The organism is Photobacterium sp. 2_MG-2023, assembly GCF_030547675.1.
Classification (GTDB): domain Bacteria; phylum Pseudomonadota; class Gammaproteobacteria; order Enterobacterales; family Vibrionaceae; genus Photobacterium; species Photobacterium arenosum.
The window spans coordinates 57,672-115,342 of record NZ_JAUOQQ010000015.1 but is presented as its reverse complement, the minus strand read 5'-3'; the positions used below and the strand labels follow the sequence as shown (position 1 = coordinate 115,342).

The 57,671-nt window shown below is 49.0% G+C and carries 43 protein-coding genes and 1 tRNA gene (1 of these 44 only partly in view); 23 read left to right on the top strand and 21 right to left on the bottom strand.

Annotation, left to right across the window (positions count from 1 at the left end; genetic code table 11):
* The 3 genes in view from phnX to phnW are tightly spaced (at most 53 nt apart) and all read right to left on the bottom strand, a layout consistent with a single transcriptional unit that may run on beyond the window.
* On the bottom strand, window positions 1-392 hold the 5' portion of the coding sequence (phnX, locus tag Q4491_RS13640; protein WP_303458171.1) for a phosphonoacetaldehyde hydrolase. It extends 421 nt beyond the left edge of the window; 392 of the gene's 813 nt are visible here — the first part of the coding sequence; the start codon lies at window positions 390-392; its stop codon lies beyond the left edge, outside the window.
* A gap of 53 nt (window positions 393-445) precedes the next feature.
* On the bottom strand, window positions 446-1,828 hold the full coding sequence (locus Q4491_RS13635) for an aspartate aminotransferase family protein (RefSeq protein ID WP_303458169.1): 1,383 nt from the start codon (window positions 1,826-1,828) through the stop codon (window positions 446-448).
* Window positions 1,825-2,961 (bottom strand): 2-aminoethylphosphonate--pyruvate transaminase, encoded by a 1,137-nt coding sequence (gene phnW / locus Q4491_RS13630; RefSeq protein ID WP_303458167.1) that lies wholly within the window; start codon window positions 2,959-2,961, stop codon window positions 1,825-1,827. Before phnW ends, Q4491_RS13635 begins: the two co-directional genes overlap by 4 nt.
* A 266-nt stretch (window positions 2,962-3,227) precedes the next feature.
* On the opposite strand from phnW, the gene Q4491_RS13625 reads away from it, so the two are divergent.
* The 4 genes from Q4491_RS13625 (at window position 3,228) to phnR (ending at window position 7,989) form a co-directional block, all read left to right on the top strand.
* A complete protein-coding gene (locus tag Q4491_RS13625; RefSeq protein WP_192016666.1) occupies window positions 3,228-4,241 on the top strand; it encodes a putative 2-aminoethylphosphonate ABC transporter substrate-binding protein in 1,014 nt (337 codons plus the stop codon).
* A 159-nt stretch (window positions 4,242-4,400) separates the two neighbouring features.
* Window positions 4,401-5,477: a putative 2-aminoethylphosphonate ABC transporter ATP-binding protein gene (locus Q4491_RS13620; RefSeq protein ID WP_218385896.1), complete on the top strand. Its 1,077-nt coding sequence runs from the start codon at window positions 4,401-4,403 to the stop codon at window positions 5,475-5,477.
* A gap of 67 nt (window positions 5,478-5,544) precedes the next feature.
* Window positions 5,545-7,221, top strand: coding sequence for a putative 2-aminoethylphosphonate ABC transporter permease subunit (locus Q4491_RS13615; RefSeq protein WP_368393521.1), 1,677 nt, complete (start codon window positions 5,545-5,547; stop codon window positions 7,219-7,221).
* A gap of 69 nt (window positions 7,222-7,290) precedes the next feature.
* Window positions 7,291-7,989, top strand: coding sequence for a phosphonate utilization transcriptional regulator PhnR (gene phnR / locus Q4491_RS13610; RefSeq protein ID WP_303458163.1), 699 nt, complete (start codon window positions 7,291-7,293; stop codon window positions 7,987-7,989).
* A 113-nt stretch (window positions 7,990-8,102) separates the two neighbouring features.
* Here the strand turns inward: phnR and Q4491_RS13605 are convergent, their stop codons facing one another.
* From Q4491_RS13605 to Q4491_RS13590, 4 genes are all read right to left on the bottom strand, one after another.
* The gene (locus Q4491_RS13605; RefSeq protein WP_192016796.1) at window positions 8,103-8,867 is read right to left on the bottom strand and encodes an amino acid ABC transporter ATP-binding protein; all 765 of its coding nucleotides are present in this window, start codon (window positions 8,865-8,867) and stop codon (window positions 8,103-8,105) included.
* Window positions 8,868-8,893: 26 nt separating this feature from the next.
* Window positions 8,894-9,985 carry an amino acid ABC transporter permease gene (locus tag Q4491_RS13600; protein WP_237795197.1) on the bottom strand — a complete coding sequence of 364 codons (1,092 nt, stop codon included), beginning with the start codon at window positions 9,983-9,985 and terminating at the stop codon, window positions 8,894-8,896.
* A 14-nt stretch (window positions 9,986-9,999) separates the two neighbouring features.
* On the bottom strand, window positions 10,000-11,259 hold the full coding sequence (locus tag Q4491_RS13595) for an amino acid ABC transporter permease (RefSeq protein ID WP_303458161.1): 1,260 nt from the start codon (window positions 11,257-11,259) through the stop codon (window positions 10,000-10,002).
* Window positions 11,260-11,373: 114 nt separating this feature from the next.
* Window positions 11,374-12,423 (bottom strand): amino acid ABC transporter substrate-binding protein, encoded by a 1,050-nt coding sequence (locus tag Q4491_RS13590; RefSeq protein ID WP_237795134.1) that lies wholly within the window; start codon window positions 12,421-12,423, stop codon window positions 11,374-11,376.
* A gap of 596 nt (window positions 12,424-13,019) precedes the next feature.
* Between Q4491_RS13590 and Q4491_RS13585 the strand changes: the two genes are divergently transcribed.
* Window positions 13,020-14,327, top strand: coding sequence for an oligosaccharide flippase family protein (locus tag Q4491_RS13585; RefSeq protein ID WP_303458157.1), 1,308 nt, complete (start codon window positions 13,020-13,022; stop codon window positions 14,325-14,327).
* A 70-nt stretch (window positions 14,328-14,397) separates the two neighbouring features.
* On the opposite strand, the gene Q4491_RS13580 is transcribed toward Q4491_RS13585, so the two are convergent.
* The 8 genes from Q4491_RS13580 to folE form a co-directional block, all read right to left on the bottom strand.
* Window positions 14,398-17,154 (bottom strand): immune inhibitor A domain-containing protein, encoded by a 2,757-nt coding sequence (locus Q4491_RS13580; protein ID WP_192016673.1) that lies wholly within the window; start codon window positions 17,152-17,154, stop codon window positions 14,398-14,400.
* Between the two features lie 94 nt (window positions 17,155-17,248).
* Window positions 17,249-17,518 carry a hypothetical protein gene (locus Q4491_RS13575; protein ID WP_192016674.1) on the bottom strand — a complete coding sequence of 90 codons (270 nt, stop codon included), beginning with the start codon at window positions 17,516-17,518 and terminating at the stop codon, window positions 17,249-17,251.
* A 621-nt stretch (window positions 17,519-18,139) separates the two neighbouring features.
* A complete protein-coding gene (locus tag Q4491_RS13570) occupies window positions 18,140-18,577 on the bottom strand; it encodes a GNAT family N-acetyltransferase (protein ID WP_192016675.1) in 438 nt (145 codons plus the stop codon).
* Between the two features lie 149 nt (window positions 18,578-18,726).
* Window positions 18,727-20,088, bottom strand: a complete 1,362-nt coding sequence (locus Q4491_RS13565) for a hypothetical protein (RefSeq protein WP_192016676.1) — start codon at window positions 20,086-20,088, stop codon at window positions 18,727-18,729.
* Window positions 20,089-20,311: 223 nt separating this feature from the next.
* Window positions 20,312-21,712 (bottom strand): peptide MFS transporter, encoded by a 1,401-nt coding sequence (locus tag Q4491_RS13560; RefSeq protein WP_192016677.1) that lies wholly within the window; start codon window positions 21,710-21,712, stop codon window positions 20,312-20,314.
* Window positions 21,713-22,129: 417 nt separating this feature from the next.
* Window positions 22,130-23,539: an FAD-dependent oxidoreductase gene (locus Q4491_RS13555; protein ID WP_303458149.1), complete on the bottom strand. Its 1,410-nt coding sequence runs from the start codon at window positions 23,537-23,539 to the stop codon at window positions 22,130-22,132.
* A 298-nt stretch (window positions 23,540-23,837) separates the two neighbouring features.
* On the bottom strand, window positions 23,838-25,604 hold the full coding sequence (locus Q4491_RS13550) for a murein L,D-transpeptidase (RefSeq protein WP_303458147.1): 1,767 nt from the start codon (window positions 25,602-25,604) through the stop codon (window positions 23,838-23,840).
* Between the two features lie 323 nt (window positions 25,605-25,927).
* On the bottom strand, window positions 25,928-26,581 hold the full coding sequence (gene folE / locus Q4491_RS13545; RefSeq protein ID WP_218385916.1) for a GTP cyclohydrolase I FolE: 654 nt from the start codon (window positions 26,579-26,581) through the stop codon (window positions 25,928-25,930).
* Window positions 26,582-26,762: 181 nt separating this feature from the next.
* Here folE and moeA point away from each other — a divergent pair, with 181 nt between their 5' ends.
* On the top strand, window positions 26,763-27,998 hold the full coding sequence (gene moeA / locus Q4491_RS13540) for a molybdopterin molybdotransferase MoeA (protein WP_303458144.1): 1,236 nt from the start codon (window positions 26,763-26,765) through the stop codon (window positions 27,996-27,998).
* A gap of 24 nt (window positions 27,999-28,022) precedes the next feature.
* On the top strand, window positions 28,023-28,778 hold the full coding sequence (moeB, locus tag Q4491_RS13535; protein ID WP_303458142.1) for a molybdopterin-synthase adenylyltransferase MoeB: 756 nt from the start codon (window positions 28,023-28,025) through the stop codon (window positions 28,776-28,778).
* Between the two features lie 79 nt (window positions 28,779-28,857).
* Here moeB and Q4491_RS13530 read toward each other — a convergent pair whose 3' ends face one another.
* Together Q4491_RS13530 and Q4491_RS13525 are read right to left on the bottom strand one after the other, a co-directional pair.
* Window positions 28,858-30,474: an ABC transporter substrate-binding protein gene (locus Q4491_RS13530; RefSeq protein ID WP_303458140.1), complete on the bottom strand. Its 1,617-nt coding sequence runs from the start codon at window positions 30,472-30,474 to the stop codon at window positions 28,858-28,860.
* Window positions 30,475-30,685: 211 nt separating this feature from the next.
* Window positions 30,686-31,525 (bottom strand): S1 RNA-binding domain-containing protein, encoded by an 840-nt coding sequence (locus Q4491_RS13525; protein ID WP_192016684.1) that lies wholly within the window; start codon window positions 31,523-31,525, stop codon window positions 30,686-30,688.
* Window positions 31,526-31,827: 302 nt separating this feature from the next.
* Between Q4491_RS13525 and Q4491_RS13520 the strand changes: the two genes are divergently transcribed.
* Complete coding sequence (locus tag Q4491_RS13520) at window positions 31,828-33,171, top strand: hypothetical protein (protein WP_192016685.1); 1,344 nt, start codon at window positions 31,828-31,830, stop codon at window positions 33,169-33,171.
* Window positions 33,172-33,324: 153 nt separating this feature from the next.
* Entirely contained in the window at window positions 33,325-34,794 is a 1,470-nt protein-coding gene (locus Q4491_RS13515) for a YdiU family protein (protein ID WP_303458135.1), read from the top strand.
* 85 nt (window positions 34,795-34,879) lie between these two features.
* Here the strand turns inward: Q4491_RS13515 and Q4491_RS13510 are convergent, their stop codons facing one another.
* On the bottom strand, window positions 34,880-35,803 hold the full coding sequence (locus Q4491_RS13510; protein ID WP_303458133.1) for a putative PEP-binding protein: 924 nt from the start codon (window positions 35,801-35,803) through the stop codon (window positions 34,880-34,882).
* Window positions 35,804-36,073: 270 nt separating this feature from the next.
* Here Q4491_RS13510 and Q4491_RS13505 point away from each other — a divergent pair, with 270 nt between their 5' ends.
* The 5 genes from Q4491_RS13505 to Q4491_RS13485 all read left to right on the top strand — a co-directional run bounded on the left by Q4491_RS13505 (window position 36,074) and on the right by Q4491_RS13485 (window position 41,414).
* Window positions 36,074-37,126 carry a 3-deoxy-7-phosphoheptulonate synthase gene (locus Q4491_RS13505; protein ID WP_218385928.1) on the top strand — a complete coding sequence of 351 codons (1,053 nt, stop codon included), beginning with the start codon at window positions 36,074-36,076 and terminating at the stop codon, window positions 37,124-37,126.
* 84 nt (window positions 37,127-37,210) lie between these two features.
* Window positions 37,211-37,696, top strand: coding sequence for a YajQ family cyclic di-GMP-binding protein (locus Q4491_RS13500; protein ID WP_027252148.1), 486 nt, complete (start codon window positions 37,211-37,213; stop codon window positions 37,694-37,696).
* 272 nt (window positions 37,697-37,968) lie between these two features.
* Window positions 37,969-39,591: a glycoside hydrolase family 19 protein gene (locus tag Q4491_RS13495; RefSeq protein ID WP_303458132.1), complete on the top strand. Its 1,623-nt coding sequence runs from the start codon at window positions 37,969-37,971 to the stop codon at window positions 39,589-39,591.
* Between the two features lie 239 nt (window positions 39,592-39,830).
* Entirely contained in the window at window positions 39,831-40,448 is a 618-nt protein-coding gene (locus Q4491_RS13490) for a DNA-J related domain-containing protein (protein ID WP_218385932.1), read from the top strand.
* A gap of 123 nt (window positions 40,449-40,571) precedes the next feature.
* Window positions 40,572-41,414: a pirin family protein gene (locus tag Q4491_RS13485; RefSeq protein ID WP_218385934.1), complete on the top strand. Its 843-nt coding sequence runs from the start codon at window positions 40,572-40,574 to the stop codon at window positions 41,412-41,414.
* Window positions 41,415-41,477: 63 nt separating this feature from the next.
* Here Q4491_RS13485 and lpxL read toward each other — a convergent pair whose 3' ends face one another.
* Window positions 41,478-42,407, bottom strand: a complete 930-nt coding sequence (gene lpxL, locus Q4491_RS13480) for an LpxL/LpxP family Kdo(2)-lipid IV(A) lauroyl/palmitoleoyl acyltransferase (RefSeq protein WP_303458129.1) — start codon at window positions 42,405-42,407, stop codon at window positions 41,478-41,480.
* Window positions 42,408-42,969: 562 nt separating this feature from the next.
* On the opposite strand from lpxL, the gene Q4491_RS13475 reads away from it, so the two are divergent.
* The 5 genes from Q4491_RS13475 (at window position 42,970) to Q4491_RS13455 (ending at window position 49,377) form a co-directional block, all read left to right on the top strand.
* On the top strand, window positions 42,970-43,263 hold the full coding sequence (locus tag Q4491_RS13475) for a helix-turn-helix domain-containing protein (protein WP_027252143.1): 294 nt from the start codon (window positions 42,970-42,972) through the stop codon (window positions 43,261-43,263).
* A 398-nt stretch (window positions 43,264-43,661) separates the two neighbouring features.
* On the top strand, window positions 43,662-44,276 hold the full coding sequence (locus Q4491_RS13470; protein WP_218386015.1) for a DUF2760 domain-containing protein: 615 nt from the start codon (window positions 43,662-43,664) through the stop codon (window positions 44,274-44,276).
* A complete protein-coding gene (locus tag Q4491_RS13465; RefSeq protein ID WP_303458125.1) occupies window positions 44,276-46,111 on the top strand; it encodes an Hsp70 family protein in 1,836 nt (611 codons plus the stop codon). The genes Q4491_RS13470 and Q4491_RS13465 overlap by 1 nt, the downstream gene beginning before the upstream one ends.
* Before the next feature lie 123 nt (window positions 46,112-46,234).
* Window positions 46,235-49,057, top strand: a complete 2,823-nt coding sequence (locus Q4491_RS13460; RefSeq protein WP_303458123.1) for an Hsp70 family protein — start codon at window positions 46,235-46,237, stop codon at window positions 49,055-49,057.
* Window positions 49,058-49,173: 116 nt separating this feature from the next.
* Window positions 49,174-49,377, top strand: coding sequence for a helix-turn-helix domain-containing protein (locus tag Q4491_RS13455; RefSeq protein ID WP_027252139.1), 204 nt, complete (start codon window positions 49,174-49,176; stop codon window positions 49,375-49,377).
* A 60-nt stretch (window positions 49,378-49,437) separates the two neighbouring features.
* On the opposite strand, the gene Q4491_RS13450 is transcribed toward Q4491_RS13455, so the two are convergent.
* Window positions 49,438-49,743, bottom strand: a complete 306-nt coding sequence (locus Q4491_RS13450; protein WP_192016694.1) for a hypothetical protein — start codon at window positions 49,741-49,743, stop codon at window positions 49,438-49,440.
* 553 nt (window positions 49,744-50,296) lie between these two features.
* Here Q4491_RS13450 and Q4491_RS13445 point away from each other — a divergent pair.
* From Q4491_RS13445 to Q4491_RS13435, 3 genes are all read left to right on the top strand, one after another.
* Window positions 50,297-50,373 (top strand) — tRNA-Pro (locus Q4491_RS13445).
* Window positions 50,374-51,117: 744 nt separating this feature from the next.
* Complete coding sequence (locus Q4491_RS13440; protein ID WP_303458120.1) at window positions 51,118-52,599, top strand: sodium:alanine symporter family protein; 1,482 nt, start codon at window positions 51,118-51,120, stop codon at window positions 52,597-52,599.
* A gap of 570 nt (window positions 52,600-53,169) precedes the next feature.
* Entirely contained in the window at window positions 53,170-55,653 is a 2,484-nt protein-coding gene (locus Q4491_RS13435) for a glycosyl hydrolase family 18 protein (protein WP_303458195.1), read from the top strand.
* Between the two features lie 218 nt (window positions 55,654-55,871).
* Here Q4491_RS13435 and Q4491_RS13430 read toward each other — a convergent pair whose 3' ends face one another.
* Window positions 55,872-56,357 carry an MAPEG family protein gene (locus Q4491_RS13430; RefSeq protein ID WP_192016697.1) on the bottom strand — a complete coding sequence of 162 codons (486 nt, stop codon included), beginning with the start codon at window positions 56,355-56,357 and terminating at the stop codon, window positions 55,872-55,874.
* A 331-nt stretch (window positions 56,358-56,688) separates the two neighbouring features.
* On the opposite strand from Q4491_RS13430, the gene Q4491_RS13425 reads away from it, so the two are divergent.
* Window positions 56,689-57,381 carry an alpha/beta hydrolase gene (locus Q4491_RS13425; protein ID WP_218385948.1) on the top strand — a complete coding sequence of 231 codons (693 nt, stop codon included), beginning with the start codon at window positions 56,689-56,691 and terminating at the stop codon, window positions 57,379-57,381.
* Window positions 57,382-57,671 lie beyond the last annotated feature (290 nt).

Below are 57,671 nucleotides of genomic sequence, written 5' to 3'. Positions count from 1 at the left end.
ATTCTGGGGTAGCCCGAACATGAGCCCAGCTTGATACCCTGCTCACGGAGCCTGGCAACGACCTCTGTGGTACCCGGAATCAAGTCGGCATGCTCTGCAACTTTTGCCACCTGTAACGGCATAAACGTTTGGTAGATAGTGTCAATGTCTTCTCTGGTCATTGCTCGCCCAAACCGGCTTTCCCAGCGGGCGGCAACATCCGGTAATTCACCCACCGCCTTGATATGATCCCACTTCCCTAGCCCCATGGGTACGCGGGCTTCTGCCAGTGAAATATCAAAATTGTATTCTCGTTTGAATGCTTCAACAAAAATGGTGGTTGGCGCGAAGGATCCGAAGTCTACAACCGTTCCCGCCCAGTCAAAAATTACCGCTTCTACTTGTGTATTCATCTTCAGTTTCTCGTTCATTTCTTGGCCCGTCGCTTCAGGCTCTGACTCAATGGTTAATTAACACGCTTACACACAGATTCAATGGCGTCTTCCAGCCAGTCCAAGGCCAGCGCCAGCTCTTCTCTGGCAATAATCAAAGGCGGGCTGAGTTGTAATACATTCCCCTGAGAAACTTTAAAGCTCAACCCGCGCTCCAGACAGTGGTACATCACCTGCTCTGCCGCGTTATAGGCCCGCACTTTTGTTTCCCTGTCTTCAACCAGCTCAATGCCCCACAGCAGACCAATACCGCGAATATCGCCTATGATCGGCAAGCGTGCCTTCATGGCCTCCAGCCTCTCTGCCATGTAGACCGCATCGCGGCGAACCTTCTGCAGTAACTGCTGCTGTTCGATTACCCGGATGGTGGCTAACGCTGCCGCGCAGCCTATCGGGCTCTTCTCGTGGGTATAATGACCCAGCGAAATCTGGGTCGCCGAGTTGTACTTGTCTTTGGTCAGCATAGCTGCCATTGGCACAACACCGCCGCCCAGGCCTTTGCCGATGCAGAGGATATCCGGTTCAATGCCGAATGCCTGATGCGTGAACCAGTGGCCGCTCCGGCCCATACCGTTGGGGATGTCATCGATGATCAGCAGTACATTGTGGCGATCACAAATCTCCCGGACGCGCTGCCAATAGGCTCGGCTGGGCACCTGCACATCGGTATTACGTACTCCTTCTGCGATGAATGCCCCGATCCCGCCCTCTTTTTCAATCACGTATTCCAGATAATCGGCGTAATGCACATCAGAGCCATCGTCACGCGGGAAAGCGCCCCGATAGCGAACGGGCGGCGGGATACGTTCAACCCCGGCCATGAGCGGCCCCATGCCTTCGCGAAAGCAGGCTTCCCCCCCCACAGAGATCGCATCCAGCGATGCGCCATGAAACGCATCCCAGAGTGAAACCACTTTAGGATTGCCTGTGATATAGCGAGCCAGCTTCAGTGCCATGCCCACCACGGATGTGCCTCCCGGCGCGAACAGCACACGGTTCAGCTCACCGCCGGCAATGCGGGTCAGTTCGCGGGCGCAGTCGACGGCTGTCTGGTGCGTGAAGCGCCGGGGGGCGAAAGGCAGTTTGGCTAACTGGGTCTGGATAGCAGCCAATACTTCCGGGTGGCCGTAGCCCAGCTGATGGACATTATTGCCATGAAAATCCATATACCGTTTGCCGGCCACATCGGTCAGATAGATCCCCTCAGCACTTTCCAGGGCATCCAGACAAGGTGTCGACATGGCCTGATGTAAAAAATACTGACTGTCTTCCTCCAGCAGGGTTTGGGTTTGCCTGTCAGAGAGACTCTCTATCCACCGGACACGCGCAGACGATGTATTCGTATCTCCCTCACAAGCCAGCGCACGCTGGCTGAAGTCAGTCTGGCGGGACGTCATGCCTGCTCTCCGGCTGTTTCCGTTTCGCTGGCCCAGAACACAGACGCGTTAATGGCCTCCAGCAGGCGCTGAATGTCACCCGGATGAACATCACCTATGTTGCCAATACGGAAGCAGTCTGCATCAGAGACTTTGCCCGGGTATATCACGAATCCTTTGCTTTTCAGGCAGTCATAGAAGCGCTTAAAGTCATATAGCGATGATTGCGGAGAATGAAAAGACGTAATAATGGGTGAGTGCAGTGCTGTATCGAGCAGGCTTTCAAAACCCAGCCGTGACATACCTGCCACCAGGGTTTGCTGATTGGTGCGGTACCGCTGAAAGCGCGCTTCAATGCCCCCTTCCTGTTCCAGTTCCGTCAGCGCCTGAGCAAACGCCCGCACTGTATGAGTCGGAGATGTAAACCGCCATTTGCCATGGTTGTTTTCCATACACTGCCACTGATCATACAGGTCCAGCGACACTGAACGCGCACGTCCGTGGCATGCTTCCAGTAATGAACGGCGCGCAATCACAAAACCAAATCCTGGAACTCCCTGAATACACTTGTTCGCTGAGCTGATCAGAAAATCGATGCCCAGTTCCCCAATATCCATAGGGATGCCGCCGAAACTCGACATGGCATCCAGGATCATCACTTTGCCGGCCGTTTTTACTGTTTCGCACACCGCTGGCAACGGATTCAGCATGCCTGTGGTTGTTTCACAGTGCACCATAGCCACATGAGTGATGGCGGGATCGGCAGCCAGCAAACGTTCCAGTTCGTTAACGTCAGGCTGGGTCATTTCACCTAAAGACCAGTTCAGGTGCGGGATATTCAGGCAATTGGCAATCTGTGCAATACGGGCACCGTAAGCACCATTGTTGATCACCAGCAACTTACCCTCTGGGGGAATCACAGAGCCTAAAGTGGCTTCCACAGAGGCGGTACCGCTGCCCTGCATAAGCACGCTGGTGTAGCCGTCGTGCGCGGTGGCCAGAGCGACCAGCTGCTGGCGAATGTGCTGAACCACGCCCACATTGTAGTCATCATCCCAGGTGCACCAGTCTTTTAGCATAGCTTCTCGCACAGTCTGTGTTGTCGTCAGCGGGCCAGGAGTAAGCAGTAGATATTGATTGTCGGAGTTTGCCATTTGTTGATCCCTTTGGACTATACCAGATTACGAAATCACTATAGCGATGGTGAACCGATGCTGTAAATGCGCCAGAGCCAGTCTTCATAAAAGTTTAATAATGGCAATGTTCGCCGATTTTCAACACAAATTTGCGCTGAATCACGATCACACAGTCCTCATGAAACTGACATCTGGCAATCATCGAACTGTCATAAATGGCACCTAGCATCTTCCGTGTCGAACCAATCTGGTACATACCACATTTACTTTTTTAGGAAGGACATATGAAAAAGACATGGCTTGTTGCACCACTGACGGCAATGATGGCACTGAGCAGCACCCACGCTTTCGCTTCACAGGAACTGACGGTATACACAGCGTTCGAAACGGACATGCTGGCGAAATTCAAAACCGGATTTGAAAAAGCAAACCCGGACATCAAGATCAAATGGGTACGGGATTCCACCGGCATCATGACGGCCAAGCTGCTGGCCGAAAAAGGTAACCCACGTGCAGATGTTGTATGGGGTCTGGCCGGTTCTTCTATGGCACTGCTGAAAGAAGAAGGTGTACTGAAACCTTATCAGCCAAAAGAACTGAGCAAAATCCACAGCAATCTTATCGACCCGCAAGCCAACCCGGCCTGGTTTGGTAACGATGCTTTCTTTAATGCAGTCTGTTTCAATGAAAAAGTGGCCGAGCAACTGGGACTGAGCAAGCCGGCAACCTGGGATGACCTGCTCAAACCTGAGTACAAAGGCCATATTGCCATGCCAAACCCAGCCTCATCCGGCACAGGTTATATGCAGGTCTCTGCCTGGCTGCAAACCATGGGTGAGCAAAAAGGCTGGGATTATATGACCAGCCTGGATCAGAACATTGCTCATTACACTCACTCAGGTTCCAAGCCTTGCGTTCAGGCCGGTATGGGTGAAGTCGCGATTGGTATTTCGATGGCAATTCGTGGTGCCAAACTGAAATCTCAGGGGGCCCCTATCGACATCATCCTGCCTGAAGGTGGCGTAGGCTGGGAAGCGGAAGCCGTTGGCCTGGTCAACACCCAGTCTGATGCCGCAAAGCGTCTGGTTGACTGGTCTTTATCTAAAGATGCCAACCAGCTGTATAACGAGTTCTACCCGGTTGTCGGTCATAAAGACGTGAACAAACCCGTGAAAAACTACCCGAATGTTCAGCAGGCGATGGTGAAAATGGACTTCTCTAAAATGGCAGTCAGCCGTGAAGATGTGCTGAAAACCTGGTCGGATAAATTCGACGCGAAATCTGAACCGCGCTCTTAACCGAATCCCAATCCTATATCAAGGCAACCGCACGGGTTGCCTTTTTCATTTATCGGGCAGAACCGACTCGGCTGTCTTCTTATCGTCAAGCTTCTGTCATCGAACTGTCATTCATTAGAACTACATTTGGTATATACCAAATAGAGAAATGACTTTGCTATGGAAACTTACCTGAAAATCTCACAAGTCGGTAAACAGTTTGGTCAGTTTACTGCGCTGAACAACATTTCACTGGATATCAACAAAGGCGAATTTATCTGTTTTCTTGGCCCTTCAGGCTGCGGAAAAACCACCTTGCTGCGTGCCATAGCCGGACTGGATCTGGCCAGCTCAGGCACGATTGAACAGGCAGGACGTGACATCACCTATCTGCCGCCTGAGAAACGGGACTTTGGTATTGTTTTTCAGTCTTACGCTCTGTTTCCGAATCTGACTGTCTATGAAAACCTGAGCCTTGGATTGCGCAATCAGGGGAAATCTGTGGCAGAAACAGACAGTATCGTCAGCCAGTGGCTGGAAACCATTGCCCTGCCGACCGCCGGTAATAAATACCCAAGCCAGTTATCCGGCGGACAACAGCAACGGGTAGCACTGGCCCGTGCCTTATCATTATCACCAGGATTGTTACTGCTTGATGAACCGCTTTCGGCCCTTGATGCAAAAGTGCGTTCTCATTTACGCGAAGAGATCCGCCGCTTACAACGCAAGCTGGGTATTACGACCATTATGGTGACGCACGATCAGGAAGAAGCGCTCGCGATGGCCGACCGTATCGTGGTCATGAATCACGGCTGTATCGAACAGGTCGGCACCCCACAGGAAATCTATCAGAACCCGAGTTCCCGTTTTGTCGCTGAATTTGTCGGTCAGATGAATTTCTTACCGGCCTCTGTGGTGAGCGAGCAGCAAATGCGAATCGGTGAAAGCCTGCTGCCGCTTCCGGCCGCTCAATTCCAGCGCGGCGAGCAGGTCGAGTTAGGTCTCAGACCGGAAGATCTGCATTTTCTGCCCGCCGGTGAGAAGAGTGACAGCAGCGTGCTGGTACGGATAGACGAACTGGAATTTCAGGGCACTTTCATGCGTGCCGACTGCCAGCTCCAGGGCGCGCATCAGCTGCCGACGATCAAGGTGGATGTCCCTATCCGGGAGACACGTAACCTTGGCCTGAGCCGCGGCCATTATCTGCAGTTGCACATTGCCGATAAGCATACCCATATCTACCGCCAAAGCCGATAAGCAGGACGTCACCATGACTCAACTGACCCGACCGCTTCCTACGTCAAAATCCGGTCTTTTACAATCCATCACTCGTCTGCGCCATCACTTTAGTCGTGACAACGTCACTCTGGCCGTGCTCTTAGTGATATTTAGCGCACTGATGGCGGCTTTTATCGTCGCGCCACTGCTTGCCATGCTGCAAAAAAGTGTACAGAACGCTGAGGGCGACTTTGTCGGCCTGGCCAATTTTGCCACCTACTTTGCATCACCTGCCCTGTGGCAGTCATTGCAAAATACCGTGGTAATCGGTGTGGTTGTCACTGTCATTGTTGGCCTGCTGGCTTTTGGTTTTGCCTTTGCCTTAACCCGCAGCTGTATGCCATTCAAAGGTGTCTTTACCGTCATCGGTTCTGCCCCCATTCTGGCGCCATCACTGTTACCTGCCATCAGTCTGATCTATCTGTTCGGTAATCAGGGCATCGCCAAAGAGATGCTGTTCGGCCACAGTATTTACGGCCCCATCGGCATTGCGATTGGTCTGGTATTATGGACCTTCCCTCATGCTTTGATGATCATCAGTACATCGCTGAAAACATCCGATGCCAGGCTCTACGAAGCCGCGAAAGCGCTCAATACATCCAGTGTGCGCACTTTCTTTCTGGTTACTTTGCCGGGGGCGAAATACGGCCTGATCAGCGCCTTGATCGTGGTATTTACCCTGGTTGTCTGCGACTTTGGTGTCCCTAAAGTCATTGGCGGTCAATACAATGTGTTGGCAACAGACATTTTCAAACAAGTGGTCGGGCAGCAAAACTTCGCCATGGGTGCAGTAACGTCCGTCATGCTGTTACTGCCCGCTTTGCTGGCCTTTGCCGGCGATCGCTGGGTACAGAAAAAACAGCAGAACCTGTTCGATGCCCGTTCAGTAGCTTATCAGCCAGAGCCAAACCGCCTCCGTGACGGCGCATGTTTGCTGTTCTGCTCGCTGATCTCACTGGCGATTCTGAGTGTCATTGCCATGGCGGTGTACGGCTCTCTGGTCACATTCTGGCCATGGAACACGGCATTGAGTCTGAACAACTATAACTTTACTGAATTCAGTACCTATGGCTGGGCACCGTATTTCAGTTCGCTGAAACTGGCTGGAATGGTCGCACTGGCAGGGACACTGGTGATTTTTACCTGCGCCTACTGCATTGAAAAAGGGCAAAGTTTCGCACCACTGCGTAACCTGCTGCAAATGCTGGCGATTCTGCCGATGGCTGTACCGGGTATGGTATTAGGGCTGGGCTACATCTTTTTCTTCAACCACAGCGACAATCCGCTGTCCTGGATTTACGGCACACTGACCATACTGGTGGTCAATACCATTACTCACTACTACACAGTCGGCCATATGACCGCAGTGACAGCGCTGAAACAGTTGCCGGGCGAAATCGAAGCGATCTCTGCATCGCTCAACATTCCTCAGTTCAAGACGTTCCTGAAAGTCACTATCCCTGTGTGTACCCCAGCCATTTTAGAGATTGCGACCTACCTGTTTGTGAATGCGATGACCACCACATCGGCCATTGTTTTTCTGTATGCCTCAGACACCATGCCTGCATCCGTGTCTGTCCTGAATATGGACGATGCCGGTCAAACCGGTCCTGCCGCCGCGATGGCGGTTATGATCCTGCTGACTGCGGCTGCAGTGAAACTCATGCATCTTGGTGCAAACTGTCTGAGTGATAAATACACCCAAGCCTGGCGTAACCGCTGATGACTCTGTGAAAACAGACTTTATAATAGCTAACCAATTGAACCCTGGTCGGCAACGGGAAGGATTAACGTGCAATATTTAAGAATCATGGAAGCCATCAACGAACAGATTGATGCCGGGCTTCTGGCAGGCGGGCACAAACTGCCTGCTGAACGTAAGCTGGCGGAGTCTTTCAACACCACACGCGTCACTCTGCGTGAGTCGCTGGCCTTGCTCGAAGCCGAAGGTAAGCTGTATCGCGAAGATCGCCGCGGCTGGTTTGTCTCACCGGTACCGCTTTTGTACGATCCGACGTACACCACGGATTTTCCGGCCATGGCCAAAGCACAAGGTCGCGAAGCGCGTTCTGAGCTGCTCTCCGCCAAGCGTGTGCCTGCCAGCCGGCGCGCCGCCTCGCTGCTGAATGTCAAACCACTGACCGAAGTGTACCGCATCGACCGACTGCGATTTCTTGATAATCGTCCGGTCGTGGTGGTCACAAATTTTATCTCACCCTCCCATTTCCCTGATTTGTTCAAGCACAATATTATCGACTCGCTCACGACTACGTACCGTGAGCAATACGGCGTGATTTATTCCAAAACCCGGTTCCGGGTTCGCTCTACATCCCTGATGGCAGAAACCGCCCATCATCTCAGGGCAACATCTGGCACACCCGCCATGTTTGTCGAACGGGTAAACTACGACCAGAGCGGCAACCTGATTGACTGCGATTTAGAATACTGGCGCCACGACGCAATTTTGATTGAGTCGACGGCGACGATTTAACGGGTTATCCGCCAGTGCGCTACGCCCTCTTTAGCTGACAAAAAATGGCGCCTGAAAAGGCGCCATGACAGTCGTTCTTTCCGTCACCTAAAAGCCGCTTCAGGGATGGAAAATCAGTGAATAATCTGCTGCAGGAAGTTTTGCGTGCGGTCAAACTGCGGGTTACTGAAGAACGCCTCCGGGGCATTCTGCTCAATAATTTCACCGGCATCCATGAAGATCACACGATCCGCCACTTCGCGGGCAAAGCCCATTTCATGCGTCACACAGAGCATGGTCATGCCGTCTTCTGCCAGCTCAACCATCACATCCAATACCTCGCGCACCATTTCCGGATCAAGGGCTGACGTCGGCTCATCGAACAGCATGATTTGCGGCTCCATACACAATGAGCGGGCAATCGCCACACGCTGCTGCTGACCACCGGACAGCTGGCCCGGAAACTTATGTGCCTGCTCGGCAATCCGTACCCGCTCCAGGTACTTCATTGCCAGGGCTTCAGCTTCTTGCTGCGACTTTTTCTTCACCCACATCTGCGCCAGCGTACAGTTTTCCAGCACACTCAGATGGGGAAACAAGTTAAAGTGCTGAAAACACATACCGACTTCGCGACGCACCAGCTCGATATTTTTCAGATCGTCCTTCAGCTCTGTCCCGGCGACAACGATGTCGCCGCGCTGGTGTTCTTCCAGATGGTTGATACAGCGAATCATGGTCGACTTACCCGAGCCGGAAGGCCCGCAGATCACAATTTTTTCGCCCTGTTCCACTTCCAGATTAATGTTTTTCAACACATGGAACTCGCCATACCACTTGTTGACATCTTTCAGACGGATGACAGGTTCTTTGTCCGAACTCTGGTTCACTTTTTCAATCATAGACATCCTAACTTCCTTGTAATTGATCAATGCCCGGTATGGAGTTTATTTTCCAGATAAAGGCTATAACGTGACATTCCAAAGCACATCACCCAGAAAATGAAGGCCGCAAATAAATAACTTTCTGTTGAGAAGCCGAGCCAGGCCGGATCACTATTCGCCGACTGAGCGATGCCCAGTACATCAAACATACCGATAATCAGCACCAGGCTGGTATCTTTGAGCAAGGCAATAAAGGTATTGACGATCGACGGAATACTGACTTTCAGCGCCTGGGGCAGAATGACTAAACGCATCATTTTCCAGTAGCCCAAACCCAGCGCTTCCGCCGCTTCGTACTGCCCTTTAGAAATAGACTGTAAACCGCCCCTTATCGCTTCGGCCATGTAGGCCGAGTTAAAGAGCACCACACCAATCAGCGCACGCAGTAATTTGTCAATTTCCGTGCCGCCAGAAAGGAACAAGGGCAGCATGACAGACGCCATGAAAAGGACAGTAATTAATGGCACGCCACGCCAGAACTCGATATACACAGTACTTATGCTGCGGATAACCGGCATGTCTGAGCGTCGCCCGAGCGCCAGCAATACACCAAAAGGCAGAGAAGCGAGTATGCCTGTCAGCGCGATAATCAGAGTGACCATCAGCCCGCCCCACTGGTGCGTCTCGACAGTTTCCAGGCCGAATGTACCGCCGTGTAACAGCATGGCTGACAAAACAGGAAACGGGATCAGGGTGATCAGTAACGCCCATTTTTTATAGGGGATACGATCCACCAGCAACCACAGGATTAACCCTGCTGTGGCTGCAAAAAACACCACAGGTCGCCAGATCTCCGATTCCGGATAAAAACCAAACATGAACTGTTCGAACCGTGCCTGAATAAATACCCAGCACGCGCCTTCCCGGGTACAGGCGTCACGGGTTGAGCCAATAAAATCCGCATCCAGTACGGCCCACTGGAGAACCTGTTCAGCCCAGGTAACAACCAGCCAGAGCAGCCCCAGTGTGACCACTGTATTGACCGGACCGGCAAACAGGTTTTTGCGTAACCAGCCGCCCACACCCGTTAACTTTGCCGGCGGGGTTTCTGAAGGCGTAAAATCAAATGTTTTCATCATGCTACCTCTTACTACCTTTCCACCAGCGCAATCTTGCGGTTATACATATTCATCAAAAGTGACGTCAGTAAACTCAGCGCAAGATACACTGCCATTGTCATCGCAATAATTTCAATGGCCTGCCCTGTCTGATTCAGGGTCGTACCGGCAAACACAGACACCAGATCCGGGTAGCCTATCGCCATGGCAAGCGAAGAGTTTTTAACCAGATTCAGGTACTGGCTGGTCAGAGGCGGCACAATGACACGCAATGCCTGCGGGATAACAATCAACCTGAGCGTATGCGAACTTTTCAGCCCCAGCGAGTGCGCGGCTTCCGTCTGTCCATGACTGACAGCCATAATCCCCGAACGAACAATTTCAGCAATAAAAGAAGCGGTATAAATACTCAATGCAACCAGTAAAGCAAACAGCTCAGGCATAACAGAAATACCGCCACGAAAGTTAAAACCTTTCAGCTCGGGGTATTCCAGTGACACAGGCTGACCCGACACAAAATACGTCAGCACAGGCAAGACCAGCAGCATGCCAAGGGAATAGCGCCAGGTCGGACGCTGCTCCCCCGTGGCCTTTTGATGCCGGCTGGCCCGGATATGAACAGCGACACCCGCAATCACACTGATTACGACAGCAGCGAGTACCATCCAGGCGCCTTGCTCATAAACAGGTGCTGGCACATACAAACCGCGCACATTCAGGAACGCGGCTTCACCCAATGACAATGATTGTCTTGGCGAAGGTAAGGCACGCAGAACAACGAAATACCAGAAAAGGATTTGCAGCAATAGCGGCACATTTCGGAACACTTCGATATACACAGCAGCCAGGCGGCTTAACAACCAGTTTTTTGATAAGCGGGCAATGCCAATAACGAAACCCAGCGTTGTTGCCAGCACTATGCCAAGAATACCGACCAATGCTGTATTCATTAATCCAACAATAAAAGTCCGGCCATAGCTATATGTCTCATCATATTCAATGAGCGACATGCCAATACCGAAACCAGCGGTTTGATCCAAAAAATCAAAACCGGTTGCGATTCCCCTTTGCGCTAAATTATCCAGCGCATTACTGACAACGGTATATAAAAATAACCCGACGGCCAGAATTAGCAGCGACTGGAAAAAAACGGCACGAGCACCCGGATGATAAATTAAAGAACGGAGGTTCAAGGAAGGTGTTTCAGAAACGGCGGCGTTTTTTTCGCCCGTCGTTCCATTCTTTTTGTCTTTTTCGGTGACAGCATCGAATTCAACTTCACTCAGTGCCATACAACTACCCTGTTAAGCAAATGGATTTTCATCTTTTCATGATTCATTTCAATGAAAAGCTGTTCCAATCAGGCGGGGAAATATCCCCGCCGCGTATTGAGTGTTAACCGGTAATTAACGCACAGGTGGCGCGTACATGATCCCGCCGTCTTTCCAGAGGGCATTCAGACCACGGGCAATTTTCAGTGGCGAACCTGCGCCCACATTTCGCTCAAAGCTGTCGCCATAGTTACCCACTTGCTTGATAACCTGATAAGACCAATCATCAGCAAGGCTCAGACCGGCACCTTTAGGGCCATCCAGACCTAAAATACGGCGTACGTTTGGATCGGTCGATTTCAGTTTGGCATCAACGTTGCTCTGATTAATCCCGTACTCTTCGGCATTCACCATCACGCTCAGGGTCCACTTCACGATGTTAAACCACTTGTCATCACCCTGACGTACAACCGGACCTAAAGGTTCTTTTGAAATCACTTCAGGCAACACAACCGCTGATGATGGGTTGGCCAGTTTGATACGCAGTGAATACAGCTGAGACTGATCTGAGGTCAGCACATCACAACGCCCTGCTTCGAATCCTTTTACCGTCTGATCTGAAGTATCAAAAACGACGGGCTTAAAGCTCATGTCGTTAGTGCGGAAGTAATCGGCCAGATTCAGCTCTGTTGTGGTACCAGACTGAATACAGACTGACGCACCATCCAGCTCTTTCGCAGACTTCACTCCTAAATCTTTACTGACCATAAAGCCCTGGCCGTCGTAATAGTTCACGCCGACAAAATTCAGCCCCAGGGCCGTGTCACGTTGCAGTGTCCATGTTGTATTACGGGACAGCACATCCACTTCGCCAGATTGCAGCGCGGTAAAACGCTCTTTGGCCGTCAACGGGATATATTGCACTTTACTGGCATCTTTCAGAACTGCAGATGCAACGGCACGACAGAATTCAACATCAATACCTTCCCAGTTCCCTTTGGCGTCGGTATTTGAAAAACCTGGCAGCCCAGTGCTAACACCGCACTTAAGCACACCGGCTTGTTTTACTTTATCTAATGTTTCAGATCCTGAAGCCATTTCGGCATGAGCGCTTGCAGAAATACCTGCCAGCATCAGAGATGAAGCAATTAAAGAAGCTGAAAAAAGGTTTCTTTTGTTTTTCATAAAGACTTCCTGTCTGTTGTGTTGACTAACCTGAATGGTTATTTGTGCTGTTTTAATATTTGTAAATCGCACTCACATGTTTCAGTTGCATATGACTACGATCCCATTCTTTATGCTGTGTTATGCATAAATAACCGCACTAACTCAGCATTTTCATACGATAGGTAATCTATCGCATCCTTATTTAACATTCTTATAGCATTTGACATGCCAAAACACCGACAAGATCTCATTCAACTTCATTTGGGTTTATTATCTGAACATTGATTAAAAAGGCAGGATAAAAAGCCGCAAAAGCAACAAAAGTAAAGATGATAAAAATATTAATAATTTTGATATTTTCAAAGCGCACTTTAATTGTGCATGGACTGCACATTTTGCGTATAAACAATGATTTTGACTTGCACAATAACAGGGCATCCACTACTGATATTTCACCAAATATGCTCATGAATTAACATTATTCCCTTTTTCATTTCTTCATTGCAGCGATCATTGAGCATAGTGTGACAGGTGAAACTGAACTGGTCGGGTTCTTTACATAGTCAAACACAGGCATAATTCATTGTGTTTTTATTTTGACGGATACCTGATCAATGCGTTCATCGCCGGTTAATTCTCACTCAGATTATTTAAAATCAGGCAGCTTAATTTTATTCTTTAGCCTGGGTCTTGGCTTCATCGCAGACTACCTGTTTAACCTGACACTCAGTCAGGCGCTTTCCAGTCATGAATACGGCGATTACAAAGTCGCTTATGCCTTTGCTACTTTAACCAGTGTGATCATCTTATTAGGCGGTGATCGGGTTGCCCCACGAGTGCTGTCCGGCGCCATCGAGAATAAAGACCGCCACTATATCGTCTCTTTTCTTCTTTTCTATGGCGGCATCGCCATGCTGTTTTCAGCCTTCGTCATACTGGCCACTTACTTAGGTGGGGTACTGCATCTGGGGAAAACGGATGTGCTGGGCCATCACCCGCTGATGATAATCACATTTGTCATCCCCCTGATTGCCATTGGCGCTCTGTTTAGCCGTGTACTGCAATCTGCAAGATTGCTGGCAGCTTCTAACCTGCCCTGGCGGATTGCACTGCCTGCGATTAAAACCTGTCTGTTGTTACTGCTAATGTCGGCGATTAGCGAGGTGGAGTATTGGCATGTCATTGTGACCGGAGGCTTCACCGTTGCCGCTATCGTGATCTGGCAATGGCATAAAATCCGTCAATTAGACTTGATAAGTGCTGACCACTGTCGCACAAATGTCCTTGAAAAACGCAGGCTGTTAAGTCTGTCCGTTCCTATGATGCTCGCCATGTTGGTGACCATGGCTTTAAATCAAATTGACCTTTTTATGCTGGAAATTCTGGCCGATGAACAAGATGTCGGACACTTTGCAGCAGCAGCCACCACAGCCCACTTATTGCCTGTGGCCCAGGTCACGATTGCTGGTTTATTTCTTCCGCTTATTGGCCCGGCGCTCGATGACTGCCCTGACAGCGCCAAAGCCCTGTTCCTGCAGGCACAACGCCTCATTGTTATTGTGACTGTTATACTGACTGCCGCTGTGCTGGCTGTTGGGCCATGGTTATTAACCTTCTTTGGCGATGATTTCGCGCAGGCGGCGCTCTCGCTCAATGTGCTGACAGCCGCATACAGTGTCTGGGCCATGAGTGCTTTCGCCTCAACCTGGCTGCAATACAACGGTAAAGGCCGGCAAGTCATGATTATCGGCGTGCTTACCCTGCTGACAGACACGCTGGCGAATCTGTGGCTCATCCCTGAATTGGGCATGACAGGGGCAGCCATGGCAACGTGTCTGGCAATGTTTGTTGCCTCTGCTCTGACCTGGCATCAACTGCTCATAATGAATACCGGAAAATCTCCGCTTCAGATCCCGCGTTAAATCAGGATCAAAAAAAGAGCGCAACCAGACTGGCTGCGCTCAAAACTGCAGGAGCTAAACAGAACTTTCGTTACAGGTTAACCGTTATCGCTTTTGACGTAATGCCACCATCATTATCGATAATTTTGATTGTGACTTCATGCTGACCATAGCTCGGGAAAATCGAAGTAAACACACGACCTCGTTTCACCTTGCCATTCGGCAACGTCCACTCGGTATCCACGATACGGCCATCACTGTCTGTGCTGGTTGACCACATAGTGACCCAGCGACCCAGATGAATATATTTCGCGCTTGCTTCAGGCAAGGCATTCGGTGTCTCGACAGTGACTGTGTAACTAAAGGTATCGGTCGCCCCTTTGTCATCGGTTACCGTTAAGCTGACCGGATAACTGCCAGCGTGCTGATATTGCCAGACTGGCGCTACTTCACTGCTGGTTTGGCCGTTGCCGAAATCCCATTGGTAGGCTGTAATCTGACCATCAGGATCTACACTCAGGTTATTCGCTGATACCGTCAGGCCATCAACATTCAGCTCAAAACTCGCGGTTGGCAACTCATTGTGCGACGCCGCTTTAGATAAGCGCACCACGCCAAACTCGTTGTTCGGGCCTTGCTCGACAACATCAATCATCAGGCCAAATTCAGTCAGCTTGCGACCTGAATCCGGGGCCATCGGAGAGCTGTAATCTTCCGCATCAGAGAAGTAGGCATTACCAATCAGGCTGCTGTCTTCCAGCACATCCCCGCTGCTGTTTACCAAACGCAACGGCGCCTGATCCTGCAATGAGAATGCTGCGTCGCGTACCTGGAACCGCGTCTGTGCCGCCTGGCCAGAGCCAGTCCAAACCAGCGCATTCTGATCCGCATCAACAACGCCTAACCAGCCTTCACCGGGGTGTTTGCCTACCCAGTTGTCCGTCATCGACTCATCGACATACCAAACAATCAAACCAGGCTCAAAGGTCATGATCTGGCCCATGCGCTTGATATTTGCCAGGCCTTCATCGACACCTGTATGGCTACGCCATTGCAGCAGGTAATAATGCGCGGCATCGTGGTAGCCATCAGACAACTTGTAGCCTGCAAAGGCAAAGCTTGAGCCGGATTCGCCATTGTCAATCGCGGTAACAGCGCCATCTACATCCAGAACCATATTGTCCAGATACAGACCATCCATCGCCAGACCACCATCTGTCACATAATCAAAGCTCAGCGAAATTTCCTGACCGGCATAGGCCGTCAAATCAAACTCAGCATCAATCCAGCCATTTGAATCACCGCCAATCGCTGGTGCCAGACCTGTGTTATACGGATCATCCATGGAAGTGACATTGCCGCTGATTGGCTTGCCATTGACCAGAACACGGGCAAAATCGTAGTCTTTTTCTATCTGATACCAGGCTTTGAATTTCAGTGTCGCTTTTGCGCCCGCAGGAACAGTCAGTTTGCGAGTCATGCTGTTACGCAGATCATCGCCTTTGCCCGAATGGAACGAGTACTGGCCTTCGAACGGTTTCAGTGTCTCTATGCGTTTATTTGGCAGTGAGACTTTCACCATGTTAGGTTTTTTGGTGTCTGTCGTCTGGAACAGGGTAAAGTCACGCGGGGCATTTTCCAGCTCGCTGATAGCAACTTGCTGATCATTAACCCATTGTCCGCCAATAGACTGCTGCAAGAATTGCTTCGCCCAGGAGCTGAACGCAGTAGGCTGCGTGCCACCTATCTTGCCGGCCCAGCTGCCCGAGGACATGATGGACCAATAAGAAACAGGTTCGCCCTGCCCGGTATATTGGGTGTCGTACTCGTCCGGCAGTCCAAGATCGTGGCCGTATTCGTGGGCACACACACCTGCTGCTGCATCAATAGGCTGAACCGTGTAATCGTAGGCAGCATACTGGCCGTTAAAGCGTCCCGGCACTGTACTCTTGGTGCCCGCCAGCACGTGATACTGGCCAAGGTTGAAGCGGTGCGACCAGATTGCGTTTGCGCCCAGCACACCGCCGCCAGCTTCTTCGCCGACAGAAGAGTGGAATATCATCAGGTGATCGATCACGCCATCAGGTTCACGATAATTACCGTCACCATCGTAATCGTAGCGGTCTTCTACATCGTAGTCGGCCAGGTTAATCGTCGGATCCTGCGCCAATTGGTTCAGGGCTTCACGCACCAGTTCCTGTGCATTCAGATCGTTATCCGTTGTGGGTGAATTACCACCATAAAAAGCCGCATTTTTCGATGCGCGATACCAACCGGCAGCCTGTCCCATTACCGAGTAGGAATCTCCGGACTCCGCCTCGTAAAACTGACGCATTGAAATCAGGTTTTCACCGTTTGGTCCGGTATATCCTGCCCCTGAAAACAGCAGATCCTGATAATGGCCCGGTTCATAGCTGTCATACAGCATCTCTGTATGGTCTTTCGTCAGGCGGTTGTCATTCCATGGCAGATCAGGGAAATCAATTAACAATGCCAGCACTTTATCTGTTCGCTTCTGGCCAACATCCAGTGCAAAAATATTGGCACGCTGGTTGCCTTTATTTTTCTGAATCGCCTTTAGCACTTTGGCTCTTTTTTCTAAGGCCTGTTTACCAAATTGCGCATCCCCTTTAAAACCTGAACGTATTTTATTATCCAGATATTTATCCAGTGCGTGACGCTTCTGCTCCTCTGAAGCATCCGCTTCAACAACACCATTTCTTACCAGCATTTCAATGAGTTTATCTTCATTAACAACGCCCATATCAGCGGGTGTATGCGCATAGCCACTACCACTAAATAAAGTGAACATTGCTGAAGCCAGCAATGTTTTCTTCATATGTTTCATTTACTGTCCTTATTTATTATTTCCATCGTGAAGCTGTCAAAACCCCGGCTGAGCACATTGTGCTCAGCGGTTAACAACATTATTTAATGCGTTATTATTCTGGTGAAATACACGTTTTTTTGGTGTCGTCCAAAGTGTCTGGTTGCCCGGTTGTGTCATTGGCTTTTTGCTTTTTATCTTTCATCGTAGCTTTACGATGTAAGTAAATTCGCAATGCTTCCTGTTTTTCCGTGTATGAGAGCCCTTTGCAAATAATGCCCTGCTCCTCTAATGCACGAAGTAATCGCTCATCGTCCGGCTGAACCTGAGCAAGGGATATCTGTGGAAAAATCCACAAAATGATGAATAACCATGCACGTTTCACGACTGACCTCAACACATGTAAACAATGTGTAACAAACTATATGCAACGATATTGCCCATCAATATGCCAAAACGGTCTGTTTGGCTGAGCATCACAACTTAAACATAAACAGTAAACTATCTATAATGAATCAATCATTGAAATATCAACTATTTAGTCAAAACAGGAGCATAAATAGCTAACATGTCTATCAATAAGTAAAGATCACTTTGAACAAAAGTTCCTTTCGTTCGAGCAACAATCACCTTCATTCTTATATCGTTATAATAAAAACCACCAATACAGGTCGGATCAGTATGCATTTATATTCTGAAATATTGTGTAACTATTTTGTGTGATTTATTTGACGCGCGTCGAGAAAATGCTTCTATTACTATCAATAAGCGAAAAATGAATGAATACCAGTGAATTACGCTGCCATTTTAATAGAGTGCTTAGCTAACAAAGAATATTTAAGGTATGTACTAAGCCGCGACTCAACATGAATAAAAAACGGCGGCGATAAAGTGTACATCGCGGTAAAAGAAAATATTAGAGAACGTTTATGTTTCGAACAAAAAGGAATCAGCCTCACCCTGAACAGATAAGGGCTGATTAACAGAAGAGATTAACGATCGACAATTAGCCGATCGGCAGGACAAATTTAAACGACTCATGGTGAAAGCCGGCATTCACATAAAAAGCATGAGTGTCCTCTCGTGTCACTGAACTGGTGACTTCAATACAAACACAGTCACGCTCCACCGCGTTGATTCTGGCATATTCAAGCAACTCTGAGCTTATCCCCTTATTTCGGTGTTGAGCATCAACCACCAAAGCAGTGATACGGGCATACCGCGCAGCCGAAGGAAAATAGTCAAAAAAGATCAGCGACATCACCGCCACTAACTGATCGTTTATTTCAGCGACCGTGATCAGTTCAGAATCGGAATCCGCAAGATAAATCATCTTCTCGAGGCGCGCCGGCTCGGTGTCATAACCTAGCTGGGCCAACAGCTGTGAGAGCTGATGTGCATCGCCCGATCTGGCTGGTCTGAAATTGACTTGAGCATCTTGCATATCACCGCCCTTACTACAAAGTGAGAAATAAAAGTAAGCTATCGAGTAACTTACCTTATTTCTCACTTTATCGTCATGACCTGACTCATGAAATCACGGCTTCCAGCGTGTGTAAACGAAAACACGGTTTGAGAGACTGGTTCAGGTGATCACTGCCATTTGTCGTATAAGGCATTCGCTAACACTTTGTTTTGTGTCATGAGTACAGATTGCGAAAGGCCTTCTACAAAGAGTAAAGTTACCCCACCCTTCGATTCTTCAGTGCCCAGAATCATTGCATTCTCATTTCCGAAATGAACCGTAAGGGTCTGGTTGCCTTCCGGGTTGGCTGTAAAGCTCCAGTCCGCTTCATAGGCTGCTGAATTCATCGGATTGATCATCACTCGTGTTTCTGAAATAAAGGTCAGCTCATTGAGCTCAGGTACATGGGGTTCATTAGGTTTCGCACCCGGCCCGGCCGCGTCTTGCAGAAAATACCAAGTTTGACCGACAAAATCGTCTAGCGTTAAATCTGTTGTCTGATCAAAAAAGTTTGTCTCGTTATACCAGAAAATCAGATACTTTCTTGACTCATAGACATACAGATAAGCGAGAGCAATATCAGGCGTCACATAAAGAAACTCTATTTCGTTATCAAGATCAGCAGCAATTTTCATTGAGGTACCTGAAACCTCATAAGGCGCATCCGGGCGGATAAAGTTCAGCGAGCTTTCAGTTACCTTTCCATCACGAAACACCAAGCGATGAGGAATGGCTTCTGATACGTTCAGGAAATCAAGGAAAATTGCGCTCTGCCCTTCCAGGAAGGGCTGGATACCTTTCACACGGTCGGAGCGACTGAACTGCCCGCTTTTTTTATCCAGCGTTAAAGTGACGGCATCAAAATCAGCGTGATTGTTTTCCAGCTCCTGAACTTTGTTTTTCAGGTTCTGAATCCAGATTTTCTGCCCTTCCAGATCATTTTCAGACAGGGTTGCACCGAGCATCGCATTCATCGTCCGCGCATACAAATGGACTTTCTTGGCATCAGTATTCGACGATTTTAAAGCCACATAATCCTGATTGAGCAGACTGGCATCCAGATTCAGACTGGCCGCATAATCGGCAAGACTTAGATCGTTTAAATAAGCCAGGGTCGAAAAAGGGGTCAGGATTGTCTGACCGGCAGGCGCATAGAGTTCCGCATCCTGCCAGACAAAACCTGGATGATCGCTGTCTGAAGATTCACCGGCAATTACTCTGGCAATCAACGGGTACTGGCTGTCACTTGCAGAAATGGTGATTTGACCGTTGCCATTGGTTTTTGCGGTTAACAGTTCGCCTGTATTACAGTGCGCATTGCGATTTCGGTCGACACACAGTTGTGCATTCGACAAATAACCGTCGATCACCTGAACAGTGACCTTGCCGTCGAGATCCTTACCATTGTCATCGTTATTGCCAGAGTCCGAACCACCACACCCCGATAAAATAGCTGTTGTCACCGCAACAGCAAAAAGCGATTTCCTCATGCGCGCCCCTCAAAAATAAAAACTGAACAAATATAAAACAATATTCACATAGGTTATGAATTTTCAACGCAATATGTCCACATGCGCACAACCACAATGTGCGTGTAATCGAATACACAAATTGAGAAGTGAATCGCAATATCAGGAAAAACAGAAGGGAAATTCAGATATAAAAACGGGAGCCTGCTGGCTCCCGCAATATTATTCTCTTTGGATCTTTACATTAAGCTTGTGCCGGTTTTGCGTTGGCTGGCACGTCGGTAGTGTCTGCCACTACTTGACCTTCAGCACCATGCATCCAACGAATCAGCTGATTTGAGAAAACAACCAGAATCAAACCGGACGCTGCTGCTGTCACAGCAATACCACCGAAGATGGCTAATGGACCCGCTTCACCTACATGTGCGCCAATCATACCGGCAACATAGTTAGCAACCGCATTAAAGCCAAACCATACACCCATCATCAGGGAAGCCAGACGTAACGGTGCCAGCTTAGTCATCATAGACAGACCAATTGGCGACAGGCACAGCTCACCCATGGTGTGGAAGAAATAAGCTGCGACAATCCACAACATAGAGGTCTTGGCCGTCATATCGCCACCCTGCTGCATTACGGCACCAACCATGCACACAAAGCCAATCGCCAGCAGGAAGAGTGCAATGGCAAACTTGATTGGAGAGCTTGGCTCTTTAGGCCCCATTTTTACCCACAATGCAGCCAGCAGCGGTGCCATTGTGATGATAAAGAATGGGTTCAGAGACTGGAACCAGGCTGTGGGTACTTCAAAGCTGCCAATCATACGGTCGGCATATTCCTGAGTGTAAATACTCATCAGACCCCCCGCCTGCTCGAAACCGGCCCAGAATACAACCACGAACAGCCCCATGATCATAATCACTTTCAGGCGATCGATTTCCTTTTTCGTCAAAGGTTGTTTCTTACCGTTGTCAGACATGGCAGCAGCTCGCTTCGCAGCGGGTATTTTACCTATGTTACCCAACAGCTTTTCAGCAAACAGCATTTGGGTGACAAGGCTGAATAGCATACCAATACCTGCAGCCAGGAAACCAGCTTTCCAACCAAAAGCCGTGGACGCTGAACCCGCGACAATACCTGCCAGTAAGGCCCCCAGGTTAATGCCCATGTAGAAAATGGTGAAGGCACCGTCACGGCGGTGATCGCCTTCAGAATACAAATCACCCACCATAGTCGAAATGTTTGGCTTAAACAGACCGTTACCAATAATCAACAGTGCCAAGCCGAGATAAAAAGCTGTTGTGGCGTTCGGGTCAACCAGAGAATGTGGCAGAGCAAGAGTGAACTGCCCTAAAGCCATCAGAACACCACCAATGATAATAGAGCGGCGTTGCCCTAAGAAATTGTCGGCGATCCAACCACCGATCAACGGTGTGATATAAATCAGACCGGTATAGATACCATAGAGACTGAGTGCGTCCTCCGTTGACCAGCCAAGACCGCCGCTCACTGTTTTATCGGTAAGATACAGCACCAGAATGGCGCGCATTGCATAGTACGAAAAACGTTCCCAAAGCTCGGTACCAAACAGCAGGAACAAGCCTTTAGGGTGTCCCATCAGGGTCCCATTTCCTTTGTTGCTCATAATTATTCTCTTCGTTGAGGTAGCTAGGTATCCATAAATGCGGTTCAATTTATAAATTACAAACTAAAACACTGCAAACTTTAACAATATCAGAACAAAATACGAACAACGCAAGTCGTTGATTTTTATAACAACCAAATATCCAGTCGAAAATGGAAATTTACTTTTCACTGACACGACAAATAAACTGTCCATAAAAACACAACAATAAAGAATTAAATGCCAACAAAACATAAAAATTCAGAATTTAACGTTAAATTATAGGGATATTAATGATTATTACATTTGAAGCTGACCGAGTGGTCAAAAACCAGCCGCGTTAATACCCAAGGTGTGAATACATTTTTGCAACAGGGTGAATAAAAAAAGCAGGCTTATCCACCTGCTTGGTGTTGCATTCTGAAAGGGTGACGTTCTTTAGCTCTTATCAGCTTTACCAGCTGATTGAGCAAACCTTGAGAGTTGTGTATCCAGCCAGTTCGGCGTTTGGTTCTCATCTTCCGCGCTTTCTTTTCGTCGTATCGCGTTTCTGACCAGAATGGCCCCCAGCCAGCGAATCGGCTCGGGTGGGAAAGCGCCTTTAGGTCCCGACACTAAGCCAGACCGTGCCCAGTCATTGTCTTCTTCAAGTACCAGAGAGGAGAGGATCTGTCCCCCCATCCAGCTCTGTACTACCCCATTGCCGGAATAGCCCAAACCATACACAACAGAAGGGTTGTCCGCTAAACGTCCAAAAAACGGCATGCCAGTGGCAGAGCGATCAGAGGCACCTGTCCAGGTCATCGCCAGTGGAACAGACTGCATTGCAGGGAAAAATCGCCGAAACGCGGCGCGAAGAATCGCTTGGTAACGACTTGGCTGATCAAAAACCGTACTCACTTTATTACCAAAAGAAAAATAGTTGCCACCTTTGCCGAGCATCAAGCGGCCATCCGGTGTTGTACGGTAATAGTGAACAAAGGTTCGGCCATCGATCACGGACTTACCGTCGCGTAAACCCAGATTTTTCAGGTGTTCAGGAGCAGGCTCAGTAATCAACATATCAGACGAGACCAGCACCACACTGTGTTTAAATTCAGGGAATAAAGATGGCATCCAGGCATTTAACGCCAGTACCACTTTATCTGCCCGAATATTCCCGCCGGGAGTTGCGATCCGAACCGGAGTTTGCTGCCGATCGATCGCTGTCATAGGCGTGTGTTCAAAAATGGTCACGCCCATTTCCTCTGCAACACGCTTGAGACCTCTGACAAGCAATCCGGGCTGAACTGTCCCTGCTGCTGATGAAAAATGGCCTTCGAGATGAACATCGGATCCCGATTCTGATTGTACCTTTTCCTTCGTCCATGGCTGCCAGGCATTGATCGACTGTTTGTCCAACGCCGCCAAAACCGGATCCATTGCCCCTATTTGTGCTCTGTTTGATGCCGTATATAAGGTGCCATCTAACCGGATCTGCGCCTCAATGCCATGCGCTTTACAAAACGCCTCTATGTCATAGACCGCCGCTTCAGAGGCTTTCACCAATCGAATAGCTTCTGCTTCTCCGTACAGTTTTTTTAAGGTCAGATACTTGGTTGACCAGGTCAGCATACAACCCCCATTGCGACCCGATGCCCCGCTGCCGCAGAGATCTTTTTCAATCACCAGGATATCCAGAGACGGCTGTTTCATTTTCAGCTGAATTGCCGTCCACAGCCCGGTGAACCCGCCACCCACTATGCAGACATCGGTTGTTGTGTCTGTCTCTAATTTCCTGGGGCGAAGATCAGGTTCGTTTTCCAGTGCTTCTTTAAACCAAAATGAGCTGTACTGTGTCGATTGCATTGCGTCACCAAGTGGTATAGACCAAAATTGCGTATACTCTACGCAAGCTGCCTGCCCAGGCTCAATAGCCAGCAGTGCATTGACACAGAAAATTCATCTTAGGCGGGAGCTACGCTATGACATAACGTCTGCACAGAATGGCAGTAAGCCAATGGCTATGATTTGATTGTGTTCGTTGTCGGGGAAAACACGAAAGACTTCATGCCTTCCCCGCTCTGCGCTGATATTACTGCTAAAACATCATCTCCAGAAAATGTGGTTAAGGTTTTGTCTGGTCAACGGGTTAGCGCAGTCGTTATCAGCGATAGTTCATCATGGCGATGTAGTCATGTTCTTGCGGTACTGTGGAATCATCATCATAGCCATAAATATCGTCACGAACCTGCAGTTTACCTTGCTCATCAAGCCAGGCGGTGCGGTAAATAAAATCCACCGCCAGTGTTTTTCGCAGATTGATCGTCGCTGGGTTGCGTTTTCGCAATAAATTATCATAGGTTGCACTTTGTCCTGCCCGCTGCCTTTCCAGCAGGAAGTAGGCTAAGTCGTGCGCCTTCTCCACCCTGACGCAACCCGAGCTGAAGTTCCTTTTACTTTTGTTAAACAAACGCTTAACCGGCGTATCGTGCAAATAAATCGAAAAATCATTCGGCATCATGAATTTCACCTGCCCAAGTGCATTACCAGGGCCGGGTCTTTGCTGAAATTCGTAAGGAAAATTACGGGCCGACACCGTACTCCAGTCAATTTGTGCGGGGTCAATCGACTGCGCATCACTCCATCCCGACACCATCCGCATGTTATGACGTGCCAGATAGTCAGGAGATCGTTTCATGCTGGGTATGACATCTTCTTCCTTGATAGTTTCAGGGACATTCCAGGTTGGATTCACCACCATGTGATTGATAGCAGAAGAGAATAAATAGGTTGGCCGGCTGCTTCTGCCCACAATGACTTTCGATTCAAATACCACATTTTCATCATCCAGAACCCGCAACATGAATTCCGGAATATTCACCTGAAGCACCTCACCCTGACCATGTCGCTGCAGAACACGGTTACGCTGTAGATTCAGGGCCAGAAGCTGGGCAACCTGTTCGTACGAACGCGCCATATTCTGCGCGGTTTCAGGGCCAATGACGCCATCGTCTGTCAGGCCATGACGCTGCTGGAACTGCCGGATGGCCTGATGAAGTACACCGGTATTGGTGAGTCGGTTTACTGCTGACTCACCGGTTGCCTGCTCCATCTTCATGACATTGGCATAATCCTGATCCGACAAGTCACCATAAGTATTGAGCATGCGTGCAAGCTTGTCACCGTTAGGTATTTCAGCGCCAAATTTAATGGCCGGGCGTCCCGACAGATACACACCATGCGGCTGAGCCTGTTCAAGCGTGCGCATTTCGGCAACCAGCGCGTCAAAGTGCTTGTCTGTCGGACGCAGTCGTTGCAGTGAGGTTAGAGTCAGTGGCACAGTGATCATAGGGGCTGACGCAAGGTGTTGAGCATCCAGGGTAAAGTTGGCAGGCCGATAGAGCGCACTCGGATCATTGAGCATCTGGTTAACGGTGGACTGGTAGACCATCAGGGTATCTGTCGCCAGAAGATCCAGACCGCGTTGATCATCACGCTGCGATAGCTGTTGCAGTTCCTGAACTCGCTGCAATAAACCCGGCACCCTATGGGTTTCAGCCAGTGCTGTTAACTGCAGCAGTAATTCATCCACCAAAGCCGGATCACGCCAGAGGGGCATAAAATCATGACTGGCGTAAAGGTTTTGCAACGCTGTTGGGAAACACAACGGGTCAGTCTGGCCCGGACAAAGCTGGCGAGTGCTCAGAACGGAAACCGATTCCAACCCGTGCCTGCCGAGCTGAGGGACAGTCAGCGAGGCAGAAATAATCGAACTCTGAGCAGGAACCAGCCTTATCACGCCTTCTTCTGCCGCCAGCGAATACGCGGACATCAGCACTGCCGCAGCCAGTCCGGCTGTTCCTTTCACGAAACCAGAGACCGCAACATCCATTGCCTGTCGTGTCACTTTGCCGCTGTTGAAATTGAGCATAGCCTGACAACCCCACTTTACGTTCTTTGTTATTCGCACTAAAAGTCAGTAGTGGTTAACTCACTTTTATCCGGCTTTTCTTAGCCTAAGTTTATCCAAGCCACCAGCTGTAAAGTGTTCAACATTTAATAATCGCTAATATTAACGTTAGCTATACAATAAAGTACCTGTGCAGTAATGATTGACGTTATATTCACTATTTTTAATATCAATTACGTAATTTTGTCTTGCAGATATGTAATCGGTGCCATAAAAAAAGCCAATACAGACAGTTAGCTGTATTGGCTTTTTTTTACGACGGCAGGCTGGGTGGCGAAAAGCGGTTAACGCAGTCCGTGAAGGAACTCTGCACGGGTCGCAGGTATGCGTTTAAAAATACCGCCGAGTGCGGTTGTTGTTGTCTCGCTGGTTTGATCCATCACACCGCGGGCTTTTACACAGTAGTGCGTGGCATCAATTCTCACTGCGACATCATCGCTTTCCAACAAAGTTTGTAGCGCAACTAAGATTTGCTGCGTCATACGTTCCTGCACCTGAGGACGCTGAGCAAAGAAACGCACAATGCGATTAATCTTCGACAGGCCGATAATTTTTCCGCGCGGAATATAAGCCACCGTTGCTTTACCATCTATGGTTACAAGGTGATGCTCACAAGTGCTGGTCAGGGTGATCTCTTTTACCCGCACCATTTCATCACAGTTCATTTTGTTATCAATGACAGTGATTTTCGGAAAGTTGCCGTAATCCAGACCGGAGAAAATTTCGTCTACATACATTTTCGCGATACGTTTTGGGGTATCCATCAAGCTATCATCGGTGAGATCCAGAGATAATAATCCCAGAATTTCGCGCATGTGGAATTCAATACGTTCTTTCTTCTCGGCATTGCCAACCAATTCGGTTGTCATCGGGGTTTCCAGTCCACGCACTTCTAACGCCTGACGGACTTTCAATGCTGATTCGCTTAATGTTGTCATTTTCTCCTCCAACTGACTGAGGCTGATGATCGAACAACACTGCCTTGCCAGTAAAACTGAGCCCGAAGGATACCCCCATTTAGCAACAATTACACCTCGTATTTGCTGGGGGAATTAGTTCCGGCGAGTTTTTTTTGTCATAATAGTCAGCAATTAAGCATAACGAATGAAGGATTAGCAAATGGACTCGTGTGATGCGCCGGGCTTGATGCCGGTAGAAACAGCCATTGAGAAAATGCTGTCAGTGGTCAAACCTATCAGCAAAACCAATAGATTACCTTTGGCAGAAACACTGGGGCTGGTACTGGCAGAGGATGTGACCTCCCCGATTAACGTCCCGCCTTTTGCCAATTCCGCCATGGATGGCTACGCCCTTCAGCGTGCTGATTTAGACAAAACAGACACCCTGACTCTGGCCGGTCAGTCGTTTGCAGGTAGCCCTTTCGACGGTGCATGCCAATCAGGCCAGTGCATCCGTATTATGACAGGCGCAGAGCTACCGGCAGGGACAGATACCGTGATCATGCAGGAAGAGACAGAAGTTCTCGGCGATCAAATCCGCTTTCTGGCTACACCTCAGGCAGGAGACAATGTCCGCCCGATTGGCGATGACATTCAACTCGGCGAAGTTGTTGTTGCCAAAGGCCACAGGCTTTCAGCGCGAGAACTCCCGCTGATCGCTTCACTGGGCATTGCCAGCCTGCCTGTTTTCGAACGACCGAAAATCGCTTTCTTTTCCACCGGTGACGAGCTGCGCCCGCTCGGCGAACCGCTGGCCGCCGGCCAGATTTACGACAGCAACCGTTACGGGATTCGGGCGCTGCTGGATAAATTCGGCTGCGAGGTGCTGGATCTGGGGATTATTCCTGACGATCCCGCCCAGTTAGCGGCGGCTTTTGCGAAAGCCACCAGCACAGCGGATGTGTTAATCACCTCAGGTGGCGTCAGCGTTGGTGAAGCGGATTACACAAAAGATATCCTCACCCAGCAAGGTGAAGTTGGTTTTTGGAAGATAGCCATGAAACCAGGCAAGCCTTTTGCTTTCGGCAAGGTCAACGACTGCTGGTTTTGCGGTCTGCCGGGGAACCCGGTGTCAGCCATGCTCACCCTGTATCAGATGGTTCAGCCTGTCCTTGCCCAGTTGGCGGGCCAGAGTCAGTATCAGGCTCCCCAGCGCTTACCGGCCATTGCCAGTACCGTGTTTAAAAAACGCCCTGGCCGTACCGACTTCCAGCGCGGCATTTATCAGGTGAACGACAAAGGGCAAATTGAAGTGGCCACAACAGGCAATCAGGGGTCAGGCGCATTCAGCTCCATGCATCAGGCCAACTGCCTGGTCATTCTGGAACAAGAGCGCGGCAAAGTGCAGCCGGGTGAAACTGTCACGATTGAACCGTTTAACGCCAGTATGTATTAAATGATGACCGAGCAGGAGCCAGTAATGGAAGAGTTATCTGATCAAGAAATGCTGCGTTACAATCGGCAGATCATTTTGCGTCAGTTCGACTTTGAGGGCCAGGAAGCCTTAAAAGCGGCGCACATACTGATCCTTGGTGCCGGAGGGTTAGGTTGTGCCGCGAGCCAGTATCTGGCTGCGGCCGGCGCCGGCGTGCTGACCCTGATTGATGACGATAAGGTTGAGCTCTCCAATCTGCAACGTCAGGTGCTCCACCACGACGCGACTGTGGGTATGCTGAAAGTCGACTCCGCCAAACAGGCACTTGAGCGGATGAATCCGCACTGTACTGTTCGCACCATTGGCGAGCGGCTGGATGATGCGGCCCTGCTCACCCTGATAAAACAGCACACGCTGGTTGTCGACTGCAGCGATAACCTGCCGACCCGAAACCAGTTGAACCGTTTATGCTACCAGACTCAAACCCCTCTGGTTTCCGGCGCGGCAATACGCATGGAAGGCCAGATCAGTGTCTTCACTTATCAGAACGTTCAGCCTTGCTATGCCTGCCTCAGCAGCCTGTTCGGCGAACAAAACCTGACCTGTGTTGAAGCCGGTGTGATGTCACCTCTGGTTGGGATTATTGGTGCAGTACAGGCGATGGAAGCCATCAAAGTGATAGCGGCTATGGGCAAACCGCTCACAGGTAAAATTCTGCTGCTGGACGCCATGACCATGCACTGGCAGGAAATGAAGCTGATGAAACAGGCGAACTGCCCGGTTTGCGGGAGTAACGAATAACACGAGTAAAAAGAGCCTGACTGAGATCAGGCTCTTTGCTTAAGGCTCTTTAGTCAATCTTACAGAACGTTTCGTCGCATCACTTCATAATGTACAAATCACGGGTGTAGCGGTTTGCCGATGCATTGGTCGTTGAATACCCGCCGACTTTTGGCGACTTGATAACTGTCTTGGTATAAAAATACACAGGGATTGCCGGCATATCTTCAGCAAAAATACGTTCCGCTTCCTGATAGAAGTGATTACGCTCTTTATCTGATTTCGCCGCTAAAGCGTCTGCCATTGCTTTGTCGTAGGCTTGATTGGCCCAGCGAGAATAGTTCATGCCCTTGCTTTCAAAGTACGACAAAAAGGTTGATGCTTCATTATAGTCACCTACCCAGGCATAACGCGCCAGACTAAAGTCTTTCTGAGCCAGTTTCTGCAGGAAGGTTTTCCATTCCTGGTTCGCCAGATCCACTTCTACCGGCAGGCTTTGCTTCCACATCGACAGCATCGCCAGCGCCAGTTTTTTGTGCGATTCATTGGTGTTATATACCAGCTCAAATTTCAGCGGGTTATCTTTCGAATAGCCTGCTTCTTTCAACAATTCCTGCGCTTTTTGGTTACGTTCCTTCTGAGACAGCGAAGCCCAGGGCAATTCCGGCGCATCAAAACCCGCCACGGCAGGCGGTGTCACACCGTAGGCTGGGATCTGCCCCTGCCCCAGAATAAACTGAGTCACCACATCACGATCGATCGCATAAGCCAGTGCTTTACGGACGCGGACATCATCAAATGGCTTCTTATCTAAGTTGAACAGATAGTAATAGGTCGCCAGCGATGGCATGGTCAGCAGCTCATCAGGACGCTCTTGCTTGATGTGCTTATACTGTTCGAGCGGAAATGTCGCCGTGATGTCAATTTCACCGGTACGGTAACGGTTATACTCTGCCGTCTGATTTTCAATCGCCAGATAGGCGGCTTTGTTAATCACCGTTTTAGCATCGTTCCAATATGCTGGGTTACGTACCAGATCAATGCGCTCGTTCACTACCCAGTTGGTCAGAGTGTACGCACCTGAGCTGACGATATGATCCGGATTGATCCAGTTATCACCATACTTTTCAACCGCTTTACGGTAGACAGGAAACGTTGATGGATGTGAGAGCATTTTGACAAAATAAGGGGTTGGCTGAGTCAGACTAAACTGAACGGTGTTGTCGTCCAGTGCCTTGACACCCAGAGTCTCTTTGTCTTTTTTGCCATCAGTGATGTCTACAGCATTCACAATATTCGCTGTACCCAGATACCACGAATAAGGCGCTGCGGATGCCGGATCGGCATTGCGCTTAAAGCTGTATTCCACATCGTGCGCCGTTAATGGTTCACCGTTAGACCACTGAAGCCCGTCACGAAGATGGAAAGTCACGGTTTTGCCATCAGCAGAGATGTCCCAGTGCGAGGCCAGGGCAGGAATAATATTGCCTTCCTTGTCTTCAGACACTAAACCGTCGAACAAATCGCTGATCACCTTGCTGCTTGAGTCATCTGTGGTCATGGTGGGATCTAAGGTTGGCACCTCACCGCCCAGACTCCAGACAATCTCCTGTTTCTCTGCCAGCGTCACACCCGCAGGCACATCGGCTGCGTAAGCCGCGCCAGACATCAGCAGCGAAATACCTGCAGCCAATGCTTTCACTTTCATTCCTTGCATGTTTATTCCTTGTCAATTGTAGTGTGTTGTCAGGTTGGATAAGCCTTGGATGGGACCTAACAGTTTTTTACTCACAATCAATGACTATAAATGGCTCAATGCTGTAACCATTCAGGTATATAAACATACGCTCATATTGAGCAAGAGAGAATAACAGCGGTCACAAAAAAGCCGGTGAGTTTCACCGGCTTATGTCAGAATTGCAGCACTTTCAGTTATCGTTGAGACGGATACCATCCCTTTCGATGATGATCAGGCCTTTCTTGTATAAGCTGCCAATGGTTTTTTTGAACGTTGCTTTACTGGTTCTGAACGCTTTGAAGATATCATCGGGTGCTGACTTATCGCTCAAAGGCAGAAAGCCCCCCTGCCGCTCCAGCGTTGTCAGGATTTTATCCGCCAGATCGTCCACTTTCGCTTTGCCTGCTTTTTGTAACGACAGGTTGATCTTGCCATCGGGGCGAATTTCTTTGATATAGGCTTTCAGTTTCTTACCGACAAACAACTTACCAAACGCTTCTGTCTTAAAGAAAAGTCCCCAGTGCAAATCTTCGATCACCGCTTTGTAACCCAGCTCAGTCGTTTCCGCGATTAAGACTTTCACTTCATCGCCCACTTGATACGGTGCCGGTGTTTTATCCAGAAAACGGTTCAGTTTAGTCGAGCCGACTATACGGCCGGACGCTTTATCGGTATAGATTCGCACCAGAATATTCTGACCGACTTCCAGGCGGCGTCGCTGCTCACTGAACGGTACCAGCAGATCTTTATCCAGCCCCCAGTCAACAAAGGCCCCGACACCCGAAATGCCGACTATCTTCAGCAGCGCAAAATCACCGACTTGCGCCAGCGGTGTTTTCGTCGTCGCAATAATGTCATCTTCAGAATCAAAATAGACGAACACCTCCAGATTATCCCCCAGAGATGTGCCTTCAGGCACAGACGATTTCGGCAGCAAAATATTGCCAAAATCCTCGCCACCATCCAGAAACACGCCAAAATCTACAATTTTTACGACTTCCAACGTGTTGTACTGACCAACTTTAATCATAAATATGTCACTCTCAGGGTAAACTATTCCAGCGGTTATCCGCCTCAATCTCCGGTCAGCAGCGTTTCTGACACAAAACTAACGCTGAACGGGAGAAAGCTCGCTATTTTGAAACGCGCATTATACGTGATGTTGATTCAGGCTGCCTGACCAAAATAGGCGTATCTGACCAAAATTTCTGCTGTCGAGCCATAACTCGTTGTCTGGTAGTGCTATTTCACATGAGTTTACACTAAAATTCTAACAGCAACTGAATCCGGCAAACCCACACCACAGAACCTTCAGAGAGGAACCGACTTAAAGTGATCACCGTTGAAAAGAAAGATGGCCATAACCTGAAAATGTCACATGTCATCCATGAGGCAAAAAATCGTCAGCTTGATGTATTTCTTTTCATTCCCGGTGAACTTGGCCTGAACGCCAATATCATGTCTGAAGACGAGTTCTACCATAATGTCATTCACGGTAAGCGAACTTACTTCAGTGATGTTCATCACCTTCCACTGGTACACAGTCGCCTCGCCAGTCGTGGTAATTTGCCATCCGGTCAGTATCGCTTGAGCCTGAGTTTGTTTGCTTACCAGTTTGCGGTGGCACTGGAAGAAACCGTCCATCAGCTACTTGATGAAAAAACAGAGCGAACCACAGAGGAACTGGAAGAAGTCGCCAGTGTTTCGGCAGGGATTCTCAAGCGTTTGCGCCGGAATGTGCCGAGTGATGAAGAACTGCTCAAGTATTACCAAAACATAGATAACTATTTGTCCTGGTTTACAGAACAGCGTTTCCTTTCGTTGGTCGCCCACCTGCCAAGAGCGGAAAACTACAGCGAAATCAAAGCACTGTATCTGGATTTCTGTCAGACAGAGTCCGCTCACCGTTTATCTAATAATTATAACTCTGAGCGCGCAACGGCTGATCCAACGCGCATGTCGAACAAAATGCGGTTGCTGCGACGCCTGATAGAATATCCGGTCACCATGAAAGAGAGCACGACTGTTTTGGGTAATACCACCAAAAAAGTCGTGACAGGGTTTGCGGCCGGTTTTGTGATGATCTTTGTCACCATCATGCTGATTGAGGCCCGCGGTGTACTTGGTGACATTACCGCGTCGTTTATCCTGGTGCTGTCGGTAATTTATGCCGCCCGCGAGGTGTTTAAAGACGACCTTAAGCACGCTCTCTGGCGCTGGGTACGAAAAGGCAAACCCAAGTGGCGTAAACAGTTTTTTGACAGCGACAGCAATAAACTGATTGGCCGCCAGCTGGAATGGCTGGAATACATGCGCTACGACACGCTGGATGACAACATCAAAAAAGCGCGCAAGCACAAGGTGTCGGCTAAAGAAGAAGCCATTCTGCATTACAAAAGTACCACCAGAATGTCGACGACCAAGTTTCTGACCGGGTATGAACAAACCAAAGAATCGATTCTTTTTGATCTGCGCTTCCTGTCCACGCTGATGGAAAAAGGTTCCCAGAAGATTTACGTCATGCGTGACGGCCAGGTGGCGAGAGAATCGGTTGAAAAACGGCACCTGATTAACCTGATCACCCGTGAGAGTGACGAAGATCAGGAACCTAAAATACAGCGCTGGAAGATCATCATGAACCGTTCAAAGATCGTTGATATTGAAGCGATTGACTGATTTCCTTCGCTAACTGACACGATTGTGGGCCTCTTCTATGCTTATGTTATGAGGAGGCCCACTTTCCGATGCCATTAACCCTACATTTTATGCCTTGTTTACAGGCCGTAACTTGATACGCTACCCCTCACTTTCATCTTCCTGGCGGCCATTATGCGCAAACTGACCGAATTGATTTTCAATAATACTTACAGTGAATTACCCAGTGTGTTCGGCACCCGGGTGATCCCCCAGCCGCTGGAAAATCCTTACCTGGTCAGTGTCAATCCTGCCGTCTGTGAAATGCTGGAACTGGATCCTGCCGAAGCGCAAACCCCTTTCTTTGCAGAACTGTTTACCGGCAATGAGGCACTGCACGGACTTGACCCGCTGGCCATGAAATACACAGGTCATCAGTTCGGTCAGTACAATCCGGATTTAGGCGATGGACGCGGCCTTTTGATGGGAGAAGTGATCACATCACAAGGCAACAAGTGGGACATTCATCTGAAAGGCTCCGGGCAAACCCCTTATTCCCGCATGGGAGACGGACGCGCAGTGTTACGCTCCAGCATCCGTGAATATCTGGCCAGTGCGGCCATGAAAGGCCTGGGTATCCGAACCACGCATGCACTGGCCGTGTTAGCCAGCGACACCCCTGTTTACCGGGAAAAAGCAGAACCGGGCGCCACACTGATCCGTGTCGCAGAAAGCCACCTGCGTTTCGGCCACTTTGAATACCTGTTTTATACCCAGCAGCACACGGAGCTGAAGCTGCTGGCGGATTATCTGATCAAGCATCATTTCGCTGATCTACTCACCCATGCCACACCGTATGCGGCCATGTTCCAGCGCATCGTCGATCTGACAGCCACCTTAATCGCTGACTGGCAAGCCGTTGGTTTTGCTCACGGTGTGATGAATACCGACAACATGTCAGTGCTCGGACTGACATTCGACTACGGTCCTTACGGGTTCCTGGACGATTATCAGCCGGGTTATATCTGTAACCATTCAGACTATTCAGGCCGCTACGCGTTTAACCAGCAACCGTCCATTGCACTGTGGAATTTATCCGCGCTTGGCTATGCATTAACCCCGCTTCTCGACAAAGAAGAGATTGATGCCGCACTGCACAGCTACCAGTCACGGCTTCAACAGGAATACAGCATCCGGATGCGCAATAAATTGGGCATTATGGAACGCCATGAAGAAGACAGCGCCCTGTTCAGTGAGATGTTTGAGCTGCTCGCCAATCAGGCAATAGATTACACCCTGTTCTTCAGAACGCTGACTGACATTCCAGCCGGAAACCTGACTGACAGCAGCCACCTGTTTTCGGATCTGGTTAACGATCCTGCGCCCCTGCAAGCCTGGCTTAACACTTACGCGAAGCGACTGACACTCGAACAGAACAACGATGCCGATCGCTTAGCGTTAATGCGGCTGCATAATCCTAAATACATACTGAGGAATTATTTAGCCCAGCAAGCCATTGAGCAGGCGGAAAGTGGTGACTATGCCATGGTTGAGAATCTGCTGACCGTGCTGGCCAACCCATATGACGATCACCCTGGCTATGAGCAGCTGGCGGCGAAACCACCGCAATGGGGAAAAGAGCTGGAAATCAGTTGCTCGTCTTAGCAAACACACTTTTCCGGCACGATGCCGACACGATAGAAAAGAGCGGCAAGTATAATAAGAGCCTGAATACTCAGGCTCTTCGTAGTTATTGTGGGCTGCAGATAAGACTCGTCACTGCGTGTTCCGATAGCCAGCGCTGAAGTTTTGGCTGAACGGTGACAGAGCGTGACAGTAATTCACAAGGCTTATTCACTTCCCGGCTCTTTTTCAGAGTACGTTCAGCCAGAAATAACACTGCGTCATTATAAGGTTCGTCATAATCCAGCGTGTCATTTGCCGGGTCTATCGCCAGCGTCAGTTGTGCCAGATGATCCAGATCGATCACTACACCATCAAAGTAATGCAGAAATTTATCCGCCATCACAGCATTGGCCGGTAAATCACACATCAGATGCACCTGCAAACCTGACTTTCCGCGAAACAAACCTTGTTCTGCCAGCAAATCATGAACGGATGCCGCATCACTGTATGTCCGGACAAAAGGAATCACTATGGCTATCGGCAAATCACCGGTAACAAGGCGCAATTGCTTGATAATCTGACACTGCAGTGCAAACATTCTGGCCCACTGCGGCTGCAGGTAGCGAGCGACACCGCGCAGCCCCATCACGGGATTCTCTTCTTTCGGCATTAAATGACCGCCAATCTGCGTACTGTCGCTGGCAATCTCCCCTCCGCTGAGTCTCAGCTTCAGTACCGGTTTGGTATGTCCTGCCGCAATACGTTTCTGAGCAAATTCAGACAAATCACTGACCAGCCTGTCAACCAGAAAGCTCTCAGCATCTTTCCCGCAGGTTATCGCTGACAACGCCGCTTTCTCATCACCATTGAGTACATCCGGCTGACACACAGCGCTGAGATGAATCCCGGTTTCTGCTATTAACGCATCCAACCCTATCAAAACTGTATTGCTGGCTTCATCTGTTGACCTTGATACCAATTGCGAGCGCGTTAATGCGATTACTTTACCCGCGACAACATTGGTCGCCCACTTCTCTGCGGACATCATAGCCATCTCCCTTACACTGCTGTTTATTATCTGTTATTCAACCAAAGTAGCTCAGCATCCGAGTTACTCTGAAAGGCAAGCACCATTTTTATGCTTACAGGAAACATAACAATTCATTTTTATCCGGTGCAACCATTATTCAGGTTTTCTTCAGATCCCAGTAAATTCAGGCCATAAAGGTGATGGATATTAATCGTTTGGTTTATTCCTGCGGCCTTTTAGGCTATCTTTATCCGTCATCAATGTTACACCTGAAAAGCAGGCGCCCAAATGCCCCAAAAAACCGATGAACTTCGTACCGTCAGTCTCGGACGTATGCCTTCTCCAGACGAGGTGGAAGCCGCCCATCCGATGACAGATCCCACCGCCAAGCACATCGCTCATTCCCGCCGTGAGATCGAAAACATTCTGACAGGCAAAGATAACCGCCTTCTGGTCATCGTTGGCCCATGTTCAGTCCATGATACAGAAGCCGCTCTGGACTATGCGCGTCGCCTGCTGACACTGAAAGACAAATACCAGGAAAAACTGTGCATTGTAATGCGCACCTATTTCGAAAAACCACGGACTGTCGTTGGCTGGAAGGGCCTGGTTTCCGATCCCCATCTTGATGGTAGTCTGGATTTAGTTGCCGGTTTGTACAAAGCCAGAAAACTACTGCTCGACATTAATCAGCTGGGCATGCCAACAGCGACCGAGTTCCTTGATATGATCACAGGCCAGTACATTGCGGACTTGATCAGCTGGGGAGCGATTGGCGCACGTACCACTGAATCTCAGATACACCGTGAAATGGCCTCTGCGCTTTCCTGTCCGGTAGGATTTAAAAACGGCACCGATGGTAATGTGAAAATTGCGATAGATGCGATTCGTGCCACCCGTGCACCGCACGTTTTTTGCTCCCCGGCAAAAAATGGCGAGATGACGATTTACAAAACCGCGGGCAATCCCCATGGCCACATTATTTTGCGTGGCGGAAAAATGCCAAATTATCACGCAGAAGACATTCAGGCAGCCTGTGACGCGCTGGAAGAGTTTGCGCTGCCGACTAAGCTGGTAGTCGATTTCAGCCATGGAAACTGTCAGAAGCAACATAAACGCCAGCTTGATGTGGCTGCCGACATCTGTAAACAATTGACAGATGGCAGTCGCTACATTGCCGGCATTATGGCAGAAAGCTTTATTGTTGAAGGTAATCAGTCACTGGAAAGCGGCCAGGAAAAAGGCCTGACCTATGGTCAATCCATCACCGACCCTTGCATAAGCTGGGAAGATACTGAAGAGATGCTTGCCATGCTCGCTGCTGCAGTCCAAAAACAATAAGTCAGGCCAAAAGCCATTAGTTACAATAATCTGGCGTTTTATGATATAAAAACGCCCATTAACAATGATGAGCAGGAATACACCATGCCTTCTTTTGATATTATTTCTGAAGTCGATACCGTTGAGCTGAAAAATGCGGTAGATAACAGTAACCGCGAGCTGGACACCCGCTTTGATTTCCGCAATGTAGAAGCCACTTTCAGTCTGAATAAAGAAATCGTGAAAATGTCTGCTGAAGCTGAGTTTCAGCTGCTGCAAATGCGCGATATCCTTCGCGGAAACTTAGCCAAACGCGGCGTTGATGCCCGCGCGATGGAAACCAAAGACATGGTTCACACTGGGAAAACCTATTCACAGGAAGCCATGTTTAAGCAAGGGATTGATACCCCTGTGGCTAAGCAAATAGTCAAAATGCTAAAAGATTCCAAGATCAAAGTGCAAGCCTCTATTCAGGGCGACAAAGTCCGGGTAACCGGTAAAAAGCGCGATGACCTGCAAGCTGCAATGGCGCTGGTACGAAGCTCAGAAGAGCTGGATAAACCTTTCCAGTTTGAAAACTTCCGCGACTGATTCACCGCTTTATCCATTGATTTCAGGAAGGCGATACATGCCTTCCTGATCAGCCACCGAGTCAACATCAACACTTTTTACACCACTCCAATTAAGTTGTAGTGCGTTATCACAACTTCTCAGCAAGTCTCTGACTCCTTCACTGATTCCTATTGCTTGCTATCACAGTTTGTCATTTCATCTCACGACAAAACTGTCATAAGCGATACCTTAATTTGCAGTACATTTTTTCGGTCAACTGACCGGCTTTTACTGCACTTAAGGAACCAATAATGAATAACAGACACATACTGCAAAGGACGCTGAAGACAGTCCTGATCAGCAGTGCTTTACTCTCTGCCAGCGTCATGGCCACGGCGAATTACAACCCCGATGGCGTTTATAGCGCGGGTGAACAAGTCATCTATCAGGGAGCCACTTATCAAGCACTGCGCAGCACAGAAAACGAGGCACCCGATACGTATCTGGGCGATGCCTGGCAACAGGTCAACGCGCTGAATGTAACGTCATCAACAACACCGACGTATCCGGCCTACCAAAGCAGTGCTGTGTATGTAGGGGGTGACCACGTTTCTTACAACAGTCAGATTTATAAAGCAAAATGGTGGACACAGGGAGAAGCACCAGACGCCACACCCGGCACAGGCGTTTGGGAGTGGGTCAGTGCAGACAACAACCCTGATCCCGGCCCCGGCCCTGATCCGGATCCAACGCCGGAACCGACACCGGCCAACGGTATCATTGGTCAGAACCCGGACGGCAGCTATATCATGAGCAAAACCTATCTGGATGCCCGTGAAGCCGAACTGACCAGCTCGCCGGAATTCGCTGCCGTGCTGGCTTCAATCAGCACACGCGACAACGCAGTTGTAGAAGCCGTTGTTCCTGGCTTGTCTACCAACCCGGATAACGTCAAACGGGTTGAAGCCTTAATCAGCGAGCAAAAATGGGATGCGCTGTTCCCGGAGCGCAACGTCGTCTATACCTACTCTAATTTTCTGAAAGCAGTCGCGAAATTCAAAGGTTTTTGTGCCACCTACACCGATGAGCGTGCAGCGCAATCAGATGCCATCTGTGCCAAATCGCTGGCCGTCATGTTCGCGCATTTCACTCAGGAAACCGGCGCCCATAACCCCCACTCTCCTTACGAAGAATGGCGGCAGGGCCTGTTCTTTGTACGCGAAGCCGGGTGTTCGGAAGAGGCCTCTTCCTGTGGCTACAACAGTGAATGTGCCGCCAGTAACTGGCAGACTGAACAGTGGCCATGCGGGACTAACCCCGACGGCAGTTATGTGAAGTATTTCGGTCGTGGTGCCAAACAACTGTCTTACCACTACAACTACGGCCCCTTCTCTGACTTTATCTTTAACGACGTTAACGTACTGCTACAAGATCCGGATCGTGTTGCTGACAGCTGGCTGAACCTGGCGTCTGCCGTGTTCTTCTTTGTGTATCCGCAGCCACCGAAACCTTCCATGCTGCATGTTATTGACGGTACATGGCAGCCAACAGCAGCAGATATTGCTGAGAAGCGCGTACCCGGCTTTGGTGTCACCACTATGATCATCAATGGCGGTATTGAATGCACGCTTGACACTGAGAAACCTCAGTCAGTCAACCGTATTAAATACTACCGTGGTCACGCTGCCGCTCTGGGTGTTGCCATTCCCGCAGACGAACAGCTGGGCTGTGCGGGTATGAAAGCGTTCAAGAAAACAGGTGACAGCACCTTTGGCCTGTACTGGGAAAATGACTGGAGCTATTACCCGGATAACCCGAGCGGCAGCAGCTTTGCCTGCCGGATTGAATCCGGGTATCAAACCGCATACACCACACTGAAAAAAGGCGATTATGCCAAGTGTATCCAGAAGTATTACGGCGTGACGATTGAGTAACACCACTCATTCCAGCAACATCAGATAAAGATTCCGGGATAATGAACAGCGTCATGCACTTATCCCGGATTTTTTCATGCAATAGCCTGAAAATGTGCAAGCTGTGACACCGATTCCCCTATCCGCTTTCTGTACCCTGATTTCTTTTTGTCTCACACCCGAGTTTGTTAGAGTGCCACTGCCTATCGTCGCAGACGGTGATCAGGCGACACCTTTTTCACAACTAACGGAAACACTGAATGACCCTGCCAGAGCGTCCATCTGACGAACAACCTGAAAACCCGCTTATCTGGCCCATTCTCAGCCTTCTGGAAAAGCAACCCGATGGATGGATGGTACATACCCTGGCGGAATCGTTGAAGCAGCAAGGTTTACTGAACACCTTAGACGAGGTTGCTGAGCAGGATCTGTTCAAGCGAAATTTTCTGCTGATGAATGCGCTATACCAGCTGCAGCAAATGCTGTTGCCCCGGCAGTGGCTGCAGGCTCAGGCAATGAACATCAAACTGATGCAAAATCAGGGTGATCAGCAGGTCGACGAGCAAGACCCGCTCAGGGAATACTATCTGGACTGGCAGAATTATAACTCTGATACCCACTCCATCCGCGATCTGCTGTCAACGTTCTGGCAAAGATATCAGCAACACATTGGCAACCTGAGTGTCACGACAAACGCCTCATGGCAACAAGATCTGGCCGTACTTGAGCTTCCCGCTGATGCCAGTCCGGCACAAATACGCAAACAATGGCGAAGGCTGGCATTGCGCTGGCACCCTGATCGCCCGGAAGGTAATACAGAGAAATTCCGACAGGCCTGTGAAGCCTGGCAGCGCATTCAAAGCCGCCTCCACAACTAACCCCAAACGCCAACTCATTCAATTTTTTCTAATAAGCTGTTCGTCAGCCTGAACTGTTCTGTTGCCTTTGCCCGGCGTACACTTTTTTCAAACTACGCCGGAAGCTGATATTCGGAGGCAATCATGGCAATCAGACACATTCAACATATCCTGCGCTCTCACCCATCGTCAGATGGTGATGGTGTCAAAATTCAACGCGTGCATGGTTTCGACAATGCGGCATTCTCGCCTTTTCTGATGGTTGATGAGCTCAAGTCTGATCAGGCCGCTGACTATATTGGCGGGTTTCCACCCCATCCGCACCGAGGCATAGAAACACTGACTTATATGTTACGCGGTCACTTCCAGCACCAAGACCACTTGGGCAACAAAGGCGAGCTGAAAGACGGTGGTGCGCAATGGATGTCGGCAGGTAAAGGGGTTATTCACAGTGAGATGCCCATCATGGCCGACGGGCAATTACATGGTTTTCAAATTTGGATAAACCTGCCCGCCAACAAAAAAATGCTGCCCGCTCAGTACCATGACTTCCAGTCTGACGTGATTACAGAGAAACAGCTAAATGAGCAGAACCTGATTCGTGTTATTGCCGGCGATCTCACCATTGACGGTGACACTCTGACAGGTCCGCTACAAGAAACGGGTGTACCCACCACTATTGCAGACTGGCGAGCAGCAGCCGGTGAGCAATTGAACAGTTGCCTGAACCCGGATTTCCAGGCCATGCTGTATGTTTACCAGGGAGCAGTCAGCATCGAGGGACGACATGCCAAAGCCGGTGAACTGGTGATGTTAACCGCAGGTGAAGGTCTGGCAATAACGGCCACAGAAGATACCGGGCTGCTATTGCTTTCGGGCACCCCGATTAATGAGCCAGTGGCACATTACGGCCCTTTTGTCATGAATACCATGGAAGAGATCGAGCAAGCGATTCGTGATTATCAGGCCGGCCAGCTGACCGACTAGCTGATAGCCACACGCCCTACGAAAACAGCCCGCAATGCGGGCTGTTTTTTTATCTTTCGCCAATCAGTATAAACTGGCTTCGCCTTCGGGACGGGTCTTAAACCGCCGGTGCAGCCACATATACTGCTCTGGTGCCTGCATGATCATAGGTTCTACCGCGTGTTTGTTGATATAGACTGCTGCCGCATCCGGATCATTATGCGGGAAGTCTTCCAACGGTTTAAACACTCTGAGTGTATACATACCGTCATCGGTGTCGCGGACCAGGGCAATAGGTACAATGGCACAATCAGTGGCATCAACCAGTAAACTGGTTCCTACCGTCGTACACGCCTTATCAACGGCAAACAGGGGCGCAAAGGTTGAACGGCGACGACCATAATCATGATCAGGGGCATACCAGACCCGCTCCCCTTCACGCAAGGCACGGAACATCCCTTTGACATCTTTGCGATCCAGCATATAACGGTTAGAACGCACCCGGCCTTTAAACTGGAAATAATCAAAACAAGGGTTATTGTTCGGACGGTAGACACCCACACCCGGCGCTCTAAGGCCGAATGCGCGGGCTCCGACTTCCAGATTCATGGAATGAACGGCCACCAGCAGTACACCTTTCCCTTGCTTATCCAGCTCATCCAGATACTCAACACCTTCAAACCGGATGTGGCGTTTAACCCGCCATTCAGGCCAGAACCAGGCCATACCAGTTTCAAACAAAGCCAGTCCGGCATTGTCGATATTTTTCTTAATCAACGTATCACGCTCATCCTTTGGCATATCTGGAAAGCAGAGTTCCAGATTACGCTCAATGGTATAACGACGCTTTTTGAGCAATTTGATTGCCAGCCTGCCGACACCTTTACCCATCAGAAACTGAATACGGTAAGGGAGTAAACTGATGAGTTTCATAGTGCCAATCATCAACAAGGTCGGCCAGTATCGGGGGTGAAGAAGTTCGGCCTTAAATTCCGGTGCCGTCAATTTGCTCATAACAGAGACGATTTTCCTTATTGTTTGAAGCGAAGCCTGCACTGTCATCGTCGTGGGCAGACAGGAAAAGAACAATGTATTGTATACCAGCATGGCAAGCTTGCAAGAACCACAGCACCTGGTCTGTTCACCTGGCTACTATCCCTGCAGTGCCAAACAAAGAAAAAAGAAAAGCCACCCGCAGGTGGCCAGTTGAAAATTATAGTTTTAGTCTGTTGTTATTATAATTCTGAATCCCTGCACAGTATCAGCGCTTCCCCTAAGCCCTGAAGCAGTGATCACAGATACTCCCTCTTCTTCACATCACTGCATTAACATTCACGTAATACGCGCTTTGTTTCTGCTGTGTCTGGTTTCATTATTTGATTGCACTATTCGGGCCAACTTTATCCATTCATTAATTTCAATATGTTACGGTTTTACAAAGATGACGACTTCAGACAGCTGTAAAACTCTCTGACAATAGCAACCGGCTGCATCAAAACGCCGTTCATCCTGGCTGAAATTGGTGATACTCTGGCATCGTCAGTTAAGATGTTTAAACGGAGTTAACACGGCAGTTATGTCCATCAGTAAAACCAAATCCAGCTTTTATCGTCGCTTATATGTCGCGCACCTGATCGACCAGGGCATCGCGACAGTGCCCGCATTGCTTGAATATACAGGTATGCCGAGGCGCACAGCGCAAGACACCATTAAAAGCCTCTCCGACCTCGATATTGTGTGTGAATTCAAACAGGCAGAGGGAGAACGCCACCGAAGCGGACGGTATGAAATTCAGGAATGGGGCGCAATCAACAAACAATGGATTGCCGACAACCTCACTGACATAAAAGCAGTGCTTGATTACCCCTGATGAACTATCTGCTACGCAAGTTATCGCAGCCTGCAACTCATAATGCGTTGCATTTTGCCTGTCTGATTTTCTGACACTTCTGTAAAGTTAATGCGAATTTCACACAGGCTCAAAAAATAGACTAAAAAGTAATGAAGGGCGGTAAACTCCAGCCTCATTCAGCGATTTTGAGCCTTACCACTGCCGCTCTTATCACAAGTGTATGTAACCTGTGACAGAAAAATGTCATATTGACTTGGTTGCAAAGTAACCTAAGAGACAGTTTCTCGCGAAACTAGCGCTAAAAATGGCGTGTTTACTGGCTATATTAGCAATATGTTGTGTTAATATTCGGGCCAAAATTTTTCAGCTTGTCACGGACAAAAGAGAAGATAAATATGGCTTTAGACTTTTCAAAAATGACGGTGGATTTATCCGCAATGCCAACCACTATTGATATGGCACATGGCGTACTGGCCGCTCTGGTTGTTATTCTTTTACTGCTATACGTGACAAAGAAAGGCAAACCGGTAGAAGTTGAGAAAGTCGTCGAGAAAGAAGTCCAGGTTGAAAAAATTGTCGAAGTCGAAAAACCGATCGAAAAGATTGTTGAAGTAGAGAAAATTGTTGAGGTGGAATCTAAACTCAAAACCGCAACGCCTGACGCTGCGCTTCAGCTCCTGTCTCTGCTGCAAAAAGAAGCACGTTTCATCGACTTTATGCAAGAAGATCTGAAAGGCTTTGCCGATGCCGAAATTGGCGCGGCAGCCCGGGTTATTCACGAAGGCGGTAAAAAAGTACTGGATGAATATTTCCGGTTTGCGCCAGTGCGCAGTGAAGAAGAAGAAACCCGCATCACCTTACCAGAAGGCTTTAATGCCTCTGAAGTCCGCCTGACAGGCAATGTGGTGGGTAATGCGCCTTTCACTGGCACCCTCATTCACCGCGGATGGAAAGTCACAGAAATTCATTTACCTAAAATGTCAGACGGACACGACCCTCGTATCCTGTCGGCAGCTGAGGTTGAGCTATAATGCAAGCACATCAAGAACATAAATACAGTGTGGGTATTGACCTTGGCACCACCCACTGCGTTCTGTCTTATGTTGATTTACAACAGGACGATGCACCGGTCACTGTGATGCCAATCGCCCAGCTGACCACTCCGGGCAATGTAGAAGACAAATCGCAATTGCCTTCTTTCATGTATCAGGCACACGAATCTGAGCTGGCACCAGGGGATACTACCCTGCCATGGGATGCTCAGCCGAATGCGATTGTGGGTGCGATGGCCCGCCATTTAGGGAGTAAAACCCCTATCCGTTTAATCGCCAGTGCCAAAAGCTGGTTGTGCCATGGCGGCATTAACCGTCGTGATGCCTTTCTGCCGCTGAATGCGCCAGAAGAAGTGACTAAAGTTTCTCCACTGGCTGCGACCCGCGCTTATTTGTCTCACCTGGCCAGAGCCTGGGATCACAAACACCCTGACGCATCACTGTTCGATCAGGATGTTACCATTACCGTACCGGCCTCCTTCGACCCCGCGGCTCGCGATTTAACGGCAGAAGCGGCGCGCGAAGTGGGCTTCAAACACCTGACGCTGTTAGAAGAGCCACAGGCAGCGGTATACAGCTGGATCAAGAATAACGATGACACCTGGCGTGATCAGGTCAGCGTGGGCGATGTCGTCCTGGTTGTTGATATCGGTGGTGGTACTACCGACCTCTCACTGGTCGCCGTGACGGAAGAAGACGGTAACCTGACGCTGAATCGTGTTGCTGTCGGTGATCATATTTTGCTGGGTGGCGATAACATGGATCTGGCGCTGGCTTACCGTCTGAAGGCCAAACTGGCGCAGGAAGGCAAGGCGCTGCAACCCTGGCAGATTCAAGCCATTACCCACGCTTGCCGTGATGCTAAAGAAGCCCTGCTGACAGACGATACTCTGCAGGCTGTTCCCATTGTGGTGCCAAGCCGGGGTTCCAAGCTGCTGGGTGGTACACTGCAGACTGAACTGACCCAAGAGGAAGTACAGCAAACACTGGTAGAAGGCTTCTTCCCACAAACAGGCATTGAAGAGCATCCGGTTGAAATGCAGCGCGGTGCTCTGACACAAATGGGACTGCCTTACGCACAAGATGCCGCTATTACCCGTCATATTGCCGGTTTTCTGAGTCGTCAATCCTCCGCCGTGGATGAACTTTTTGACAGCTTTGAGCAAATTCATGACGGCTTCATTCGTCCGACTGCAATTTTGTTCAACGGCGGCGTACTGAAATCCGCTCTGCTTTCTCAGCGCCTGACGTCCACCATCAATCAATGGCTGACCCAGGCCGGCAGCCCGGAAGCCAAACGCCTTCAGGGACTGGACTTGGATCTGGCTGTTGCTCACGGGGCTTCCTATTACGGCTCAGTGCGCCAGGGCAAAGGCGTTCGCATTCGCGGTGGTATTGCCAGCAGCTACTATGTGGGCATTGAAAGTGCCATGCCGGCCATTCCGGGTATGGAACCACCTGTAGAAGCACTTTGCGTAGCGCCTTTTGGTATGGAAGAAGGCAGTCATGCAGACGTATCAGGCAGAGAATTCGGCTTGATCATTGGTCAGCCCGTGACTTTCCGATTCTTCGGTTCAACGGTTCGCCGGGAAGATGCACCGGGTGTCCTGCTTGACTGGTGGCAACCAGAAGAGCTGGAAGAACTGCCAGCGATTCAAGTGACCCTACCGGTATCCGATGGTCGTTCTGCGGGCCAGATCGTTCCGGTTTCACTGGCGGCACGGGTGACAGAATTGGGCACCCTATGCCTGGAAGCCATTCCAACTGATGGCGGACAGAAATGGCAAGTAGAGTTTGACGTTCGGGAAAGTTAATGCTTTCTCAGATGATATTTCGACGGCGCATTCATTGCGCCGTTATTTTACCCAGCTTACCCAGTTTCAGCCACATGCTGGTTACACGGTAACATCTGAGTAAAAACAGGCACGGAGTCTTACATGTCTTCTCCCCGATATTTAGTGGGTATAGATTTAGGTACAACACATACCGTTGTCGCCTACTGCCCTGTTACTTCTGATCTTCAACATGAAGCTGTAAAGATTTTCGACATCGACCAGCTCATCGCCCCCGGTGAAGTGGCACGCAAACCCCTTTTACCCTCGTTCAGATACCATCCTACAAGCGGTGAAATAGCACCCGATCTGTGTGTTTTGCCCTGGGATAACAACCCCGTTAATGGCGACTTTCCAGAGGCGATCATAGGTGATTATGCCCGCGAATTAGGGGCCAAAGTTGAAGGCCGGCAAGTCACTAGTGCAAAAAGCTGGTTATCTCATACAGGCGTTGATCGCAATCAACCGATTCTGCCATGGGCAGCCAGTAGCGGTGTACAAAAAGTATCGCCGGTTATTGCCAGTGCCAGTTACCTGAACCATGTCCGTCAATGCTGGGACTACCACCATCCACAAGATAAACTTGCCCACCAGGATGTTGTTATCACCATACCCGCTTCTTTCGATGAAGGCGCCAGAGCGCTAACGATAGAAGCGGCCAAACTGGCCGGGCTAAGCCATATGGTTTTGCTCGAAGAACCACAGGCTGTGTGTTACGACTGGTATTCCCGTCACCACAATGAAGCGGAAACCCTGTTGCAAGATATACCGCTTTTAATGGTGTGCGACATTGGCGGCGGTACCACAGACCTCAGCCTGATTAAAGTCAGCTACCAGAATGAAAGGCTTAAGCTTGATCGCATCGGCGTAGGTGACCACCTGATGCTGGGTGGGGATAACCTGGATTTGGCACTGGCCCATCAGGCCGAGAATATCCTGCACACTGGTGGTAAACGGCTAAGCGCTGCTGGCCTGTCGAAGCTCATTCAGCAAACACGTCGTGCAAAGGAGCAACTGCTGGCAGAGAATGCGCCCGATCAGGTGAGTGTGACGCTGCTTGGCAGTGGCTCGAAACTGATCGGCGGCAGCCGCTCGGCGGAACTCACTCAGGCGCAAGTCAACCACATAGCCCTCGACGGATTTTTCCCTGTCAGTGCGTTTGATGAACATCCTGGCCAACGTCAAAGTGCCGTTGTGGAATTCGGTTTACCCTACGCTTCAGATCCGGCTATATCCAGACATCTGGCACACTTCATCAGTGAACATAGTGCCGCCTGCCATGAGGCTATGGGCTTAGCCGAAGACAACAGCGACACATCGATTAAGGCTATTCCCCCTGCAATTTTGCTCAATGGCGGCGTATTCAACAGCCCTGTTTTGTCCGAACGTATTCAGGATATTTTTGCCCATTGGAAAGGAGCAAGCGTCACCTGTCTGGACAATCCGCATCCCGACCTTGCTGTCGCATACGGCGCCGTCGCATATGCAAAAGCCAGACACGGCGCACAGCTGAAGATTGGAGGAGGATCAGCGCGCTCATTTTTCCTCGACCTGCATACACAATCCGCTCATTCTGGTATTTGCCTGTTACCGCGAGGCACTGAAGAAGGTGTTGAAGTGGCATTGTCAGACAGAAAATTCGCGCTGACATTAGGCGAACCGGTTCGTTTTGATCTGTATGCCTCTTCAGATGATACGCCGATCTCGGCCGGGGATATCCTTCCTCTGGATAAACCCCATATGACCTCGCTGCCCCCTTTTGTTATTACTCTGAACAGCGAGACTGACAGAGAATCACTGGCAGCAAACCAGAAAGACAGAGTTGATGTTACCCTGGCCTGTCAGCTCACTGAAGTGGGCACATTACAATTGGAATGCGTCAGTGTAGATATGCCAGATAAACGATGGCAAGTTGATTTTTCCGTACGAAAAGCAGCCTCTGTCGATAATAACCTTGTTGCAAGTGAAGACATGCCCCATCCAACCGCCTTGCAATCAGCCCGAATCGCCATTCAGAAAGCATATGGCGGCAGCAAAAAGCACGCAGATGAAAAACCGGTAAAAACACTCAGAAACGATCTGGAAAAGTATCTCGGAAAGCGTGAAGACTGGGAAATGCCCTCATTAAGAGCCTTAGCCGACACCTTGCTTGACAGCAAAAAACGGCGGCGGCGCTCCGCTGTGCATGAGCGAAACTGGCTGAAACTGACAGGTTACACGTTAAGACCCGGTTTTGGTGACCCGGTTGATGACTGGCGCATGAATCAAGTCTGGGCGCTGTATCAGCACAATCTGCAATTTCACCAGTCTGCTCAAAGCTGGAATGACTGGTGGATATTCTGGCGTCGTGTAGCAGGTGGTCTCAATCAGGCGCAGCAAGAAATCATTTACAAAGATATCGCCAAATACATTAATCCGAGCGCAACCCGCAATCCTAAATTAGCAAAAGAGATGCAAGAGCGAGGCTATGAGCAAATGGTGCGTTTAGCAGCTTCTCTTGAGCACATAGCATTTGAAAAGAAACTGCAACTGATCGAATTGTTATTCTCACGATTGCAAAAACCACAATTTGCTCAGGCGCATTGGTGGGCAATTGGCAGGATTGGCAGTCGCTTCCCGCTCTATGGAAGTCGGCATAACCTGTTAACGGCTCAGCATATCAGCTACTGCCTGCCAGAGTTATTAGATTCAGACTGGAAAGATGAACCTGATATTGCCCTTGCCGCCGTAATGATGTGCAGAAAAACAGGCGACAGAACACTGGATATTGATGATGAGTTACGACAAAAGGTAGTAGATAAACTACTGGCAAGCAAAGTGCCAGAGCGCTGGATCGAGATGGTCGCAGAGCATAAAGTGTTGACCCAGGAAGAAAACCAGCGTGTTTACGGCGATTCGCTTCCCATCGGCCTTATACTCCTGGAGTAAATATTCGCTTATTAAGCTTACGTTAGGGTATGACTGCTACTATACCGGGAATCAGAACTGCCGGTCAGTCATACCCAGCAGGCCTATAAAGGAATAACAAGCGAGTAGTTTTGGCTATGACACGTGAACAATTTAAAGTAATCTCAGAGCGAATTTTCAAATCCCAAAATCAACGTACTGCTGTTGAGGCTGTCGTCTTCGAAGGTTTATCAAGCTATGAAGCCGAGAAACGATATGGCGTACCGAAAGGGACTCTCTCACGGAATGTTCGCAAATATAAAAATGAAGTCGACTACATCACAACAGTCACTGAAGCATAATAAAAAAGGAGAGTATGACTCTCCTTTTTTATTATAAGTAGCAATCAGATAGACGTTAGGTTATTCCTCAGTCTGTGAGTCCATCAACTCTTCAGGGTGAACACCGTCTTTTTCCATCAACGCCAGAATCTCAATCATTCTTACCTGACGAGCTTCTTCTTTAAATTCGTTCAATACTGCTATCAAATCATTTATTTTCTGTAGCGGAATTCGCTTAATGACAGCACGCTGTCTGCCCGGTACTTCGTCGGCAAAGTCAATCAGTGCCTGACGATAGTCAGCTCTGGTCTCTTGCAGATGTTTCCCGTTTTCAACATTCTTTAGCATCGCACTTAGTGCTTTTTCCGCATCCGAAAAGTTAGCCATGAATTACCTCTAAACACTATTCTTATAAAGAGCACTTTCTTGCCATCGACTAACAGATTCATGACACTTGTTGTGCTATTTGAAATAGAGCAAAATTAATAAAATTAAACCAAGATCCCAAGATATCTCATAAGACCCGTATTCTGCCGAAAAACTAACGCTATGACTTCTGCTGCGCGTATGTGAGAAGAGTAGTACGCTCACTTAATTATAATAGAGAACTCTAACGAGGGTGTAAGAGTAGCAGCAGTAATTAAATAATACTCTCAGTCTTCGTTATTGTGAACATAATTTTTGTGTCCTTGACAATTCTCTGACCAAAAAATGATTTTAACGATCTCGGACTGGGATTCTCAACTGCCGCTACAGCACGTTTATTTTAGTGAATTTGCCAGATACCTGTGCGCTGTTGCACCAACACAAATACCCTTTCACCCTCAGAATCAGCCAGCAGCTAATCAATCGATGAAATAATAGCCTGTTTCTCAGCAATTTAGCTTTGCCAAAAGCAGTCAGTATTGGTAATATGCTCGTCAGTTAGCAAGCCTTTTGGCGGACATTAGCGCAGTTTGGTAGCGCACTACTCTGGGGGAGTAGGGGTCGCTGGTTCAAATCCAGTATGTCCGACCAAAAGGCTTTTTTGTTTCATTCTTCTCATCTTCTTTATTTGTTTCCCCTCGAATTTTTTTCAAAACTTTTTTTAGCAACAGTTGCTTCAGTCTATCATTGGCTCGATTCCCCAAGGAGCATGATATGGAACAGGCACCATATTGCAAAGAATGCGGACAACACGAAGAGTTCATTGTCATCGATGAACATCTGTTCGTTTGCATATGTGGCTACCAATTCAGCTGTATCTCAATCAGCGTGAAGAAAAGCACTATGACGTCTCCCTCCCCCTCTCCACCTTTCGATTATCAAGTCCATTAAACAGACGGCACCATCAGTGAAAACGACGGCCCTCAATCAGGTAAAAGCACGATCTCAATCGCAACATCACAGTGTTATAATTTGAAGAATAGCGTTAAATTTAGTTTAAAATTCCGTTAACAACAAATTAATCCCACTTTGGTTTTTCGCTTACAGCACAGACAACAAACACTAAATAAACAACTGTTTTTATTATGTAAAAAATTAATTTCAACGTAATAAATCTCATGTAACGTCGTATAAATCCATTAAAAACGTGATCTATATCCTGAGCCATTTGCGGGATTTTGTGCTACCTTCTCGCACGAAAATTAAGTCACTATTACACATTCGGGAACATCTCTTCATCTCGCTGCATAAGCCAGTGAGCTGAATCATTCCCTTCATTTAGGACAATGCTTGTTGTCCTGCTTCTTAGTCAATATGACATCACAGGATCATTCTATGGATGCAACGATTAACAATTGGCTCGCCATTCTCAACGAAAAATTAATGCTCATTATTGGCGACATTAACGGACTGCTATGGGGCCACCTTCTTGTATATCTGCTGGTTGCTGTAGGTATCTATTTTACTTTTCGCCTCGGGTTCATTCAGATTCGACAGTTTCGTCATGCCATCGGCGTCTTGAAAAAAGGCAAAGATGTAGAATCTGGTATTAGCTCTTATCAGGTATTTTGCACTTCAATGGCAGCACGTGTGGGGACCGGTAATATGGCTGGTGTCGCAGTCGCACTGACAGTCGGCGGACCCGGTGCCATTTTCTGGATGTGGGTGATGGCCCTGCTGGGAATGGCGACCGCTTTTGTGGAATCCACACTTGCTCAAGTCTATAAAGTGAAAGATGTAGACGGGCAATACCGCGGCGGCCCAGCCTATTACATGGAGCAGGGACTTGGTGCCCGCTGGATGGGCACACTGTTCTCAGTCTGTCTGATTATTGCTTTCGGACTAGTCTTCAATGCCGTTCAGGCAAACACCATTACCGCTGCGCTCAACCATTCTTTTGAGATCGACCGTAAGTATGTAGGGCTGGTTATTGTGGCGTGTTCTGCCTTCTTCATCATGGGCGGATTAAAATCCATCGCGCAAGCTTCTGCTCGTATCGTGCCGGTTATGGCGGTCGGCTATCTGGCTATCGCCTGTCTGATTGTCATCATGAACATGTCTGAACTGCCTGCCGCAATCTCGCTGATTGTTAAAAGTGCTTTCGGCTGGCAGGAAGCTGCAGCCGGCGGCGTGGCTTATACCATTGCGCAGGCAATGCAAAGCGGTATCGCTCGTGGTCTGTTCTCCAATGAAGCCGGTATGGGTTCAGCAGCCAATGTTGCTGCCAGCGCAACACCCAACCCTAACCACCCTGCATCGCAAGGCTTTGTACAGATGCTCGGGGTGTTTGCTGACACCATTGTCATTTGTACTGCCTCAGCCGCGATGATCATGCTGTCAGGTGTGATGGATCAGCCTGATGCTGCTTCTGGTATCGGTCTGCTGCAACAAGCACTGACGAACGAGCTGGGAAGCTGGACAACCTACTTTATGGCAGCCGCTATCATTCTGTTCTGCTTTACTTCCATTATTGCTAATTACAGTTACGCAGAAACAAATATCATGTTCCTGAACGGCAATACGAAGAAAGGCTTGTTCACATTCAGAATCATTGTGCTGGCTATGGTGTTGTTTGGCTCCATTGCCTCACTGCCTGTCGTATGGAACATGGCCGATGCTTCTATGGGCATGATGGCGCTGATCAACATTGCTGCACTGGTGCTGTTGTCTAATCTGGCTATCAAGGTGATCAAAGATTACGAAATACAAGTGAAAAACGGGCAAGTGCCAACATTTGACCGCCGTAAGTTCCCAGAACTTAGCAAGCTAGACGGTGCCTGGCATCCTAAATCTGATACGGCTAAAGAATCACGCTAAATCAGCAAGATAAGACCAATACAAACAAGCCAGTATCCTTCTGGCTTGTTTTCTTTTAATTGGTACATATTTCCTTGTTTAGACGTTCCTGATTAATAAGAGCGTTGCAAATCCACATGTCACACTGAAACGTTTTCCTCATAAGTTTCTCATAAGCACGTAAACTCCTCAGCCACATCGCCGTTCCTTCTTTATCAAAAAATTCATATCTCATTGATTATTAATGAGTATTGTTTGTATAGCAAACCGCACTCATAACCATCTTATTGCAGTAAACTTATTTTTATACATTTATAAAGTCAGTCGGAACCAAGGGGTTTTTCGTTTACAGATCATTATCACGTGCTAATTTCAGTTAAATACCCACCACAAATGCAAAAAAGATCACATTAATTAACATTTTTATCATTTATTTAACTTTCTTGCTTTGAGAAAAAAAGAAACTGTTCTATTTATTTATTAGCTATGACCGACATGTCATTTGCTCTTATTGATTATTTCAACTCAAGGAAGAAAGCAATGCTATTAAACAAGTTTAACTTGGTTGCACTCTCCGTTGCCGCTGCGACTATGTCCTGCAGTGTGCTCGCCGCACCGGGTACCCCTCAACTTGCATGGATGGAAACAGACTATGCCATCGTTGAAGTTGATCAGGCTGCAACCGCCTACAAAGATCTTGTCACAGTAAAAAATGCAGCAGATGTGCCAGTAGCCTGGCAACGTTATTCCGGCGAAACGGCTGACCACTGGAAAGTAAAGCTCAATGGCAACGTGGCATTTGAGGAAAGTATTAACCCGGCATCCAGTGGTGCTGGCTCTACGACCTTGTCCATCACTCAGGGTGGTCAATATGCGTTAACCGTCGAATTATGCAGTGGCTCTGGCGCTGAAGAAGCGTGTAGCAGCAGCCCTGCAACCAACATAGTGGTGGCAGATACAGACGGCAGCCATCTCGATCCACTCCCCATGAATGTCGATCCGAACAACGGCACCTACTCTACCCCTGCTGATACTGTTGTTGGTGCCTACTTTGTTGAGTGGGGCGTCTTTGGCCGTAAATTCACCGTCGACAAGATCCCAGCCCAAAACCTGACACACATCCTTTACGGCTTCATCCCTGTCTGTGGTCCGAATGAATCTCTGGGCGAGATCGAGAGCGGCAATAGTTTAGCGGCACTTAATCGCGCTTGTGCCGGCACACCTGATTTTGAAGTCGCGATTCACGATCCCTGGGCTGCTGTCCAAATGCCACAACCACAGTCTGGCCATACCTACAGCACCCCTTACAAAGGAAACTACGGCCAGTTGATGGCACTAAAACAACGCTACCCGGATTTAAAGGTCATCCCTTCGATTGGTGGCTGGACGCTGTCTGATCCTTTCTTCTCGTTTACCGATAAATCCAAACGTGATGTCTTTGTTGCCAGTGTGAAGAAGTTTCTGCAAACCTGGAAATTCTTTGATGGTGTCGACATTGACTGGGAGTTCCCAGGCGGAAAAGGTGCGAATACCACTCTGGGTGATCCGGTTAACGATGGCCCGGCATACGTAGCGCTGATGCGTGAACTGCGCACCATGCTGGATGGGCTGGAAGCCGAGACAGGTCGTCAGTTCGAACTGACTTCTGCAATTGGTGTTGGTTACGACAAGATTGATGTCGTTAACTACGCTGAGGCATCTCAGTACATGGACTACATCTTCAACATGAGTTACGACTTCTACGGCGGTTGGAGCAACGTAACAGGTCACCAGACAGCGCTGAACTGTGGCAGCCATCTGACAGCGGATCAATGTAACGGCACAGGTGTTGATGAAAACGGTGAGCCTCGCCAAGGTCCAGCTTACACCACTGCACATGGCGTCGAGCGTCTTCTTGCTCAGGGTGTACCTGCCAACAAACTGGTTGTGGGTGCAGCCATGTACGGTCGCGGCTGGACGGGTGTGACCCAAGCCAGCATGACAGATCCAAGCAACCCGATGACAGGTGTGGGTAATGGTGCTGTCGCCGGTTCCTGGGAAGCGGGTGTGATCGACTATAAAGATGTCGTTACCCGTTATGAAAATAAAGCTGGCGTCGTACTGGGTTATGACGAACAGGCGGAAGCACCATGGGCTTATGATCCGAGTAACGGCGATTTAGTCACCTACGACAGCCCACGCTCTATTATGGCCAAAGGTCAGTATGTGCGTGATCTGGGACTTGCCGGTCTGTTCGCATGGGAAATTGATGCTGACAATGGTGACATCCTGAATGCGATGCAAGAATCCCTGGCTGGCGCACCGGCAGGAAACCGTGCACCTGTTGCACGTGCAGGTTCTGATCAGCAAGTGAATACTGCAGCCACTGTGACTCTGAACGGTTCTTCATCAACAGACAGCGATGGTCAGATTGCCGGCTATCAGTGGGTACAGACCAGTGGACCGGCATTGACACTGAACGGTGCGAATACGGCTTCCGCAACCATTTCAGTGCCAGATGTCACGGTTGATACTCAATATGTCTTTACTCTGACTGTTACGGATAATGAAGGGGCGACAGCCACCGACAGCATCACAGTGACTGCGAAAGCGCCTGGTGCACAAAACACCGCGCCGGTTGCATCACTGACCGGCCCAGTTACAGCCAATGCAGATGATGTGATCACCCTGGATGCGTCACAGTCCACTGATGCCGATGGCGATACCCTGACGTACGACTGGACTGTACCTGCAGGTGTGAATGCCGTTATTAATGGTTCAAGCCTGAGCTTTACGGCCGGTAGCTACACGACTGATACAGCATTGTCTTTCAGTGTCAGTGTTTCTGACGGAACGGCTAGCGATGCGGCCTCTCTGACAGTGACCATTGCAAAAGACGAAAGCGGAACCGGTGGTGAGGGTGATTTCCCAGCCTATGTGGAAGGCACTGCGTACCAGGCCGGTGATCAAGTTTCCAACGGCGGCGTGAACTTTGAATGTAAACCATACCCTTATTCTGGTTGGTGTTCAGGTGCAGCCTGGGCCTATGAACCTGGAGTGGGCGTATACTGGCAGGATGCATGGACTCAGCTTTAATGGTTCATTACCGTGCTTAAAAAAGCATTAATCATTAAACTGCCCATCTGAAAAAGGCCACTCGTTCTCTTGCGAGTGGCCTTTTCATTTGAGTGACACACTGGGTTTCTTAGCTGACTGTAAGCTAGGAAACAGAGATCAAGCATGTCACAGCCTGCAAATAAATGGCCAGACGAAATACCATTTCATCTTTTACGAATGTTAGCGAACCCACACCTTTACTGCGCTGAGGTGAACAATCGGACAAGTGTATAGATCACCATTGCGATCACCGCCACTGAACTGACAGTCCATATCGTGGCCCGGACATCGTGTAACTGAGCCGTTGCATAGGCTATAAAATGTGCCGCTCGAGCCAGAACATACGCCCATATTAACACTTGAGCAAGCAGCAGCGGCGGATCCATTAACACGAATAGCAATCCGGCGATAAGAAACGCGGGTATACTTTCCAAATCATTCAGGTTCATACGCCGCGAGCGATCAACGTACTCATTCAGCGCCAATTGACCAGTTACCGGGGTCGGATTCAGCGGGCTTTTCTTCGCATCTTCCGGGCTACGAAAACCAGCACGCACTTTCATCATTCGGTAAACCGTCATCCACGGCTGCAGCAAGAGCTTCAGCAACATCAGTGACGCCGCAAGCACATAGGTAAAGAAAACTGGATTCTCCAAACTCAAAATGACACTTTCACTTGCCATACGCTTTTTCCTCCTGCCATAGGCAACAGCGTGATGCACAGCTGAATCATTTAGTTCTTTAGAATCGTAGCTGATGCTGCATCATACTGCCGTTCACCCGCACCGCACCTCAGGTATACCCCCATCGGGTGGGGTACCGGGAGGACAGCTTTTCCCACCGCATAGCCCTCTTTTGTCGCTGTGAGCGATTATGGCGACTTTCCATCCGGTCTACTAGAATCTTACGAAATATGCGCTTTAGGTATGCATTAACCGTATCAACGAGAAGGCTTATTTTATAGAGAATCGGCCTGTGTAGTGGCCTCATAAAATAGCCGCGGAGGCCGTTCTAATGTCTAGCAAGTTAAACATTCTTTTGGTTCATGGAGCCTGGGGGGATGCATCTCATTGGCGCCATGTTATCCCTGCTTTACACAACAAAGGGTATAATGTTCGTGCTGTGCAAAACCCACTCACTTCACTTCCTGATGATATCGAACGTACAAGTCATCTGGCTGCTTCGTTAGAAGGGCCAGTGCTGATGGTTGGCCACTCTTATGGAGGGATGGTTATTACTGGTGCGGGAAATGCGACTAATGTTGTCGGCTTAGTTTACATTGCGGCATTTGCGCCTAATGAAGGAGAAAACCCTGGTGGTTTATTTGGGCTGAGGGAGCCACCTCCCGGGGCCGCCATCATTCGCCCTGACGAGCAAGGTTTTTTGTGGTTAGATCCGAATCATTTTCATGAGAATTTCTGTCCAGACGTGGATGAAACAGAAGCGCTCGTTATGGCACTAAGTCAAAAACCAATTGCAGCTCGCTGTTTTGAAGATAAATCTGGCTCTCCTGCCTGGAAAGTTAAACCTAGCTGGTACCAGGTTTCAGCGCAGGATCGAATGATCCCACCAGAAACAGAGAAATGGTTTGCAGAACGGATTCAAGCGAAGAAAACGATCACTTTACAAGCTGGGCATGCCCCTATGGCTTCTCATCCAAATGACATAATCGAATTAATTGATGAAGCGGCACGCCAAGTTAGTTAATGTCATTATCATGCGACACCAGGCATAGTGGTCTTTTTAATTACACCGGTAAAAGTTGGTATGCACAAAAACACTGAATACTGTGATTTCAGTGTTTTTGTTTTTCAGTACCTGATTAAAACTGATCCATTACATGATCTTAAAGGGGCGATGTTGGCCATTTTTCACTTAAGACGGATCTACCCGACACAGTCGATTTTTGCAAATCTCTGGGTAACTGGAAATTCGGTTTAAACACACACTATCGTTTTGGTCACGAATTGCTGCCTGGTCAATATGGAGCAGGTTTA

Excerpts from the sequence above, each read along its gene's own strand:
- Q4491_RS13635 (WP_303458169.1), bottom strand. The coding sequence starts at position 1,828 with ATGACGTCCCGCCAGACTGACTTCAGCCAGCGTGCGCTGGCTTGTGAG.
- phnW (WP_303458167.1), bottom strand. The coding sequence starts at position 2,961 with ATGGCAAACTCCGACAATCAATATCTACTGCTTACTCCTGGCCCGCTG.
- Q4491_RS13625 (WP_192016666.1), top strand. The coding sequence starts at position 3,228 with ATGAAAAAGACATGGCTTGTTGCACCACTGACGGCAATGATGGCACTG.
- Q4491_RS13620 (WP_218385896.1), top strand. The coding sequence starts at position 4,401 with ATGGAAACTTACCTGAAAATCTCACAAGTCGGTAAACAGTTTGGTCAG.
- Q4491_RS13605 (WP_192016796.1), bottom strand. The coding sequence starts at position 8,867 with ATGATTGAAAAAGTGAACCAGAGTTCGGACAAAGAACCTGTCATCCGT.
- Q4491_RS13600 (WP_237795197.1), bottom strand. The coding sequence starts at position 9,985 with ATGAAAACATTTGATTTTACGCCTTCAGAAACCCCGCCGGCAAAGTTA.
- Q4491_RS13595 (WP_303458161.1), bottom strand. The coding sequence starts at position 11,259 with ATGGCACTGAGTGAAGTTGAATTCGATGCTGTCACCGAAAAAGACAAA.
- Q4491_RS13590 (WP_237795134.1), bottom strand. The coding sequence starts at position 12,423 with ATGAAAAACAAAAGAAACCTTTTTTCAGCTTCTTTAATTGCTTCATCT.
- Q4491_RS13585 (WP_303458157.1), top strand. The coding sequence starts at position 13,020 with ATGCGTTCATCGCCGGTTAATTCTCACTCAGATTATTTAAAATCAGGC.
- Q4491_RS13580 (WP_192016673.1), bottom strand. The coding sequence starts at position 17,154 with ATGAAACATATGAAGAAAACATTGCTGGCTTCAGCAATGTTCACTTTA.
- Q4491_RS13570 (WP_192016675.1), bottom strand. The coding sequence starts at position 18,577 with ATGCAAGATGCTCAAGTCAATTTCAGACCAGCCAGATCGGGCGATGCA.
- Q4491_RS13565 (WP_192016676.1), bottom strand. The coding sequence starts at position 20,088 with ATGAGGAAATCGCTTTTTGCTGTTGCGGTGACAACAGCTATTTTATCG.
- Q4491_RS13560 (WP_192016677.1), bottom strand. The coding sequence starts at position 21,712 with ATGAGCAACAAAGGAAATGGGACCCTGATGGGACACCCTAAAGGCTTG.
- Q4491_RS13555 (WP_303458149.1), bottom strand. The coding sequence starts at position 23,539 with ATGCAATCGACACAGTACAGCTCATTTTGGTTTAAAGAAGCACTGGAA.
- Q4491_RS13550 (WP_303458147.1), bottom strand. The coding sequence starts at position 25,604 with ATGCTCAATTTCAACAGCGGCAAAGTGACACGACAGGCAATGGATGTT.
- folE (WP_218385916.1), bottom strand. The coding sequence starts at position 26,581 with ATGACAACATTAAGCGAATCAGCATTGAAAGTCCGTCAGGCGTTAGAA.
- moeA (WP_303458144.1), top strand. The coding sequence starts at position 26,763 with ATGGACTCGTGTGATGCGCCGGGCTTGATGCCGGTAGAAACAGCCATT.
- moeB (WP_303458142.1), top strand. The coding sequence starts at position 28,023 with ATGGAAGAGTTATCTGATCAAGAAATGCTGCGTTACAATCGGCAGATC.
- Q4491_RS13530 (WP_303458140.1), bottom strand. The coding sequence starts at position 30,474 with ATGCAAGGAATGAAAGTGAAAGCATTGGCTGCAGGTATTTCGCTGCTG.
- Q4491_RS13525 (WP_192016684.1), bottom strand. The coding sequence starts at position 31,525 with ATGATTAAAGTTGGTCAGTACAACACGTTGGAAGTCGTAAAAATTGTA.
- Q4491_RS13515 (WP_303458135.1), top strand. The coding sequence starts at position 33,325 with ATGCGCAAACTGACCGAATTGATTTTCAATAATACTTACAGTGAATTA.
- Q4491_RS13510 (WP_303458133.1), bottom strand. The coding sequence starts at position 35,803 with ATGATGTCCGCAGAGAAGTGGGCGACCAATGTTGTCGCGGGTAAAGTA.
- Q4491_RS13505 (WP_218385928.1), top strand. The coding sequence starts at position 36,074 with ATGCCCCAAAAAACCGATGAACTTCGTACCGTCAGTCTCGGACGTATG.
- Q4491_RS13500 (WP_027252148.1), top strand. The coding sequence starts at position 37,211 with ATGCCTTCTTTTGATATTATTTCTGAAGTCGATACCGTTGAGCTGAAA.
- Q4491_RS13495 (WP_303458132.1), top strand. The coding sequence starts at position 37,969 with ATGAATAACAGACACATACTGCAAAGGACGCTGAAGACAGTCCTGATC.
- Q4491_RS13490 (WP_218385932.1), top strand. The coding sequence starts at position 39,831 with ATGACCCTGCCAGAGCGTCCATCTGACGAACAACCTGAAAACCCGCTT.
- Q4491_RS13485 (WP_218385934.1), top strand. The coding sequence starts at position 40,572 with ATGGCAATCAGACACATTCAACATATCCTGCGCTCTCACCCATCGTCA.
- lpxL (WP_303458129.1), bottom strand. The coding sequence starts at position 42,407 with ATGAGCAAATTGACGGCACCGGAATTTAAGGCCGAACTTCTTCACCCC.
- Q4491_RS13475 (WP_027252143.1), top strand. The coding sequence starts at position 42,970 with ATGTCCATCAGTAAAACCAAATCCAGCTTTTATCGTCGCTTATATGTC.
- Q4491_RS13470 (WP_218386015.1), top strand. The coding sequence starts at position 43,662 with ATGACGGTGGATTTATCCGCAATGCCAACCACTATTGATATGGCACAT.
- Q4491_RS13465 (WP_303458125.1), top strand. The coding sequence starts at position 44,276 with ATGCAAGCACATCAAGAACATAAATACAGTGTGGGTATTGACCTTGGC.
- Q4491_RS13460 (WP_303458123.1), top strand. The coding sequence starts at position 46,235 with ATGTCTTCTCCCCGATATTTAGTGGGTATAGATTTAGGTACAACACAT.
- Q4491_RS13455 (WP_027252139.1), top strand. The coding sequence starts at position 49,174 with ATGACACGTGAACAATTTAAAGTAATCTCAGAGCGAATTTTCAAATCC.
- Q4491_RS13450 (WP_192016694.1), bottom strand. The coding sequence starts at position 49,743 with ATGGCTAACTTTTCGGATGCGGAAAAAGCACTAAGTGCGATGCTAAAG.
- Q4491_RS13440 (WP_303458120.1), top strand. The coding sequence starts at position 51,118 with ATGGATGCAACGATTAACAATTGGCTCGCCATTCTCAACGAAAAATTA.
- Q4491_RS13435 (WP_303458195.1), top strand. The coding sequence starts at position 53,170 with ATGTCCTGCAGTGTGCTCGCCGCACCGGGTACCCCTCAACTTGCATGG.
- Q4491_RS13430 (WP_192016697.1), bottom strand. The coding sequence starts at position 56,357 with ATGGCAAGTGAAAGTGTCATTTTGAGTTTGGAGAATCCAGTTTTCTTT.
- Q4491_RS13425 (WP_218385948.1), top strand. The coding sequence starts at position 56,689 with ATGTCTAGCAAGTTAAACATTCTTTTGGTTCATGGAGCCTGGGGGGAT.